Below are 46,177 nucleotides of genomic sequence, written 5' to 3'. Positions count from 1 at the left end.
GAAGGAGAAGAATACGAACCAACTGAGCATGAAAAGTTGTTGATTGTGAAAAATGCAAGTCGAATTATTCCAGATAATTTGACTATAAGTGTTGAAGATTTATGCAAGGCGGCAGCTAAAAATCATACGAATTTGATTCTATTTCTACTAGAGCAAATGGTACCTGGATATAAACCTAAATATCTAGAAAGTAATGTTTTAGTAGATACAGTTGCAAACAATAATTTACTTGTAGGAACAAATGGGAACATCATAGTTAGAGTTAAGCCAGGAAGTGTGTGAAATATTTTATCTAAGTCATGTTCATACTAAACAAGCGAAATTTTCTTCATGATCATGAAATTATAAATCTATGCAATATCAAATCAATCAAACTAAACTTCAGTCTTCTCAAGTATTACAATTCATGCTGCACAGTTCTATACGTAATAGTGAATTAGAATTACTTCAGGAAGATAACAAATTCATTAATACTCAATATTGGATTTTATTTCTGAACAAAAATAGTACACCAATATTGACTGATGAAATTACCAGTACATTTCCAATTGAGAACTTTCTAAAGGAGCAGGAGCGAAACTTATTTTTTGATTTATCTCCTAAAAATCAATTTTGGGAAGTTCTGGAAAACTTAGTTCCAAGTAGAAGCTTAAATATCAAGGCTAAAAGTAATTATGAATATTTTGAGAAACTATTGCATATGCGTTGCATACATTCTAAATTTTTAGTAATTGGTGCTAGTATTTTAGGTAAGAATCTAGAAAATATTAAGGCATTTGCTTTGTCTTATTATTATTTAGTTTTAAGTGTCACAACATCGATTTTTTTGAGAAGTCAATTGGATTTTTTGTCAAAACTACAGCACACCTATTCAAAGATATCGATTACTTTGTGATTAATAGTTCCAGCATTCTTAATGCTGTTTATAAGTTATTAACTTACGGATAATAAGAACTATAAATTTTGTCAGAAAAACAGTTCATTAAACTTTATCAAGGAGCTTGCTAAAGTTAGGAAGTTTTGCAGTGATGGAACAAATTAAACCACTAACGCTACGTCATAACTTCTCTTGGACTTTTATTGGTAATGTTGTCTATGCAGCTTGCCAGTGGGGAATGCTGGTAGTGTTAGTTAAACTCGGTAGTCCTGAAATAGTAGGGCAATTTACCTTAGGGCTAGCAGTAACGGCACCTATATTCATGTTTACTAATCTCCAGTTACGAAGTATTCAAGCGACGGATGCAACAAAACAGTATCTATTTAGCGATTACCTAGAACTGAGACTGATTGGTACGGGGTTAGGAATGCTGGCAGTCGCAGTCATTACTTTCTTAGCAGGATACTCTTGGGAAACATCGTTAGTAATTTTATTGGTAGGTTTGGCAAAGGCATTTGAATCTATCAGTGACGTCTATTATGGTTTGCTCCAGCAATATGAACGCATGGATCGTATCGCCATATCTTTAATGATTAAAGGGCCTTTATCACTGATACTGCTAGGAACGGGAGTATATCTATCGAGGGATGTCACATGGGGAGTAGTTGGATTGGTAGTTGCCTGGGCTATGGTTTTATTGGTTTACGATATTCCTAATGGTATTTTTATACTCAACTCAATATCAAAATTTCGTTGGCATCTTGTCACCCTTACAAAGTTGATATGGCTCTCTTTACCTTTGGGTTTGGTGATGATGCTCATTTCACTCAATACCAACATCCCTCGCTACTTTATTGAACAATATCTGGGTGAGCGGGAATTGGGGATTTTTGCAGCCATAGCTTACTTGATGGTCGTTGGAAGTATGGTTGTCAATGCTTTAGGTCAGTCTGCCAGTCCTAGATTAGCAAAGTATTATGCCCTCGGAGATGGTGTGGCTTTTTGCAAGCTTTTGTTTAAGCTTCTGAGAATTGCTGTTCTGCTAGGTGGAGGTGGGGTTTTACTGGCTGTGGTGGGTGGAAAACAAATCCTAACTTTTTTGTATCGACCTGAGTACGCTCAACATACAAGTTTATTTATTTGGCTAATGATTACTGCTGGGATTGGTTACCTGTCCTCCTTCATGGGATATGGAATGACAGCAGCGCGATACTTCCGCATCCAATTACCTTTATTTGCTGCCGCAACAATTAGTTCTACTGTCGCTTGTTTTTTATTGATACCAAGGTTGGGATTATTAGGAGCAGTGATCGCACTACTGATTGCAGTCATTGTTCAAGCAATTATCAGTTATGGAGTAATTCTTAATGCATTACACAAACTCAATAAATACAACCAAACCCAACAAAAATCCCATATCTAGTGAGCGTTATCCAATACGTATCCTTCATATTGTTGGCGGAATGAATCGAGGTGGGATTGAAACCTGGCTCATGCATACCTTGAGAAACATTGATCGCGATCGCTTCCACATGGATTTTCTTGTTCATACAACTCAACCGTGTGCTTATGATGATGAAATTCGCACTCTAGGTAGTCAAATTATCTCTTGTCCTGTGGATCGCTTTCAGCCTTGGAAGTATAGTGCTAACTTTCAGCAAATTTTACAAATGTATGGCCCTTATGACGTTGTTCACAGTCATGTTCATTACTTTAGTGGTTACATTCTCCGTTTAGCTCAACGCTCAGGAATACCTATCCGAATTGCTCATAGTCACAACAATACCTCTTGTGTTGAAGCGAAAGCTATATGGTATCGACGCTTATATCTCGATTTAATGAGAACTTGGATTGATCGCTATGCAACACTAGGTTTTGGATGCAGCCGCCAAGCATTAGTAGATTTATTTGGTTGTACTGATAATATCCATCCTCATCTACAAGTTCTCTACTATGGAATTGACCTAACTTCATTCTGCGATCCTGTTGATACAGTTGCTGTTCGCTCAGAATTGGGGATTCCTAAAGATGCCTTTGTCGTCGGACACGTTGGTAGATTCGAGCCACAAAAGAACCATGTATTTCTGTTAGACATTGCCGCAGAGATTGTTAAGCGAGAACCAAAAATGTATCTTTTACTAGTTGGTGTTGGCTCTCTACGCGCAGACATAGAACAAAGGGTTACTAAACTAGGCTTAGGCGATCGCGTTATCTTCGCAGGTAGTCGATCTGATGTACCGCGACTAATGCGGGGTGCTATGGATGTTTTCCTGCTGCCATCTCTCTATGAGGGATTAGGTTTAGTTTTAGTTGAAGCACAGGCAGCGGGGCTACCCTGTATATTTTCCGATGTTGTCCCAGAGGAAGCAGATGTAGTCAAACCTCTAGTAAATAGAATTTCTCTATCGCAACCAGCTTCTAGTTGGGCTGAAGCAGTGACTACTGCTAGTCAATCTGAAATAGTAAAAAACACCCGAAAACAAGCTTTTAACACTATAGAGAAAAGTTGGTTCAATGTTTGCAATCAGGTGAATGAATTGCAGTCTTGCTACACAAAACAATTATATCCAAACTTATAACTTTGTTCAGCTTCAACAACAAATCATATATGTGTGAATTGAGTAAACGAAATATCTTCATTATCATTCTTTTAGCTCTTCTATTTGGCAGTTCATCTCTTATTACATTAGGTAGTTTTGAGTACCCTCTAGATCCATCCATCCTTAGATTACGTTATTTATTATTTGGGACAGGTTTAATTATTTTTGTACTAATGTCTCGTTTAAGTATGTGGGATTTACCAACTCAACCTAAACCTTTAGTTTTTTCGTGGATTTTCTTCAGTTTTTTCATTTTTTTATCTGGCTATATTAATAATGACATTACCGTCATGAGAGATGGAATCTGGTTTATGATTTTTATTCCCATAATTTTTTTCAGTATTTTGCCTAAATTAATGAATAAATATGCAACTAGTTTAATTCCTATAGGACTATTTTTAGGAGTTACTCCCTATATAGTTGCCTCCTTTGTTATAAATCCAGTCTGGCAATCTCAGGAAGGACTGTACAGAGGCGTATTTGCTAATTCAAATCAGCTAGGATTCATGGCTGCCGTTATGTCAGCTAGTATATTTATTTTTTTGATTAGTGCTTTGTCTAACAATAAAGGTTTATTTACTATAGGAATACTTTATTTGCTTTTGCTTTTAAGTTTAGGTGTTATTCTTTTAGCAAATGCCCGCACATCATTATTGGTCTTTATTGTTCTGCATATAATGTTTCTTAAAAAAATGCTACAAAGACCTAATTATGTAATATTTAGTGTAATCACTGTTATATTTACAATTTTAATTGCAATATTTGTAATTCCTAATGACATTTTCTCTTTATTATTAGAACAAATTAGTAGAATACAAGACAAAGATTCTTTAAGTGGTAGAGAATATATTTGGTTGAAAACATTTATAGATATGCAATTACTGGGTAATGGTAGTGACTATTTTGAAAAGAATTTTGGATTAGGTGCTCATAATACCTTAATTGATATTTTAGGAATTAATGGTATTATCGCAATGCTTATTATTATGTTTTTCGCAATATCTAGCTTTTTTTACGCATTTTCATACTTTCAAAAATATGCAAAAGAAGAAAAGTATGCAAGCACACCTTTAATAATTACTACTTGTTTTTGGGTTTTATCGATGGGTGAGGGTTTATTTGGCTCTTTAGGCAGTGCAATTACTATTGCTTATCTGCTATCTATGGGAGTAATTATAACTAAGAAAACTACAGATAATATCAATCATAGATTTAATAATAAGGAGAGGGAGAAAATATATGATTTTCAAGTTTGATTTTGATTTAGAAAATAAAATGTATTACTCAGATATTAAAACGACTCAAAGAAAGTGGAAATGTAAATATAAAAATTGAATTATTGAAGATTTTTGTGTTGCATGATTATTTACTCAAGTAATTAAAATTAGGAAAATATAAATATCAAATTGTATTAGTTAGGATTTAATCTTTATGTTCTACCCTCGTATAATCTATCTGAATCAATACTTTACTGTTCCAACAGTAGCTGGTGGTTCAAGAGCATGGGAATTTTGTACTCGTCTTGTTCGAGATGGTTGTCACGTTAATGTAATATGTGGAAACTCCGAAATCAAAAATATATCTCAAACTAAAATTATTGACTTTTACAAATCATATAAGGGAAAACTAGAAGTTTACATTCTGTCTTTAAATTATAGTAATAATTTAAATTATTACCAGAGAATATTAGTCTTTATTAGTTTTGCCTTTAGATCTTCTCTAAAGATACTTGCAAAACCTAAAGCTGACATAACATTTGCTACCAGTACTCCTTTAACTATTGCTATTCCAGCACTGTTAAGAAAATTATTAAGAGGAACACCATATGTATTTGAAGTTAGAGATTTATGGCCTGAAATGCCAATAGCAGTTAAAGCTTTACGTTCACCTGTGGCTATTTTTTTAGCTCGTCAGTTAGAGCGCATAGCTTATCAAAATGCTGCTCACATTATTGCTCTTTCTCCTGGCATGAAAGAAGGTATCATAAAACAAGGAATTCCTGCTGAGAAAATTGAAGTTATACCAAATGCTTGCGATAATGAACGATTCAATATTCCAGATTCAGTCGGACTTCAATTTCTTAGTAAGCATCCAGAGCTATCTGGTGGCCCTTTAATTATCTATACAGGAACTTTAGGTTATATCAACGGAGTTACCTACTTAGCTTATCTTGCTAGTTACATGATGGAATTAATACCCGAAGCTAAGTTTTTGGTAGTTGGCTCTGGGGCTTATGAAAACGAAGTGAGAGAAGTTAGTCGCAAATTAGGAATTTTTGAGAAAAACTTCTGGATGTGGTCACCAATACCAAAAGATGAAATGCCAGCATTGCTTTCTGCTTGCACAGTTGCAACTTCTCTTTTCTTGCCAATTCCAGAAATGGAAAATAATTCTGCTAACAAGTTTTTTGATGCTTTAGCTGCAAGTCGTCCAGTTGTAATCAATTATGGAGGATGGCAGAAAGAAATTCTTGAACAATATAGCGCTGGTATTAGTATTCCTGGTAATGATGCAAAAACAGGAGCAAAACAACTCGCTAATTTCTTAAATAAACCTGAAGATATTTATAAAGCTCGTTTAGCTGCTAGGCAACTTGCTGATACCATTTTTGATCGCGAGTTATTGTACAAAAAACTAGCAAAAGTCTTTCATAAAGTATTAAATCAAACTCAAATTAACTTGGAAACGAGTGTAAAGGTTTAAGGATGTAGGGCATAGCGAAAAAATTTATATTTCTATGCCCAATACATAATGTGTTGAATGCTTAAGATGCTTTCATTATAGGTATACAAAAAGAATACTTAAGTAAAAATTATGATGAAAACAAAAAGAAAAAAAAATCATCGATATTTATTGAATGTTAGTTTGTTTATAACTATTATTTTGACATCAATACTATTTGTGATGTCAACATATAGCAAGCATACAGAATCTTTATCTTTTACAAAACCAAATAACAATACTATTGAGATACGTAGTATTGATGACCAAATCTTTTTCCCTCTTGGCTTCTACTATTCTTCGTTTTATGATGCTAAACATCGAATGAAGGCATTGCGCGAGATTGCTGCGGTAGGCTTCAATACTATGTTCGTTTTTTGGAAGAATCTTGACGATTATGAAACATTTCTTGATGAAGCTCAAAAATTAGGTATTCATATAATTACTGAGCTAAAACGTAATGATTTGACGATTGTAGATCAGTTCAAAAATAAATCAGCTATTTTTGCTTGGGGCATTGCTGATGATGCTGGAGATCATCAAAGTAGTAATGAGTTATTAGCTTGGCATAAGGCAGTTAAAGCAACCGATCCGAAGCATTATACATACATTAGTGTTAGTAATTGGTCGAAAAAATGGGCAGATTATGCTCACGTTGCTGATTTAATTGGGGGACAGTCTTATCCAATTGGCTATCCTTTCAATAATCGACCAAAAAACATACCTAACCATCTTAGTGAAGTCAATTATGTGTTCAATATTGCTAATAATGAAGCAAGTAAACATAATCGTCCCGTAATTGCTAATTTACAGACTTTTAAGTGGAAAGGACAGCGATGGCCAACTGCTAAAGAAGTTTACAACATGACTTATCAAGCATTATTAGCTGGAGTCAAAGGTATTATATTTTATACATATGATAATCCTGCAAGTCGGCTCAGAGAAAATCCCGACCTTTGGAATATGGTAAAATCTCTGGCACCAGAGATAAAAAAACTTAGCCCGGTTTTGTTAAAAGGTAATTTCACACCTTTAAAAACTAAATTTCAGGACGTATTAGCTGGACAATGGACATATGGTGACAGAAACTATGTAGTTGTACTTAATACTTCTGACAGTAAAACAAAATTACTTTCACTTTCAATTCCGACCAAAGGAAAATTTAGAGCTACACCTTTATTCTCAGATCGTCCTTCAGGGATGATTTATAAAAACGGTGAGCTCTATGGAGAAATTAAACCAGAAGATGTGCATATTTACCAATTATTAAAAATATAAATTTATGGTTAATAACATACAAAAACGAACAAATATTATCTTGAATGTTGCACCAATCACACACGACGTGATTTCAGGACTAACTTTTGCTATACCTCCATCTATTGGTGCTCTTCAAAATTTAGGCATTCAAACTGGTTTACTAAGTACTTCTGCACGAGGACAATACAAAAAAATTGAACCTTATCCAGTAAAACATATACAAGATTTATCATTTTATCCAGTTCTAGCCTCGATGCCCGAACCTTTAAACAAACCAGATTTAATTGTTTTTCATAGCACTTATATTTTGGAACATGTTCGACTTGCTTATGAAGCTGTTCAAAGGAAAATTCCTTACGTTATTAAGCCTCACGGTGGGATGACACGAGGCGCACAAAAACTTAAACAGCTAAAGAAAAAGGTAGGTAACTTATTATTTTTTAATTGGATGGTGAAAAATGCAGCAGCACTACACTGCCTAACAAAACACGAAGCAGAAGATGTGAGACAAATGTGGAATCGCCCAGTTTTTATAGTAGGAAATGGAGTAAATATTCCACCAATTGAAATATCAACACATCCAGGTATTCAAGCTCAATTAAAATTTGTCTTTTTAGGTCGATTGGATATAGAACATAAAGGACTAGACTTGTTGTTAGAAGCTTGTGCAATCATACAAGAAAAATTGAGAACATCTCAAGTGCAGGTACATTTATATGGATCTGATGTAGCGGGAAGTAGGGTAAAACTTAAAGCTTTAATTGATAAATATAAAATACATGATTTTGTTCATGTACAAGACTCCGTTTGGGGAGAGGCTAAACAAGCTGTTTTTCAAAATGCAGACTTGTTTTTACATACTTCTCGTTTTGAAGGACATCCAATGGCAGTTTTGGAGGCTCTTTCTTACGGAATACCTTGCTTGCTCACACCTGGTACAAACATGACAGAAGAGATAGCAATAGCTCAAGCTGGATGGGTTGTTGCACCAAATCCAATTTCTATTGCAGAGGGTATGTCTACTATTTTGGAAAAACTTTCAGAAATTCCTGCAAGAGGTCAATCGGCGCGAAATTTGATTGAAAAAAAATATTCGTGGGAACAAATAGGCAGATATTTAAAAACAGAGTATGAACAGATTATCGACGAAAGCAGAGTCAAGCTTGTTTCCTAAACTTAAATCTTTAGTATGTTTAGGATTTGTGTTTCAAAGATAATTTTTGCTGTTTATGTTTCTGACTGCAACAACAAATTATGTGTCTATGAGTACTAGAAATTTTAAGAGTTTTAATTTGATGAACTATAGCCACTTCATTAAGCCTGTATGCGATAGATTAGTAGCAGCGATCGCTCTGTTAATTCTTGCTCCACTGATGCTGTTGGTGGCGATCGCGATTTACAGCAATATGGGACGTCCAATTTTCTTCTGTCAGCTCCGTCCAGGTAAAGATGGTCGTATTTTTACATTTTATAAATTTCGTACCATGACCCATGAAACAGATACAGAGGGAAACTTACTACCTGATGAACGGCGCTTGACACCTATGGGTCAATTTCTCCGTAAAACCAGCTTGGATGAACTCCCTCAACTGTGGAATGTGCTTAAAGGTAACATGAGCTTTGTTGGGCCTCGTCCCTTATTAGTACAGTACCTAGAGCGCTACACACCAGAACAAGCCCGTCGTCATCAAGTTAAGCCAGGAATCACGGGTTGGGCGCAGGTTAACGGTCGTAATGCAATTCCTTGGGAGGAAAGATTTGCTTTAGATGTTTGGTACGTAGACAATCAATCTCTACAGTTAGATTTGTGGATTATGGTGCTTACAGTATGGAAAATCCTCAAGCGTGAAAATATTAACCATCCGCAAGCTGCAACCATGTTTGAATTCAAAGGAAATCCTTAGAGAAGGATCGGAAATATCATCTCAATAGACTTGTTGAAGTTACACCAGAAAATCAAGAAATATACGGTAAATACAATGGCGAGTACAGCAGTCAAAAATAGTACAGATACTAAAACTCTCAAAAAACCGTATCAATTTAGACGTTTTCTTGACTTGCAATGGTCTGATCTAAACTGCGATCTACATATGCACACTACTTGGACAGATGGCAAAGCCAGAGTTTCAGATATCCTACAGTTATCTGTTCAAAAAGGTTTGAGTTATGTAGCTTTTACAGAACATGTTCGCAAAAGTACAAATTGGTTTCCGAAATTTGTACAAGAAGTCAGGTCATATACAGAGACTTATCCTCAACTTCGCCTATTGGTTGGTTGTGAGGCGAAGGCTCTTGATGCCAATGGTGAATTTGATGTCTCAGAAGAAATTCTAGTGGAATGTGATTTGGTATTAGGTAGTGTTCACCGCTTTCCCAATGGGCAGGGAGGGTATATCAATGTGTCTGAGTTGACACCAAAGGAGTTTATTCAAATTGAATTTGAACTAGCTCTTGGCTTACTGAAATTTGCTCCTATAGATGTGTTAGCTCATCCAGGTGGTATGTATTCTAGACTGCATGATGAGTTTCCAGCAGAGTTAATGCGCGAGTTAATGAAGGTTAGCTTGGAGCGAGGAATAGCTATAGAAATCAATACATACTATCTGCGAAATTTACCCAATTTTCTAGAGTTATGCGCAGAAGTTAATCCCTATGTTTCTATTGGTTCAGATGTGCATCGTCTTGAGCAACTTGCCAATTGTCGAGATCAATTACACGAATTAGGAGTAGGAGTCGCAACGCCATGAAAGTCTTAGTAACTGGAGCGGGTGCTTTATTAGGTCAAGGTATTATCAAGTGTCTGAGGATGTCTGATATTCCTTACTATATCATTGCAGTAGATCCCGATCCTCGATCTGTCGGGTTGTATTGGGCAGATCAAGCATATTTAGTTCCCTTTGCGAACAATCCATCTTATCTAGATGCAGTCTGTTACATTCTTGAGCGTGAAAAACCTAATGCTGTTTTGATTGGCACAGATACAGAACTAATGGTATACGCTCAAAACAGGTCAGAACTGGAATCTAGGTATAAAACGCGAATCATTGTTAGTCCACCCAATGTCATCCAAATTGCTGATGATAAATGGTTGACATATAAGTTTCTCTTGGAAAATGGATTTCCTTATCCCAAATCAGTGTTGCCTGATATGATTTGCGATCTGTTACGGGAATGCGATTTTCCGTTAATTGTGAAACCCCGGATCGGCGCTCGCTCTATTGGTGTTCACCTTGTTAAGAATGAGGAAGAATTAAATCAAGCATTGCGCTGTGTGGAAAATCCTATCATTCAAGAATGTGTTGCTACTGCTAATCAGGAGTATACCAGTGGTGTAGTGGTAGACATGGAGGGAGTTGCCAAAGCAGTGGTTACCATGCGGCGTGATTTGCGTGATGGTAATACTTATCGCGCTTATGTCGAACCGAATGCTCCTTTCAATTCTTTACTAGCTAAGATTGCAGAACAACTCGGTGGAGTGGGGCCTTTAAATTTTCAATTCCGAGTTGCTCAAGGAATCCCTAAAATTTTTGAGATCAATGCCCGTTTCTCTGGCACATCTCCTTTGCGTGCTCATGCTGGATTCAACTCGGTGGACTATCTCATTAAACATTATGTTCTAGGTGAACAGATTCCGGTACCGCAACTACGAGCGATCGCTATATTTAAGTATTGGAATGAAATTGTAGTTGAACCAGAGCAACTGGAGCTATTCACGAATAAGTTAAGACTTGTCAATACTGTGGTTGCATAGTATATGTAAGCCTGTCAACACTCTGACAAAATCCATGAACTTGTTAGCTAGCTAGCTGTGTATTTTTAAAGTTGGAATAGGTTTTTTAGCCAAGCATATACCGAATAGAGTGCAAATGAATTCTATCGTTGCCCACTTCATTCGCTAGCGATATTCATATAAGTATTAAGTAGTTGGGCAAAATCAAATTCATATGTGGGGATTCTTAATTAGTAATGGGAAATAGGGTTGGGGAAAACAGTGCGTGTAATTAATTCTGTTTGAGTACTTATCACTGAACAGGATGGAATAAAAGGTAGAAAATTTTATTTCTCACCATGAACAATCAAGTCATTGATATCACCAATTCTTTGTGGTTATAAACTCTGACCACACTTCGGTATGACTTTTAAAATTTGCCTGAGTATGTGTATTTGGAATCGAAAATGGCCAAAGCGATTCCTGTTTATTCATAGACCATATCAGTTGAAATTTATTTTAATTTAAAGAGGACAGAACTCATGAATACTCAGCTCATTAGTATATCTAATCCATTATGGATGGAAATACTACATCAAATTCGTCATGATATTTATCAATTACCAGAGTATATCTCCTTAGAATCTAGCAGAACTCAAAGTATTCCTGAAGCAATTGTCATAACTGATGGTGACAAAATATTTTTTGCTCCTTATTTACTATCTCAATGTGACGATATTACAGATGAAGAATCAATAACAGAAGTTTTTGATATTAAGTCTCCTTATGGTTATCCAGGAATTTTATTGAATGATGCAGCAGCAAACACACCTGGGTTTCCTGATTTAGTGATGAATGAATTTAAGAGTTTACTAAGAGATAGGGGTGTATGTTCAGCGTTTTTTAGATTGCATCCAATTCTTAATGATAACTTTTATAATCTTTTTCTACCTAATACATTTACACTTAATGGCAACACAATTTCTATTGACTTAAGAATATCTGAATCTCAAATTTGGACAAATACCAGAAAAGGGCATAGAAGCACAATTAATAAATGTAAGCGATTAGGAATGGTCGCAAGAATGGTGAGTATTGAAGAATATCTTGATGAATTTACTGTAATTTATCAAGAAACGATGGATCGAGTAGGTGCAGCAGATAGATATTACACCTTTGATTTGGCATATTTTACCGATATGTACAATGCATTGAGAGAAAAACTGCATCTATGTATTGTTGAGTATGAGGGTGAAATTGCTTGTGCAGGTTTATATACAGAAAATTGCGGGATAGTACAAAGTACTTTGGGGGGGACTAAAAATAAGTTTGTTCATTTATCTCCTAGTTCATTAGAAACAGATTTTGCTCGTTACTGGGCTAAAGAACGTGGTAATGAATTTTTACATTTAGGAGGTGGAGTTGGTTGCTCTAAAGATAATGTCTATACGTTCAAAGCTGGTTTTTCTCAACTTGAACATAATTTCTTGACACTACGGTTAATTATTGATGAGGAGAAATATCGTTACTTAGTTGCATTACGAGCAAAACACATGAATATTCAACCTGAAGAATTGATGAAGTCAAACTTTTTCCCTGCGTATCGTTCTCCTAAGTAAAGATTCAGTTGAGGAATTTGATAGTGATTTAAATCTATGGTTTCTACATTATATAGTTCGCAAATTCAAGAAGTCTCCGAAGCATTTTTGGTTCCAATCACGGAAGCAGAATTTGCCAGAGAGTGTCGTGAAGAAGGTTTACGTGTTATCTGTCATCAAGGTCGATATTGGACAGAGACAAAGGTTCCTGGTGTCTATCAACCTATCCATCTGATGTCTCGCCTTAAGCTTGAAGAGGTAACACCTCCAACACCTCTGTGCTGGGCATTTCGTTCAGCATTACACGAGAATGATATTTCATATGCAAATGGATCGATACCAGTTCATTTATTATCAGATCCTGCTAGTTATGATTTGCACTGTTTATCATCGAATCGTAGAAGTCAGATTCGCAGGTGTTATAAACAAGTTAAGATTGTGCAGCTTGTTGGGCCAACTTTGCTGGAAGAACAAGGATATGAAGTTTTGTGCTCATCCTTAGAAAGGACCAATTACTATATCAAACTACCTTCAAAAGAGAGCTATCTCGCTAACATTACGACCTATACAACCGACAAACATCGAATAATGATTGCGGGCTTAATTGATGAAAAATTAGCGGGCTATTGTTATGGGATAGGGATAGATGGAACTGCCTACCTTGAGTATATTCATATGACGACTGAAGCATTAACAACCAATATTAGTAGTGGGTTAACCTTTGAGTTTGTTCGAGCTTGTAGTCGTTCCGGTAAGATTCGGGAACTTGTTCATAGCCCACATATACCTGAAAATCCAGGATTAATTGTCTATAAGGAGGGAATGGGTTTTCCTGTAAGGCACATCCCAGCCAAGGTTGAGATTAATCCGGTCATGGAAACATTCGTGCGTTGGAAATATCCGTACAAATACTATCGTTTTACCGGGCGCTATTAATCTATCTTTTCTTCAACTCAGGCTTATGATCACCAAATCAATACTGCTTTCAACACCTCACATAGGCGATCGCGAACTAGAATTTGTCAAAGAAGCCTTTGAAACAAACTGGATAGCACCAGTAGGGCCACACATAGATGCATTTGAAGAGGAATTTTGTCAACTTACAGGTGCTGGCTATGCTGCGGCATTGGCATCAGGCACAGCAGCTTTGCATTTAGCTCTGCAACTAGTTGGCGTAGAACGTGGGGATGAAGTTTTTTGCTCAACCTTGACTTTTGCTGCTAGTGCCAACCCAATTGTTTATCTCGGAGCAAAACCTGTATTTATTGACAGCGATCGCACTTCTTGGAACATGAATCCCGACTTGTTGTCTGAAGCACTAGACAAGCGCGCCCGGATTGGCAAGTTACCGAAAGCAGTTGTAGTTGTACATTTGTACGGTCAAAGTGCAGATATCGATCCAATCCTCAAAGCCTGCAATCAATATGACATTCCTTTAATTGAAGATGCGGCTGAAGCATTAGGTGCCACCTATAAAGGACGCTCTCCTGGCACTTTTGGACGCATTGGCATTTACTCTTTCAACGGCAATAAAATCATCACTACTTCCGGTGGAGGGATGCTAGTTTCCTCTGACGAGCAGTTAGTGGCAAAAGCCCGTTTTTTAGCAACTCAAGCACGCGATCCGGCTCCCCATTACCAACATTCGGAAGTTGGCTACAACTACCGCCTCAGTAACGTTTCAGCAGGTATTGGACGAGGACAATTGCGTGTTTTGAAACAACGAGTTGCATCTAGACAACGCAACTTTAGCATCTATGCTTCTAGCTTGGGTAATTTACCAGGAATAGAATTTATGCCAGAAGCTGATTATGGATGTGCAACTCGTTGGCTAACTTGCTTGGTGATAGATCCTGATGCTTTTGGTGTAGATAGAGAACAAGTACGACTCGCTCTTTGTGCAGGGCAAATTGAATCTCGTCCTGTTTGGAAGCCTTTGCATCTCCAGCCTGTGTTTGCTGAATGTGAATGCATTGGTGGTGCTGTTGCTGAAGATTTATTTACACACGGTCTTTGCTTACCTTCTGGTTCTAATCTCACAGATGCTGATTTACAGCGAGTCATTGATGGAATCATTGCTGTTCACTATGTTTCTAGGAAAACAGAACCATTATTAATTTTCTAAGTCTTAAAACATCATAATTCAATCCTAATTCGTCTATCGAAAGGAGAAAATTGATTATGGAAGCTCAAGAAAATTCTTTACCATTGGCAAAATATTATCAAATTTTAAAACAGCGTTGGGTGCCTGCTTTAAATATATTTTTACCCACTTTTCTGATTGTTGTAATTGCTTTAGCTGTTTTGAAAAAACCTACTTATTTAGCTGAAGGAAAGCTACGCTTTCAAAGAACAAACTCTATGTCTGTCTTGACAGGAGTAGGAACAGAAATAAGTACCTTAGAATCTGTAGGACGTGATACTCAAACTAATCCTCTCAGAACAGAAGCAGAAGTTATTACTTCTGTTCCAGTGATACAAAAAACAATTAGACAACTTAATTTGCGAGATGACAAAGGAGAAATCTTAAAAATTAAGGATTTTATGGAAAATCTGAGTGTAAAAGAAGTCAGAGGAGCTGATGTTATTCAGATTTCTTATAAGGATATTAATCCAGAATTGGCTGCCAACATTGTCAATAATTTGATGGATAACTATTTAGAGCAAAATGTCTCTTCTCTAAGAGCCGAAGCATCAGCAGCCCGCAAGTTTATTGAAAAACAACTACCAAATGCAGAATTTGTTGTTCGCAATGCCGAAGCAGAATTAGCGAAATTTAAAGAGAAGTACAAAGTAGTTTCTCTAGAAGAAGAAGCAATTAGAGCTGTGGAAGTTATTGCGGAATTACAACAAGAGATTAACACAGTTCAATCTGAATTCGCCAATGCTGAAGCACAATCTCAACAAGTGCGTAAACAATTAGAAATGGACTCTCAGCAGGCATTAGCGACGACTTCCCTGAGTCAAACACCAGGGGTACAAGATGTCCTTAGAGAAATTCAATTGTTAGAGACACAACTCGCAGCTAGGCGCACAGTTTTGCAAGACACCCATCCAATCATTATAGATTTAGAAGAAAAAATACAGTCTTTAAATGGATTAATGCAAAAACGAATTAAACAGGTGGGAGGAGGTGCTCAACCACAACCCAATACAAACTTGCAACTTGGAGAGTTACAACAAGGACTATCGGCAAGACTTGCAGAATTAGAAGCAAACCGCTTGGGTTTAGCAAATCAAGCAAATACTTTATCTAATTTACTAACTTCTTACAAGCAAAGGCTGAACAATTTGCCGAGATTGGAACAAATGCAGCGGCAGTTAGAACGTAAAGTGGAAGCCGCGCAAACTACTTACTCTCTTTTGCTACAAAAATTACAAGAAAGTAGGATTGCTGAAAATCAAAATGTGGGTAATGCCAGCATTATCACCAAAGCTGAAGTTCCGGAAGAACCAACATCTTCTCTCTTAATTTTGTTCTTAGGTGCAGGTGTATTGGCTAGTGTCGCTGCTGTGGCTACTGTGTATATTTTAGAAGCCAGAGATAAATCGATTCGGACTGTTCAACAAGCACAGGAATTGTTTGGATTTACTTTATTGGGGGTGATTCCTTCGTTTAACAAGTCGAAAAAACCTCTTCGCAATAAAAAAGAACCAGAAGTTTACAATCAAAGGCTTGTAGTTCGCAATGCACCTCGATCGCCTATTAGTGAAGCTTTCCGAATGCTGCGGGCCAATCTCAAGTTTATCAGTGCCGATAAAGAGTTAAAAGTTATTGTTGTGACTAGTTCTGTGCCTACAGAAGGTAAGTCAACGGTAGCTGCCAATTTAGCGATCGCAATGGCGCAGATGGAGCGTAAAGTCTTGCTGATAGATGGAGATTTACACCGCCCGGTTCAGCATCACATTTGGGAATTACCAAATCATGAAGGATTGAGCAATGTCATTGTTAAAGAGGCACAGTTGAGAACAACAGTCAAACCCGTGATGGAAAATTTGGATGTTCTTAGTGCGGGTGTGGTACCTCCTTCTCCAGCCTCCCTCCTTGATTCCAAAAAAATGGCTGCATTGATAGAAAATTTCACTAGCAACTATGATTTTGTTATTATTGATGCTCCTTCCTTAACAGTTGCTGCCGATGCTGCTACTTTAGGACATATGGCTGATGGTGTTTTGTTTGTAGCTCGTCCTGGGGTTGTTGATTATGCTAGCGGTTTATTTGCGAAGGAGTTTTTAAACAAATCGGGTCAAAATGTTTTAGGACTAGTAGTAAATGGAGTTCATGCTTACAATGAACCCTACAGTCGCTTATATCTTGCTAATGAATTCTACTCTCAAGCTCAAGATAGCGAGGTTCCTAAAGCAGTAAGAGTTGGCAATCTCAGTCTTTGGTGAGACATAGTTAGTTTATCTTGCCTCAAATTTGATAGTTTTCGTGTCAACAATTCCAAGACTTTTTTTCAAAAAAATGAACTACCATACCACTTTGAAAAAAGCCAAACGGTAAATGGTAGAAGAGATTGCATGAGTGATAAATAATGGCATGTGTTACCCAAGTTCAAATAAATGAGAGTGCAGAGACATTAGAGGTGCTGTTGCGCCAACAGAAAAATCTGCGACTCAAAGAACGCATTCAAGCACTTTACCTGATCAAAACAGAGGGTATGAGTGTGAAGGCAATAGCAAAGATACTCGGCAGAGACAGCTCCACAATCCAAAGGTGGTTGGCAGACTACCAAGAGGGAGGAATCACCTTAGTAATAAAGTCTCAAAACAGTCTATTGAAAGTACAAAAAATACTGAATTGTACAGTCGAAAACTCTGATAAACAAATTAAACAGTCAGAGGGACAAATTCAAAGGTATAACCAATTACAACAATGGTTTGATAGTATTTTTGGAGTGCAAGCGCAAGATGTAACCGTTTACAAATTACAAGCAAAACTGAAAATGATATATCTTCATAACCGCAAACAAAAAAAGCGAAAACTGAAAGGTTTCAAAAAAACTTTTTGTGATCGCGATCGCCTGATTCTTCCAGTTGATAATAACTCATGTAATCAAAACAAGCGGTTACAAAACTCTTTGGACGTTAATTTGATGGAGAGACTTTGGGGATATCTCAAATAGGGAATAGGGAACAGGTATTTTCATGCTTGGTGGTGAACTTGAGCCATCATTTTAAATAAATCAACAAGTTCAATCCTGGAATTGTGCGGGAAAGAGTCCATAAAGCTAGGGTAATGTAAAGTATACCCAAACTCCACTGAAACCAAGCCAGTGTAGTGATGATGCCAGGAAGATGCTGATCTCGCAGGCGAACGTCATTAAATCCGGTTTTGAGTAAGTTGTTAAGGCTAAAGTCATAGTAGTTTAGCCAATTCCAACGACGATTCCACAACAGTGGCAGATAGCGATCGCGAAAAATTTCAAACCTGGGTATGACTGGCAACCGTCCAATTAGCAATCTTAATTGCCGCATACTACCGTCTTCTGTGAAATAGGAAACATCCATTAAGTCATGGTAGCGCCCTTGTTGATATAGTCGGAGCAATAAAACTATTGGTACGGGAACGATAATTGCTGTCACACAACCCAGTGTTAGCCAAGGTTGTTCGGCAGTGCGAAAAATGGCAAAGATACCAAACACTGTTAACAGGCTAAAACTAGTTAGCATTGATATAGTTTCGGAGACTGTAGGTAGAACTGGTACAGGATGTAGGCGACGACAACGATCAACTAGCCAAAATAGGATGCCAAAATAGGCGATCGCAATCAAACCAACACCAAATACCAAGTAAAAATCTGTTCCGTAGCCAGAAAGCAGCAGTAATAAACTCAATGTCAGCCAATGCCAAGCTTGCAACAACCACCTACCAAACGAGAGGGGTTCACTAACAACGATCCGGGAACTTAGTTGCGTGTATGTTTCTAGATCAATATCTGTAAGAGTAAGTAACTCGCTTTGTTTGCGAAACGGTTTTATCACTCGGCGGCGGGCGATCGCTTCTGCTTGAATTGGTGAAAAACCAAGATTAATCAGACGTTTTTTGGAAGCACTATTAATATTTGCACCAACTAAAAGGTAGTTTAACTGTGCCAAGCGCAATCGCTGTTTTGTGTACTCAAGTTGATTAGCATCAGCAATTTGCTGTAACTGGCGAAAATTTTGTCCTAAATTCCGCAAGACATTTTGATTGCCTTGTAAAGATGATACTACTAGCTTTTCACCTATTTGACCGGGATTGCCTAATATTTTGGCTTGATTGGAATTAAAAGCGATCCCAGAGACATTTAAAAAAGCCTCTTGAGCAAACTCAGCATCGCTAAAATCTGCTTGATTGAGAATGCTAGCACCCCGCAGATTTACAGATTGATTAAACTGGGCTTCTCGGAAAGTTACAGCTTGCTCAAAAGCAGCTTCTGTTAAAAATAAGAACTGATTAAAATTAGCTTTGGTAAACTGAGCCGAATTGATAAAACGCACACCAGAAAAATCTGCATTTCCTTGCCACTGGGCGCGATTAAACTTTGCTAACTGTTTAAAATTTGCTTGATTAAAATTGGCAGTATCTGCAAAGATGCTGTTTTGAAAATAAACATTTTCCTGAAACTGGCTTTGTTTAAAATTACTTTTATCAAAAAATATACTACTCTGCCACTGACTCTCACGTCTAAAATTCGCATTTGCAAAGCTCACTGCACGACTAAATCGGGTTTCTGTCCAATTAGCCTCTTGGTTAAAAATAGTACCTGTTGCATTTACGGGTTGTAGAAAAAATGTATTGGCAAACTGCACTACCCCGGTAAAATGCGTTTGTTCTAACACTACAGAACCACGGAAAACACTGATTTCGCTAGACGCAGCTGGAGGAGTTGCCAAAAGCGATCGGCAATCTTTAGAGGTGGGAAACGCCAAGGTAAATGACTGCAAGCAAACCACACGCAGACGTTCTAGTTGTTCTTGTTCTGCTGTGGTAAAAATGGGTGCGATCGCCTGGGCATAAAGCGGAGTTCTTAAACCCAAATCGCTACCAATAAAATCTCCTTGAATTAAAGAAAAACTCAAGTCTAAACCTAATGGCTTAGAACCAGTCTTTTGTAGTTCTTTACGCAGCGTTTGGTAAAAAACATCACGGAAGGCACTATTTTCAGAACGTAAATCTATCACCATCTGTCGCAAATCCACAGTCAAATTGCCTTCGCGGATTGTGGGTGCGCGCAATCGTTCTTGCAATACTTCTAAAGTTAAGGGCGTGCGTTCTGGTTGTGGAGGTACGCCCCAAGCAGGTAGGGGAAGAAAGATAAGAGAAAGGGCAACGCAGAGGAAGACAAAGGAAAGCGCACCAGGTAGCAAAGCCAAAACTCTGCGTAACTTTGCGTTTAACCTCTGCGTGCCTTTGCGTTTGAAAAAAAATCTATTCAATCACTCCTCACCGATCAGCAAAACAATTTTACCCGTCATTGATCCACTTTCAAGTAATTTGTGAGCTTTGGCTACCTCTTCCAACGGTAACCTATGGCTAACTTGAATTTTTAACTTGCCTGCATCAATATATTTCGCACACTCTGCTAAAATCTCAGCTTGATGCTGCTGCGCTTCCACCATTTCTTGCAACATCGGTGTCAGCATTAATTCCAAGCCAATGCGGAGATTGCGTAATCTGGCAGCTTTCCAAACTGTATTGGCGTCTGGTTCTAAAATTGTCACAATATCGCCATACACGCGCACTGCTAGGAAGGTTTTGTGAAAGGTTTCTCCGCCAACAGTATCAAAAGCTAAATCTACACCTTCACCATCACTCCAATTTAAAGCAGCTTGGACAAAATCTGTTTGTTTGTACAAAATCGGATAGTCAGCACCGAGTTGTTTGACAAAATTTGCTTTGTCTTGAGAACTCACTGTGGTGCAGACATGAGCACCCTTAAGTTTAGCAAGTTGAATTGCTACATGACCGACACCACCAGCACCAGCATGAATTAAGACTCGCTCGCCTGGTTCAAGTCTTCCCCGTTCGTATAAAGCTTCCCAGGCAGTAATTAATACTAGAGGTGCTGCCGCTGCTTCTGCAAAAGATATAGATGCAGGTTTGCGGGCAACAAATCGCTCATCAATGGTGGTAAATTCAGCATAGTTACCTTGGTGTGCGCCCAAGCCGCCATTACAAAAATATACTTCATCACCGACGCGAAACTTTTGCACGCCAGCACCTACTGCCTCAACTATACCCGCACCGTCACATCCTAAAATTGTAGGCAGGCGATCGGGGTAGAAAGTACCGCGTTTGCGAAGTTTTGTATCAATGGGATTAACGCCTGCTGCTTTTAAACGTACCAAAAGTTCAGTTTCGCCAACAGGCACACCGGGATTTGTCACTTCCTGTACTTGCAGAACTTCAGGATTTCCCGCTGCTGTCATTAACACTGCTTTCATGACTTGTTCCTCTGCGTGCTTGCATTTGTCAATTTACCGCAAAGGGCAGAGAGCGATCGCTTTTTTGAATTTGAATCGCAAAGATACGAAAGATGATCCAACTATAGTAAATGTACACTTAATTGTATGGCAAAGTACTTAACTATTACAGAAGCTAGGCAACATCTGCTAAATTTGCCGGTTGAGTTAAAGAATGAGCCAGTAATCATTACCAAGCATGGTAAACCGGTGATGGCAGCACTGAGCTTTGAGCAATATGAATCTCTATTGGAAACTTTGTCTGTACTTGGCGATCGCTCCTTTGCCGAGACTTTACAGCAAAGCATAGCTCAGGCGGAACGTGGAGAAACTATCAGTTGGAAGGAAGCAAAAGCTAAACTTGGACTTCGATCAACCTCAACCCAGTAGCGTAGAATATGCAATTGAGCTAATATCGTTAGCTTTGGAGATGCTAGCTGGTATCAAAGATTGGCGGCAACAGCAAGCTTTAAGCGATCAAATAGACAAGCTCAAGACAGAACCAGAAAAACAGGGAAAACTTTTAGTTGATAAGCTTAAGGACTATCGCAGTGTCAGGGCTGTAAGCCAACGTTGCAGAATCATTTATAAAGTAGAGCTTGAGAAGGTAGTAGTTTTAGTAGTCGGCGTGGGGCTGGGGAAAGAGGGTGATAAAAGTGATATTTACTCACTTATGCAGAAATTATTGGAAGAATAACCCTTTATTCTCGTTTTTCTAGTTACCAGGTTGAACCTGGTAACGAAGGTTTCGAGGCTCTGCCTCCAGGTTGTTGGGACTAGTGCAAGATGCGAAATATCTATCATGCTTTATCAAATGTTCTTGCCTTTTTTACATACATAATAAAAATTAATTTTGTGTTTTTAAATTTTGTTAGTTCATCTTTAATTATGGGAACGATAACACTAGTAGGTTCCAGTATTTAATTTAAAAAAATTCAAACAATAAATGTTTTCAATTAATGAGTCTATAGACTATGCATTTTTACTACTAATACATATGGCTTGTGCAGATCGGCAGATTCATTCTAAAGAGTTGAAGTATCTGCACAAAATAGAGCAGCAAAAAGGAGTAGAACAAAATACTAAGGAAGAAAAGGAAAAAATACTATCTCAAGATGAACATCTTATTCCTGTAGATGTTGTAGCTCAAAAGGTTCTGTCGGAGCAGCGTAATTGGTCAATGGGGCAAATTCTGGTGATGGCCCATATTGACGGCTTTATTGGAAATAGAAGAGGCTGTAAAAGCAGCAGTTGAGTCACTTCAAAATGAGATTAAGGAGGTACTGGAAAGTGATTTAGCTAAAGCTTTTGTAGCGCGTTTGGAAATGAAAGAGAAAGTTTCTGCTGAAAATGTTGATTCTGAGGAAGATTCTACAAATACCGAGTCTTGGGAATATTATACCCGAAATATTTACTCTGGAATAGATTTAGAGCGTTTAAGGCAACAAATTAATAGTTTCAAAACATTAGGTGAGCAATTAAGTCAATTTTGGGTGAAATACGCCGTGAATCCTAATGCAAATCAAGCTCAAGGTGCTTTTCTCCGTGCTGGAAATGTAGCAGGTGGCAAACTCCACCAAAATATTTATGATCTTGGAAAATTATTAGGATTTAAATTTAAGCCTTATGGTGCTGTTAATATTGCCAAAGGTATTGGTAATGTAGCCAAATGTCTAGGGCCAATTGTGGCAGTAGCAGCACTTGTAGGAGATAATTATGCAGACGAGCAAGAAAAAAAGCAAGACAAAGAAATTGCTGATGCTAAACGTGAAATTACCAGCAATTTTATCGCGATAGCAAAAGACCTAGAAAGTCAAATAGAAGCACAACTACAGGAAGTTGAAGCACAGATTTATGGAGAAACTGAAAAGAGAATTGTAGAGGAGCGTCAAAAAGAAGAAGATGCGATCGCCTCGTCAAATCAATGGTTAGGAGAATTTGCAGCACTCCGTAAAGAATTTGAGGGAATTCTCAGCGACATAAATGGACGTTTCTGAAAATAATCAATAAAACTCTGTGACTGTCTATAGAGTATGTTTGCAGTACAGGAAAATTAATTGGCACAACGAAACTTTTGAGAGATATTATCTGTCTGATTCCCCAAAATCTCCGAAATTTCCCCTATGTCTGAACCAGCCCAAGGTATTCCCGGAATCCCTGATCTTACGCATCCTACTGAACTCCTTCAATTTGGAACTCATACACTTAAAGCTTCGCTGTTATTAGTATTTTTAGTTATCGCTTTGGGGGTGGCGATCGCTCTTATCAACTTTTCTCTGCGTCGCAATCAACCAGAAGAAGCGATTTTCATAGACGAATGGGCAATTCGTTATTCCCAAATACTACGAGGATTACAGCATTTATTTCTGTTATTAGTTTTGCTAGTAGCTGGATTTTTTCTTTGTTCGACTTTAAGTAATCGATATCATCACTGGGAACAAGCGAAGGTAGCGCAGGTAGCAGAAAGTGTCGCTGGTGACAGGCTAGAACAAGTTGCGCCGCAAGTACGCTATGTAGTCAAAGTACCATACACCTACACAACTCAAGTTAATAACAAGCTAGTCAAGGTAAATGAGACGCGAGAAGAAAACCGCTACTTAACGCTGGCTGGTTCGCAAATTCAGGTAAAAATCGATCAAACTCCAGATGTTCAAAATCGCCGCGCCGTATATCGCGTAGATTATGCTGCTGACTATAAAGTAGTTAATCAGCTTCGAGATATTAATAGTTTTTTCTTGGAAGCACCACCACCCAACGGTTACTCACTGCTGGCTGGCTATAAAGTTGAGCAGTCTGGTACAAGGTTGCAACAAATTAATCCAGGTGACTACGGCTTTCCCTTCCGCTTGCAACCAGGCGAAGAAACGAACTTTCGACTCACTTATCAAGCTCAAGGGGGATCGCGTTGGGTATATAGTGCTGAAGGGCAGCTGCTCAAAAACTTTCGTCTAGTGGCAACAGCTAACTTTTCAGGAGCAGATTTTGCCAGTGGCATTGTACCAAATGAAATTTCAGGCGAGGGACAAAGCACCAGATTTACTTGGACATTTGATGATAATGTTGCAGTTAAAAATCCTTTTGGCATATTTACAAATACTAACCCCATCCGTCACACAGGTATTCTTCCCCGGCTATTACTATTAGTACCAGCGTTATTTCTTTGGTGGATGTTGTTATTGTACTTGTCACTACCGATGAGTTTGAAAAATATAGCTGTTGCTGGTGGCATATTCTTTGCTTGTTTGCTGGCTTTTACTTATATGAGCCGCGTCATGAATCCCCAGTTAGCTTGGACTTTGATCTCACTCATCTTGCTAATATTGACTTGGGGTTTAGGATCAACCCGTCGTGCTTCCCTCGCAGCTGTTATTTGTACTATTGCTGGAGCAGTGCTGCCTGTATTTGGACTATTAGTACCCTATAGTGGGCTTACACTGAGTTTAGCAGGATTACTTTCAGCTATTTGGCTAGCAGTTCGTCACTGGTATGGTTGGCATCGGCTACAGCCACAAGATAGGTAATTGCATCTATAAATTGGATGAATAAAACTAAAGCTGATGCAGTTATATGGCGATCGCACGTTAATAACTGCACTATTTCACCTTTGCTTGCTAAAACTAGTGCAGTCGCACTAATCTGCCATCATGCATTTCATTAATACTGGACAAGCTCATAGTTATTTCAATAATATCTTGATCAAGTGGATAAATTAACACTTTGCACCTAATCGTGAATTTCCTTCAAGAAACCAGATTAGTGCATGAGTCTCGATGATATACTTCTTATCAATTCTGCAACTATCCATTAGCAGTTAATGTCTTAAACCGCTCATCTTTGAGAATTTTTTCAAAATCAGAGTCGGTTTTTACCATCTCTAAGCATTCAGGATTAAGGTTAATAGCTTCTTGCAAATTCTTAAGCGTTAAGTCTACATTTTCTTGCAAAGCATAGCAACAAGCTTTATTGTAATGAGCGCCAAAGGAATCAGGAGAAAGCTCTATAGCTTTGTTGAAGCTGACAAGTGCCTCCTCATATTGCCCTAAGAAGTACAGTGCATTGCCTCTGTTATTCCAAGCTTGCTCATGATCGGGCTTGATTGCCAAGACTTTGTTATATGACATGACTGCTTGTTGATAACGCCCCAAGAAATACAAGGCATTACCACGGTTGTACCAGCCTTGCTCATCTAAGTCGAGCTTAATTTCTAAAACTTTATCGTAGGATGTAACTGCTTCCTCGTAGGAACCTAAAAAATACAGAGCATTACCACGGCAGTACCAGGCTTGTTCTAAATTAGGCTTGCTGGAGAGTGCTTTGTCACAGGAGGCGATTGCTTCTTTGTAAAATCCCAAGCAAAACAGTGCATTGCCCCGATTATTCCAAGCTTGCTCATCGTCGGGCTTGATAATTAATGCTTTATCGTAGGAGGCAACTGCTTCCTCATAGCGTCCCAAAAAATATAACGCATTACCCCGATTATAGTAGGCTTGATCATAATCGGGCTTGATTAAGAGTGCTTGATTGCAACAAGCAACTGCTTCTTCGTAACGCCCTAAGTCTACTAATGCAACACTCCGGCTATACCAGACTTGGTAATCTTCAGGCTTGATCCCTAAGACTTTGTGATAGGAGATAGCTGCTTCGTCGTAGCGCCCTAAGAAGTACATTGCATTGCCTCGGTTGTTCCAAGCTCGATCCAAGTCGGGCTGGATGGAAAGTGTTTTTTCATAGGAAGCGATCGCCTGCTCATAATCCTTCAATTCCTCGAAGGCTACACCGCGGCTGTACCAAGCTTGATAAAATTCAGGTTTGATTAAGAGTGCTCTGTCGTAGGAGGCAACTGCTTCCTCGCAACGCTCTAAATTCCTGAGTGCTAAACCCCGCCCGTACCAAGTTTGATACAATTCAGGTTTAAGTGAGAGTGCTTTGTCGTAGGAGGCAACTGCTTCCTCATAACGTCCTAAAAAGTACAGTGCATTCCCTCGATTATGCCAAGCTTGGTAATCATTCGGCTTGATTGCCAAAACTTTATCGCAACAGGCAAATGCTTCTTCGTAGTACCCCAAATTATGCAAAGCTACACCCGCGTAAAACCAAAGATCAGAGATTTCGGGGATGAAGGCAATCAGCTTGTTGAAGCAGATCAAGGCTTCTTTGGGATAATTTAAAATTAACAGACGCCAACCAAAATTGAAGAGCGAACTCAACATTTTTTGGGGATATTTATCTGTCAGTTGCCAAAGTAACCGAGATAACGAACGTATGTATGCCTTTGCTTCTACCTTGGTACCTTTGGCTTCAATTTGTCCTTGGCGGGGGCTAAGGATGTGTTGAGTTTCAATCAGATAATTGAGAGCCTGATGAATTTGTCGGCGCTGCCATGACTGCTGCAAGAAGTTTCCCCGCACCATCAATATAGAAGTTCGTTCTACAATGCATCGCTCTAGTGAAATATCAAATTGACGTAATAAGTCTATGGCGTCGTAAATATATCGGCTAGCGGGGTATGTTTTGACTGCATCTGTATAGCGCTTTTCCCAGATACCTTGACAAGATTCAATGTAATGATCAGAAGTTAGAGGTAAGCCCTGATTTCTGAATAGACGCAGATTCTCGACTACATTTGTGAAAGTACCGTCATTTTTCTGGGCGATCGCCAAATAATCTTCTTCCTTAACTTTGATCTGAGCTTGAGGAGCAGTATCACTCAACAACTGAACAATTGCTGCATTTTCCGGTTCTGGTAATTTATAAACTTCAAACCGTTGCCACCACTGCTCTACAAATTGATCCCACTTGCCTAACTCACTTGGAATTTCGGATTCTTTCTCATTGTCGGCAGTGGCAATCACTCGGATATTGGCTTGCCCGCAGAACTGTTCGTAAACCTCCAAAACTCGTGATAGTCGTTCCTGTATTGGCACGATCCCAGGAGCTAACTTAAATTCTTCTGCTTGAGTTTGGCTATCCATTCTTTGATCGAGATTATCGACAAAAAACAGCAACTTGCGATTAGCCCCTATTTTTTCCAGATGTTCTTGGGTTGGCTCATCTATCCATCTGGCTGACGTGAGCCATAAAACCGTCCAACCTTCTCGATTGTAAAGCTGGGCTAGTTCAGCTGCTTCTCGTGTTTTTCCTAATCCTGTTCGCCCGACAATCAAAAGCCAGCGAAATTCTTCTAATTTCTTTTCTAATTCTCGCCGAATATTGCGATCAGCTAGTCGCATTTGGTAAGGGATGCGAAAATCTGCGACGGGATCGTTGTAGTCTGTATTAAAAATTACAGATAAAACATTTCCATTTGGTTTAACGACCTCAAAGGGAAAATTAGAAGGAGGAGTTTGTCTAATCCGCCTCTGTTGCATGTATCACCACACAAGTCTGACTACGGCAGTAATTTAAGGTATAAGTAAGAAAAAGAGAATATTAACTAATCTCTCATAGATTTGATTCAATTCTCAATCAGCTACCCGATGGCTTGAAGATTTAAGCCAAACAAAGTTCAATTGAGTTTTACATTCTTTTTTAACTTTTGAGGAGTTACTAGAATAGTATCCCACAATTAAAAGCACAAAGAGTTAACGTTATGTAAATCTAGCTGCTTTTCAAATGTCCCTTGCTTTGTGCTTGAGTCTTGGGGGAAGTCAAAAGGCTTTTTTAGTTGTTTGTTGTAAACTTTTCGGGAGCGATCGCTGCTCGTCTGCAACTACAGCTAGATAGGTGCGTTCATTATGCGAATTGCTCCCGAACACAAAAGGAATTATTCAACGATCGCTTTGATTGCCCTATTTTTAAGTTTATCTTCTTAACAACTAAGCGCCCTCATGTCATCTACTGACACTTGGTCAACTCACTAGAGGATCACTAAAGGGGTTTTGTCGGAGATTTTAGCCCGATTAACTCAATTATATAGGATAGGCTGATTGCATTTTTACAAAAGTTTGTCATCCGTCAAACCAACGATATATTTTTGAAGCTTTTGCTCCTTAAACGTTAGTACTACGTTGAAACTAAGGATGTGGGAATTTTTTTTTTAAGTTTAAATGTTAAATATTGGCAAAAGATGGTTGAAAAACCATAAGACTCGCTATTTATTGAGGTAATATCCTTTGAGGAGTGAACGTGAATACTATTGTTTTTCATAAAACAGCTTTTGGTGTGCTGAGTTTAGCCGCAGTGGCAGTTTTAGGTGGTGGAATGCCTGCGGTTGCTGAGAATCTAGATACCATTAGCACTCAGCAGTTAACCCAAATTTCCAAAACTGAAGAACAGGCAAACACTCAAGCGGTATCCAATTCTGCACACGAAACCGTCAGTTCCATAGTCATACCTACTCCTGGCACTGTGGAAACTTCATCGGCTGCCCTTGCTCCCCAGACTTCAGAATCAACTTCCCAAACAGCTGCTCCCAATGTGGCTCAAGCAGATATTGGTATAGGTACAACAACTCGCGGAGGTTCTAGCTATATTGGCGTAGCAGCAAATATTGGTTTGAGTGGTGGTGATTCAGCTTTAGGCGATGGTAATTTTATGATTATCAGTAAAATTGGATTTACCAGAGCCTTTTCTGTACGACCATCAGCAGTACTTGGAGACGATACAGTCTTCTTAATACCTGTCAGCTATGACTTTTCTTTTCAGCAGCTAGGAGATCCACTGAGTGAAGCATTACCAATTGCTCCCTACGTTGGTGCTGGCGCTGCAATTAAAACTGGCGGTGACTCTCAAGTTTCTCTACTTTTATCTGGTGGTGTAGATGTACCACTCAATTCCCAATTTACGGCAAATGCCGCTGTAAACGCCGCATTTTTTGATGAAACTGATATCGGTCTATCGATAGGCGTTGGTTATAATTTCGGAGGCTTTGGCATTTAATAGGGACTAGGAGAGAACACCGGGACAAGGAGACAAGGGGACAAGGAGAATGTAAATAAAAGTTTCTCCGCGTCTCCCTTTCTCCGTGTCGCCGCGTCTCTCACTCTTCCCTACCCTTGTCTTCTTCCTAGTTACTACTTAGGACTTACCTGATCAATTGTCTTAATTTTGCCATCATCACCTATTGTCCAAACATCATAAACACCTACTACATCCCCGTTTTCGTCAATATCTACATTACCACTAGCTCCTTGGTAGTTAATATCTTTACCTTCTCTCAGCAATTTCAAACCTTCGCACACATCGCTAACTTCTGTACCTGGAGCATTAGCAACATCACGGAGTTTGCTGGCAATTCCTACACCAGTGTTTTCTTTTGCTGCTTGAGCTGATAGCACCAATAAGGCTGCGGCATCCCAACCGTGGGGAGTATAGGGTGCTGGTGGCGCTCCTCTTTTAGATTGCCAAAGTTTATTAAAAGCTTCTAATCCTTTACCGTTAGAACCGGGTACCGTACCTATTGATCCAGCAGTGATGTATTTACCATCAGATGCTTTACCAACTCTAGTTGGGAATGTGTCTGACTTCACGCCATCAGTGAGCATCATTTGCACTCCTTGAGTCACGCCTTGCTGGTAGGCTGATTTAAGAAATAAACTACCTGTTTCTTCGTAAAACACGCCTAGTACTGCATCTGGCTTGCCTGCAAATGCGGCTTGGGCTTCAGTGTCAAAAGTAGTAGCTTTGGGATCGTAGCGAACTGGTCTATTTTTATTTACTACAGTTCCTCCTAATTTTTCAAATGCCTGCACAAATGCTTTTTCAAAGCCCACACCATAGTCGTTATTAATCACAACTGTAGCAACTTGTTTAAAACCTCTTTTACTAGCAAGTTGAGCTAAAGCTTGTGCTTGATAGGTATCTGGAGGAGCAGTACGCGCCCAGTAGCTGACGTTGTCTTTTTTAAAGCCTCCTTTTGTAGCTTTTTCAGTAAATACAGGGCTAGTACTACCAGGAGAAATCAGCATGACTTTATTTGGTACGGCGATGGAGACAGCAGCAGTGGAGACGCTGCTGGCAAAGGAACCAACTACACCTGCAACTTTATCCAATGTTGCCAATTTTTGCATACCCGCAGCACCAGCTCTGGGATCGGTTTGATCATCTACTTGTACCAGAGTTACTGGTTGCCCGTTCACACCCCCGCAAGCGTTGACAGTCTCTACAACTAAGGGAACAGACTGCACCATCTGCTGTCCGATCGCTGCTAAGTCACCTGTTGTTGGTAACAGCGAACCTATTTTCAATCCTTGAGCGCTACCGGTGGTTGTAGTAGTTGAACCTGCTGGAGTTGCACTGCCACCATTGTTAGATGTGGTGTTGGAAGTAGTAGTTTCACAAGCTGATACTAAAAAACCTGTGAGTAATGTAGTTAAAGCTAGGGCAAAGGCACCAGTATTCTTTTTCATATTCATATATCCTGAATTTATACCTATCCTTTTGATGAACCTTAAAGTCAGATTCAAACTTAATGCCTTGAAAGCATATAAATGATAACATCCTCCTTACGGAGTAAAAAAAGGTGAGATATTTGCTAGCAGAGTCGAAATACAACAGAATTTAGAACTCAGCAGTAAAACAGGTTTAAATCTCAGACTTTGAGACTTTCATCTGTAAACATTCATAAATTGAGAAAAAACCAGAATATAAATTAACCCCACTAGCAAAGAATGGGGCATTATCAAAGTAATATTTATTTACGTTTCTCATTACTAAAGAACTGTGAAAAGTTTTACAGTGTTAAACTTTCAACCGCTCTATATAAAGTTTTCTCAAAAAACTAAAGACGCGATATGTATCGCGTCTTTTTTACACGGAGAGAGAGGGATTCGAACCCTCGGTACGGCCTTACGAACCGTACAACAGATTAGCAATCTGCCGCTTTCGACCACTCAGCCATCTCTCCAGGGTCACGAATAAAAATGTTAGCAAATTATCAGATGCTAGTCAACAGTTATTTGGCTTTATGAGTCATTTGTCATTGGTCACTGGTCATTTCTTATTTATTGGTCTTTGAGTGCTAATTTACTAATGACTTAATGACTAATGACTAATGACTACACTCTATAGCACTTGTGCTCGCAACCAAGCTATTGGCAAGCTACGTAATTTTTGCCACTGCGGCACGCAGGCGCGTCGGTCGAAAACATTGTAGTCGTTGCGTTCTATTTTCTCCAAAATTTTACTATAGTGCATTAAAGCTGCCCATACAGGCAATCGGGCATCAGGAGATAGGTGACTAATACCCTTCTCTGCCTTGCTGTAAAATTGACGCGTGCGGTCAATTTGGAAGCGCATTAAAGAACGCCAGCGCTCATCAACCACACCTTTTAACAAGTCTTGTTCAGTATAGTTGAATTGTGCTAAATCCGCTTGGGGAATATAAATTCGCCCTCGCCGAGCGTCCTCACCTACATCTCGGAGAATGTTAGTAAGTTGGCTGGCAATTCCTAAAGCGATCGCTTCCTCGGTAGGTATATAAGCTGGTTGATAGTAATTCCAAGGGGCAGTATTTTGCTGGGTATCTACTCCCATCACAGCTGTTGACATTAATCCTACCGTACCAGCGACGCGATAACAGTAAAGGTATAGCTCCTCAAAATTTTCGTAGCGACTGCGGTATAAGTCCATACGCTGTCCTGTGATCATATCCCGAAAAGGCTGAATGTCCATCGGAAAGCGCTGGAGGGTATCCACTAGGGCTACATCAAAACTATCTATGGGGTATCCCGCAAAAATGGATTCCAGTTGCTGCTCCCATTTGTCTAAAGTTTCTGGTGTAGTAACAGCAGCTGCTGGGCCATCTACTAGCTCGTCTGTACGACGACACCAAGCATAAATGGCCCAAATGGCAGGACGCTTTGCTTTGGTCATCAACAAAGTGCCAAGATAAAATGTTTTGGCATACTTTGCTGTGATTTTACGGCAAAGTTGATAGGACTCTTCCACAGAGACCGGCAGTTTCATGCGCGGAGGGGAATCAGGCAGTTGCAGCATTCGTTGCAGGCTGAGGGGTTTGCGTTTGCTCTTTTGAATTTGCCGCCGAGTCTGCTTCAGCGTAGACGCCCGCAGGGCTTCTCGCAGAGATCGCTTGTGCTGTCAGCTTACCGGAAAGTACGGCACCTTCCATACTACCGAGATAAGGTTGCATTGTGTAACTACCACTCAGATAGAAGTTGCTAATCGGAGTTTGCTGAGAAGGACGGTACTGTTGGCGACCAGGGGTTGCTTTGTAAACTGAACGCGGCGTTTTGACGATGTGATATTTCAATAATTTGGCTCGATTGTCTCCACTAAAATGGACAGGGAAGAGTTTCTGCAACTCGGCAAGGGTTGCCTGCAAAATCTCCTCATTGGATTTTGAAATCCAATCTTCTGCCGGAGCCAGCACCAATTCCAACATCGAGCGATCTGGATCGGCGTATCCACGACAGGTATTACTCATATCAGCATAAACGCTGAGTAGAGGTGAGCGTGAGAATAGCAACTGGTCTATATCTGTAAGCTTGCGGTCAAACCACAACTGCAAGTTTATCACGGGTACGCCTTCTAACCCTTCTAGCTTTTGGAAGAACTGATTTTGCTGCCAAGGAACTGGTAACATGACCTTCATCACGTCTACAGGCATAGCCGAGACATATACCTCGGCAGTTAATACTTCATCTGCTGCGCCATTTATCCCCCGGATCAAGAATCCTTTTACTGTTCCGTCTTCATTGACCAAAATTTCTTTTAAAGGCGCGTTTAACCGTACTTCTCCTCCACGTTCTGTAATATAATCTACCAGTGGCTGGCATAATCGCTCTGTTGGAGAACCATCCAAAAAAGCCATTTTCGAGCCATCTTTTTCTTGGAGGAAGTGACTTAGAGCTGTCAATAGTACTACAGCCGAGATCTCATCGGGGTTGATAAAGTTAAGTGACTTTGAGGCAGCAATAAAAATATCTTGCTGTACCTCATCGTTTACACCTTGTAGCTTTAACCATTTTGAAAAAGTGTATTGGTCTGTTGACTCAACATACTTTTGTCCCCGGAGCATAGCTGGAACTAATCCTTTTGCCAGCTGGATTTTTTCACCCCAAGTGAGCATATCATTGTTTCGCAAAATCGCCACAATGCCATTTAAAGGCGCTGGCAAATTCGGAAAATCAAATCTACTATAGGTGCCTGGTTTTTCGGGTTGGTTGAAGATCATTGTGTGTTCTTTCCACTGCAAATGGTCTTCAATACCCAGTTCTTTGAGTAGCTGCAACATATTGGGATAAGCCCCAAAAAAGACGTGCAGCCCAGTTTCATACCAGTCGCCGTCTTTATCCTGCCAAGCTGCTACTAAACCCCCCAGTACGTCTCGGCTTTCCAAGACAATGGGTGTATAACCTGCTTCTGTGAGATATTTAGCACAGGAAAGTCCTGCTAGTCCTGCTCCGGCGATCGCTACTCGCATTTAACCTTACTGCTCTTCAATATTTCTTAATGGTTTTGCCGTACTCATTATACTTTGCAAACCGTTACATTTGCAGTCGGTATTGATTTAGTAGTTAGTCATTGGTCATTAGTTATTAGTTAGTGGTTAGTAGGGGAGCCAGTGCGATGGGGAGGCAGCGCGGTGAAGCAGTCCCCGTCTTGGAGGCCACGTGCTACCCGGAGGGTAGACACGTAGACGGACGTAGTCCGGCTTCTCGTAGAGTAGTGGCTGTGCTTTCCGGCGTAGACGCGGTAGATGCGCAGCGGGTAGAAGTAGGTATGGCTTCCCGTCAGGGTAGGGGAACTCCCGTTCGCCGTAAGGCGTTCCCACAGGGTATCCAAAGGGCTTCTCGCAGAGTACCCGGAGGGTTAGTAGTTCTCCTCTGCTCCTGGTGCTCCTTGTCCCCACCTCCCCGTGTCCCCTTGTCTTTGCGTCCCCTGCTCCTCTGTTTTCACACAAACTCACCCCTAGCAACCATTATTGCCTTTCCTCCCACATACACTTCTATAGCTGTATCTTTTTTTTCTGCTTCAAGTAGTAGTAAAGATGGTCTTTTAATTTCGTATCCTTGTTCAACTCGTATACTAATTTTCTGTTTACCGAAGTAGGAATATTCAACTAAATATCCAGCTAAACATCCATTTGCACTACCAGTTGCAGGATCTTCTGGTATGCCTAAATAATCACAAAAAACTCGCACATTGAGCTGATTATTAGAATGATAAGTTTCTGGGCAAAAAACGAGGATACATTTAGCATCTGTGGTGCTAATTATCTCAAAATATTTATCTTGATTGACTTTGATTCTTTTCAATGATTCCAGAGTTTTCAGAGGAACAATAATAAATGGCACTCCAGTCGAAACTTCTTGAATTGGAAAACGTCCATCTATCTCATCTGGTGGAATTTTCAATACTTCAGCAATAGTTTCTACATCTAATATCTGATGAAAAGTTGGTTCTTTTTGCTTCATCCACATACATTCAACAGAAGCATCAATATAATTAACAGTGACAGGTATTTGTCCAACTTTTAAATTTAATAAAATTTTTGTAACTGGGTGTTTGATAATCTCCCTTTGAATAATATAGGCTGTACCCAATGTTGGGTGTCCAGCAAAAGGAAGTTCCTGCTCAGGCGTAAATATACGAACATTATATCCACCAGATGTTTGCTGAGGTGAGGTTAAAAACGTTGTCTCTGAATAGTTGATTTCTTTAGCAATGAGTTGCATCTGCTCTGAGGTCAGGTTTGCTGCATTAGTAAATACAGCTAACTGATTGCCAGTATATTTTGTCTCAGCAAATACATCGACTATGTAAAAATTAATACTATTCATTCAAAAATTATTTTAGCCTTTGTTAATCAACAGATTCTTGCATCTAGTCTGCATATAATTTGTGTCTTTTATAAAAAATTTAGGTTTAAAAGTTATTATTAACTACTCAATCAATCTGACTTTTTGATAAGCATTCTGTTTTTTAGATTGAAAGTCTAAGGTTGATTTTCATACATCTAAACTTAAGGTATACTATAGAAATCCGGTTTGATTACTGCAAAAAATTAAGTATTTGTAGGGGAGGAAGTTTGCGGTGTAGATCTTCTTCCCGCAAAACTGCCGTTGTGTTATGACTTTAGTCTAACGTACCCAACCCTTGAAAACGGTGCGCTAATCTTCGCGCTCGCACACTACGTGTTTTTTCAAAAATCAAATATGAGTTCTATATTAGACATAACATAAAATTAAATTTATAAATTTTTATAAAGTAGATAATATCATGAATCGATTTTTACCTGATTAAGTGTGTAGATTAATTCAATAAATTTCTAAAATTTAGCTCTTATGAATTAGCTAAAGTTACAAAAGTTATGATATTAAATAATTTGTTACACGAAACTAATACATTTAAAGAATTTGAAAAGTATAAGCTTATGATTGCTGATAGTAAATTTTGAGTTTGCAAGGCGAAGGATTTATGAGTATTTAAATTAATTTTCGCTTGCTTTATTTATCTTTAATATAAAAATCGCATAATTTTAGATATTTAATGAGAAAAACCTTATTTTTATTAGCATTAGCTATAAGGAGTGCATAATGGCAGGATCAGAAGCTATTCAAAGCTTTGGACATCACCTGATTGTCGGTATTTCTGGTACTACTTTAAACGATGATGATAAACGTATATTAAACGAATTAAAGCCTGTAGGAGTTATTTTGTATGCTAAAAACTTTCGTTATGGTAGCCATTATGAAGATTGGCTGCTAATTTATCAAAATATGATCGATCAAATTCGGCAGTATGCCGAGCGTGACTCAATGTTTATAACTATTGATCACGAAGGAGGTAATGTTCATCGCCCCTATTTACCAATCACTCGATTTCCCCATGCTTTTCTGTTGGGAGGGCGATCGCGTGAAGTCGCAACAGCAGCAGCAGTTGAACTAAAGTCATTGGGAATAAACGTATCTTGGGCACCGGTGGCAGATATTTTTTCTAATCCCAACAATCCAATTATCGGGCCTCGCGCTTTTGGCACTACTCCTGAAACTGCGGCGACTGGAGCGCGTGATTACTACCTGGGATTACACGAGTCAGGAGTTATCGGCTGTGCCAAACATTTTCCCGGACATGGAGACACCAGCACAGACTCTCACTTGGAACTGCCGACACTGAATTTAACGATCAAAGAATTGCGAGAACGAGAACTGATCCCGTTCAAAGTTCTCATTGACGAGCAAGTGCCGATGATCATGACTGCCCACATTTTATTTCCCAATATAGATCCTGACGTGCCAGCAACACTCTCGCAACGGATTCTCAACGGCATACTCAGAGAGGAACTTGGGTTTGGGGGTGTAATCGTATCTGACGATTTGGATATGAAGGCTGTCTCAGATATGTATGCCAAAAGTGGAACTGTGGCACGGACATTGAATGCTGGCTGCGATTTGTTCATTGTCTCCCGCAATCTGCCTTCATCTTCCTTAGAACGCACCTTTGCGATCGCTCAAGATTTTGTGAATTCTTTGAGTAACGGTAGTCTTGAAGAACGTATTGTCGAAGCAGCCAGAATGCGAATTGATAGCCTCTTAGCAATAACTCCGCAATATTTAGTGTCTTCCCTTGACAAAGACACGCTTGTGCGTCATTCAGAATTAGCGATCGCTTGTTCTTTCCACAAGGCTGTGGTGACAGAAAATGTTGTTGGGCAGAGTTCGTAGGCATCCCAAAGACGCGAAAACTTAACTTGGCAAAGTGAAACGACGGATGAAGAAGCGATCGGGGATCTGTTTTTCCCGCCCCGGAACAAGACGGTGGCGAATGCGTGCTTCCGTAACCCAGATCTGGCGATCGCTCACGGTTAAGTTAACGGGTGACTCCATGCCACGAGTCAAGGTTTCTATAGATTTGGGCTGAGTGCCAGGGGAAAGTACATCGATGCGTAGAAGGCTACCTTTACCGCTGTTGATCGCACCTTCCGTGACAAGCAAACGCCCATCAGACGCGAATTGCATTCCATCCGGATTTTCAAGCTTGCGCGCAAGGGGTATAGGCTCAACTTTCACACCACCCTGGGGCTGAGGTATCACCTTCAAGAGTTCTCCAGCAGAGAACAAACCGACGATGGTTGTACCATCAGATTTACGCGCAATACCAGCAAGCCCTATTTCTTTGGAGCTAAAGCGTCTGTCTTCTGCCCAAATCTGGAGTTGAGTTGCTCCAGGTGCGAGATAGTGGATGCGCGGGCGCGAACTGTCTGTGACATAAACGCCGCCATCTTCATCGAGTGCAATATCGTTACCAAAACCACTATCGGGCATTAAGATAACACGCAAAATTTTACCCGTGCGCGTATCAATGGCAAAAATCCGATGTGGGCGACGGATAGTTTCACCATTCGGAGTGCGAATTCCCAGAAAGTCAGAAGAAGCTCCCCAAAGGATTCCTCGCCGTTCATCTAGCCGCAGAGCATTGGCAGCAAACACTTCGTCACTTCCGGCAAAGAAGCTTTCGATTTTGCCTTGAGGATTGATACGCAGTATTTGTCCGCTTGTTACTGAACCAACATATAAAGTACCGTTGCTAGCACGTGCAATTCCATTTGGATATTGAAAATTAGAAGGTAGTTCGATAGGAGCAAGTACGCGCACGGGCGTAGCTAAGGACTGAATTGAGCTAAAGGTAAACACTACAATTGCAGTCGTATAAAGGAATTTCTTCAGCATGAATTAATCAATTACTATCAACTAAATTGTTTCTTCTCGTCAATATTTTTTAAAGTTTGGCAAAATTTTATTTAACTTGAGGATGGCAACCCGGTTATCCAAAGTTAGTGGTAACCACAGAAGATTTGTAGTAGCTTGGTAATAAAAATCGGCTGGGCCGTGAACTTTTATTGGTAGTTTGAGTTTATCTAGTTTTTTTGTGTTGATATTGTAGATGTAAATAGCACCCTGTGTAGGCTTTTGAATTCCAACCCAATTTGAGTAAATTAGGTATTTCTCATCCAAATAAGCAATGCCGTCAAAGAAACCAGTAGGGACATCAATTCGCTCAAATTTACTTTGAGAAATTGATAACTCAAGTTCGTAAATACCTCCCTTGCCATTAAAGTTTTTTCCTAAACCAACAGCATAAATAGTGTTAGTTTTGGTATCATAAGTAATACCATTGGCACCGGGAACGCAGCCATGTAAAACCGAAACCTGATTATCTGCTAGGGACACTTGATAAATTTTTCCTGTATCGGAAGCTGAAGCAAGAAGTGTTTGTTCGTTCAAAGCTAACAAATCGTTGATAAAAGAAATACGACTTGATAAGTCCAGTTCAGATACTTGTTTGCCGCTTTCAAGGTCAAATCCAACTATACGGTCAATATCTGCAACATAGAGAATATTATCTGCTACAGCTAGCCCTTTGGGTGCGTTTAAAGCTCCCTTGGGCGTAAAAGATTTGTGTACTAATTTTCCATTCGCTGTTATTTCACTTATGAAACCATCTCCATCTTTGGAGCTAGGTTCCATATTCGCACCGATATTGGATACAAATATTCTTTGTCCAGTTGAGTCAATAGTAATACTTTCGGGATGAGAAAAATCTTCTATAAAATTGATGGCATGGGCAGGAAAAGTTACCCACATAAAATAAGCCAACAAAATCCCCAAAATAAACAGAAATTTTTTGCCTAAGAAAAATTTCACTTGGGCTACTCTCCTGAAGCTTGTAACCAATTTCTTATACCTGGAATAGTCCACCCACCATCAACTAAAATACTTTGACCGTTCATAAATGAAGCAGCGTCTGAACATAGCCAAAGAACTGTTTCGGCAACTTCTTGTGGGGTTCCCAAACGTTGCATGGGAGTATGGGCAATAAAAGGCTTGAGAAACGCCTCGTCATTACCAAACCGATGCAGCATTGGTGTATCTATAATGCCTGGATTAATGTTGTTTATACGGATACCAAATTGAGCAAATTCAAGAGCTGCCGATCGCATTAACCCATCGATTCCAGCTTTGCTAGCGGAATAAATAGTCGAACCAACCAATGCGCCAACTGCTAGCCAGGAAGAAGTGTTCACAATTACCCCACCCGAACCCTGTTTCAGAAATGCCTCAATTTCATGCTTCATGCACAGCCAGACTGCTTTCAGGTTGACAGCGATCGTTCTATCCCAATCTTCTTCCCTAAGTTCCAGCATGGGAGCAAAAACACCTTCCGTGCCAGCGTTGTTGAAAGCACAATCCAATCTTCCGTAAATTTCAATAGTTTTAGAGATGAGTCTCTTGATTTCTTCACTTCTAGAAACATCCGTTTGAATAAATGTAGCTTCACCACCAGTTTCCTGAATCAGCCGAATGATTTCTTGTCCTTCTTGCTCGCGTCTAGCTGCAATTACAACTTTTGCGCCTTCCCTGGCAAAAGCGATCGCACTGGCACAACCAATGCCAGAATTGCCCCCAGTCACGAGGACAACCTTATTTTGGAATCGCATGGATGTCTCCTTACTATTTATTTAATGAGGCTTGGGACTCTAACACTTGTTTAAGATAGTTATTCCAGAAGATACAGTTGCGATCGCTTTCTCCCTTTGCTTCTAGTTCTTGATAGTGTTCAATTTTCAACTCAATCACCTGTAGGTGATGAGCCAACTCTTCAAGATTTTGCCTGACTTTATCGCGGTGTGCTTCCAAAAGCAGACGTCTTTGTTGAACATCATGAGGATTTTCACGAACTAGATTTGCAAAGGCAAGAACTTGTTGAATCGACATACCTGTTGTTCGCAGTCGCACTAGGAATTCCAACCAAGCAACATCTTCAACAGAATATCGTCTATGGCCGTTGGCTGCGCGTTGAATTGGAGCCAAAAGTCCAACTTTTTCGTAGTACCGTAAAGCGTGGACGCTTAAACCTGTTGCCTGTGCAACTTGTTGGATAGTTAATTCACTAGTCATGAAAGAACTCTACAAGTTAGAGTACGCTCTAAGTCAATACCCTAGTTATGACTAAATAGTCGCACTAGTCGAACTATACGGAACAGGAGATGTTAAATCCAAATATTCCAACTCTGGAAGACGCTTATAGACAGCCTTCAGTCCCTTGTAATGCTCCCTTGCCGCTTGCTTATCTCCCCTAGCCTTAGCTTCTGCCAGCTTTTATAGTCTAAAACAGCGTACTATTTGCAAAAAAATATTGTGAACTTCCTTATAAAACTTTCACTGTAGGTATTGTTTAGCCCACTCTTGAGCTTTCTGTTTATATGATTCACTAACTTCATCTATATACTTTGCAGCTATTCTACGCATATTAATTTTGTTTGGGTCTGACTTAATAAAATCTGCAAAGTTACCATTACATTGAAGAAAAATTTCTATAGCTGCTGTTAACTTATTATCATCAGTAGTACACAATTCATAGTGTAAGTGGCCTACTGTAGGTATAGGGAAATTAAAAACTTCGACCTTGCTCACTTCAATTCCTACATTTCTAAAGCAGGATTCATTTAAACCAACTAAGTTTACAGTATCGAGATGCCCTTTTCTCAGAAGGATTCCTAATGAAATTTTCTCTAAATCTTCAGGAGAAGAAGGTAGCCATAATGAGGGAAAACCTTTTCCCTCCTTAATATCTCTCAGGTATCGTTCAGCGTGTTCTGAAGATAGAATCGCCTTCTGTTGTTTACCTGCTTTCCAGATCGCAAGGCTTTTAACACTCCTGTAGTAAGGGAATTCACTCACACCTTATAGAGACTCCAAGTATTCACGTACAAATGTACTTTCTTCATTTTTCAGCAAATTCTTGGCTTCTGCAAGTATTTTTTCAGCAATAGAAACTTCTCCTAAAGCAAAACTTATTGCCTCTAAAGCAGCATATCTCACTTCGTCGGCAGGATGCTGTAGAAGAACACTTATTATGGAAGCTGCATCCTGAGAATGGTCTGCACTTTCTAAAAGAGGCCCCAGAAGTCGTGTCACAGCTATAAGTTGAAAAACATCCAATTTTTTAATATCTTTCTTCAGGTAGTTTATGTCTTCTTTAGAAAGTCTAAAATGACCTTCCATCAGTTCATCTCGAATTTCTTCTACTCTATTCTCAAAGTCAGAAATATCTAGATTGGAGAACAAGTAAAAGGACGTATTGTATTTCCATGCTATTGCTTCTAGATTATGTTTTTGAGCTTGTTGTGCCTTTCTAAATATTTTATAGTGTTCTTGACTACTACCACTGCTAGTAGTATGATTCAAAATCTGACCTTTATCTGGAGCAAGTAATTTACTCATTTGAAAAGCTCCTTTGTTTTATCATTAATGCTCTTAAAAAATATTTCGTCTCTAAAACTTCGCAAATTTAATTCAAAAATTTTTTTAATTTCTTCATCATCATGGTGAAGATTGACTTGTTGAAAAACATCTATATCAAATATCAAAGGGACTACTCTCTCACCCTTTTCATTTTCGGTAACTTGACCTATTGTTTGATTAATAATTGCTCTTGATGGTCGATAGTCTGGATGGACTACAAGTATTTGCATGAAATAGTCTTCCATTATTACCGATAAATCATTCGATATTTCTGGTACTGTTCTTATATAATCTTTTAACTCTATAGTTCCTGTAGCTGGTATCAAAATTTGGTTGATATATCGTAGAGCAAGACGAGTTACTTTAACAGGAGATACTAATTGAGCATATTTCTCCCAAAGCTGATATGCTTCTCGGTAGAAACTTTCCCAGCTTTCGTAGGGTTTTAACCTACTAAAGGTAAATCCGTTTAATCTAGCTTGGATAATTCTTTTTTGATCTTGAGAAATAAAAATATATCCCTCTGGTTTATTAGATATAGGAAGTAATTGAGGATTTATCTCATCAATATCATCTACTTTTAATTCAAGACCTCCTTGAAATGCCATTCTTTTTTGAATATTAGGAAAAGCCTCTTTGACTTCCTCGTGAAAATTTAGTAAAATTTCATGATTAAAACTATCACGAAGATTAACTGTTATATCGAAGATTGCTTCAGTAATAGGTGGATTAGGAAATCTCATTTTTCATTTCTTCAAAACCATTGGAGATTTGTAAATATAAGTCTTAATCTATATTCATAGTCTACAAGACTTCGTAATAATTGTCCGTATCAAATCTCGATACCGTATTAGACTTTCTAGACCTGTAGTTTAAATCCCATGACTTTTACCAATTACCCAATGACGCCGGAAAAACCGCGCTAAGGCTGATTCCTCCAAAGACAAATAAATTGGGCGTCCGTGGGGACAAGTGCGGGGATTGCGAGTACGCTGCCAGTCATTTAGTAGCGTCTGCATTTCTGGCAAACTCAGGGGTATACCGTTGCGAATGGCACTGCGACAAGCAACAGCTACTTGTGCTGTTTGTAAGTCACCCCCCCAACTTAGTTCTAAAATTGCGTCTGCACAGTCGTCTCGTTGTTGCAACAGTGCAGGTAGACTGCGAACTGCCCAAAGCTGTTCGCCGAAGGGTTCTATATCTAAACCGATGCGTTGCAGTTGGGATACCTGGGCTGGCGATAATTGATAGAGAATTATCGGTGGCTCGACGGGAACGATTTGCCAGTTATCACATAATTGCTCGTACAAAACTCGTTCGTGAGCAATGTGTTGTTCTACTAACCACAAACCACCCGGATGTTCGGCAACAATGTAGGTGTTATTAACCTGACCGACTGCTGTTAAATAGTGGGAGGTTTGATTTGGTTCAGCTGGCTGGGAAGGGTTGATATTGTAATTACTTTTTTCTTCGGCTGCTTTGATTAATTTCCCGACTCGACTAGTGTGAACTGCTTCTTTAACAGTGGCAGAATTAATGCGGAGTGCTTGCTCAATCGCCTGACTAATTTGCTGTTGCCAGTAATTCACATCGTTGAGGTAAATTTCTGTTTTCGCTGGGTTACGGTTCCAGTTAATATGTCCTGGATGTATCAATAGATGCAGGCAACAAATGGGATAGCGATCGCGTGGTAATGTTCTGTGAAATGCCCCTAAAATAGTTTGCTCTAGTTCCGATGTTTTTACCATCCGTCCGTTTACAGCTACCCGCAGCCAATCTGGGCGATGGCGTGAAGCGCGATCGGGTAATCCGATTACCAAATTCAGCTTTGAATCATTAGCTTGTGACTCTTTTTCAGGTATTTCTACCTGCAACTCTTGCAAATCGCTCGCTCGCACTTGATGAAGAATTTGCGGTATCAGTTGCCCCATCGTTGAGGCTGGGGAGATGGTAAACCATTCACGGTCATTTTGCCAAACTTGCCAAGCAATGTAGGGGTGGCATAAGGCGATTTGTTGGATTGTGGTTTGCACTGCTTTCATTTGCTGTGCAGTTGAGGGTAAACCTTGACGTCTGCCCAAGCAATTACCAAAAAGGTTGGAGACTGTGACAACCGTACCAGGAGCGATCGCTGCTGCCTCCACATGCACTGCTTCTCCCGCATAGCCATAGACTACTCGCCATCCGCAATCCCCACCTTCCACAGAAGGGGCTGGACGACTCAAAATTTCTAAATCAGCCAAAGTTGTTAAACTGTGCAACGCTTCACCGCGAAATCCCAAACTAGTAATTTTCCATAAATCTGCACAGATACGGATTTTACTTGTGCTGTGGGCTGATGCAGCTCGCTGTAAATCCTCTAGGTTCATTCCACAACCATTATCTGTTACCCGCACGCGCCACTGTTCCGGCCAAATCGAAACCACAATTCGCGTTGCACCTGCATCTATGGAATTTTCTACCAATTCCCGCACTACAGAAGCTAAAGAGTCTATTACCTCTCCAGCAGCGATTAAATGTACAACTTCTGTTGGTAAAGTTTGTATCGTAGATACCATACAGTCCAGTGTAGGCGAGAAAGCAATCACTGTATTATTTAAACAAATTTCATGAACTTAATATACATAAATTTATATCTTGCAAAATAACTAAACAAAGCGATTTAAACTTTGAAAAATTTTTAGTTCTCGTTACCAGGTTTAACCTGGTAACGAAGGTAAAGGCAATTTAAACTTTGAAAAAATATTTATTATTTTTAAAAAAAGCCCGATGAAAATCAGATTTTTGGTAGATTGCTGTTGAGGCGAAAAGCGGCAAATAACCGAGTAAAAAGGATCAAGAGGTGGCTATATGATTGATTATGTTGCCCATGACTTAAAATCGCGCCTAGAATGGGGTCAACCAGGTTTTACAATCCTGGATGTACGCGATCGCCATAGCTTCAACAAAGCTCATATTACCGGAGCGGTATCATTACCGATAAAAGATTTAGCTGAACGCGCTAAATCTAGTTTTCACACTAAACGTGAAATTTTTGTTTATGGTGAAAATGACGCAGAAACTACCCAAGCGGTAAATACCTTACAACAGGCAGGTTTTACCCACGTAAGTGAACTCAAAGGTGGTCTTGATGCTTGGAAGTCTGTTGGAGGTGCAACAGAAGAAATCTAATCATTAAATTACTGGCTTCGTTATTGATGTACTGCACGTTGTGCAGTACTGTTCTTGTTAATGTCTATAGCTGTAATTTTGCGGTTCAAAGCTCATTTGATTGAAAGGAAATACATACTGTGCTAGCAGTCAATCGGCTGTTTGCAAATCACTATGCATTTCCATCAAATACCTAAATAAAAAATAATAAAAATTCACTTACTGCAACATTTTTGTACTCTGTAAGTGTCTCGTTTTTTGGCGATAATTAATTAGTTTTCATCGCTAGAATTTGTGCTGATTGAGGCTTGAGTAAACCATTTAACATAGATGCTGGACGTTGACTGTAAGGCCAAGCAAAAGCATGGCGAAAAGCTGCATCCTGACAAGCCTGGAGCTGTTCAAAATTAATAATGTCGTATGTCAAGAGATTTTCGTACTCAAATGGCAGACGAACATTGTGCAATCCGGCATTGTCAGTACAAATGGCAATATCGACTCCAGCATCGAAACAGCGATCAAAAACCAGTTTCAGTTGACGAATGTCCTGTAACGTACCAGTTTTTAGGTAGGTTGTGGGACAAACTTCCAAACATTGGTTTCGTTTGGCTAAATCTGGGAGTAATTCTGGATACAACAAAGGTATTTGGATACCGTGACCAATCCGCATTAAATATGGTAAAAGTTCTGGGTAAAAGCCAGCAGTAGTTTCGTAAAGATGTCCTGTAGTATTAATTCCCAAAGACAAGGCATATTCATATAGCTCGCTCCATTCTTTGAGGCGATCGCGATAATAGCTATCTCCCCCAGCTATATCTACTGCACAAACATACTGCCTGCTTTGTGCTGCCAAATCAACAATCGCCTTATTTACCTCAAAAGGTAGGCGGGAGTGCATACACAAAATTTGACTGGTAACAATTGGATATTCTGAAATTTTGCTTGCCCTTCCTACCACATCAACAATTTCCGCCATCTTGTCAATTCTCTGAGATTGACTAAAATGTTCGGGTGTTCGCAAATAAGGAGTGTAACGCAGTTCTAGATACGCTAAATTTTCAAAAATGTAAGCACCCCGAAGTAAGCGATAAATAAAGTAAGGCAAAGTTTCCACTGTTTGCACGCTTTCCACAAGGGTGTGCAACTCTAGATACTCATCTAATGTGTTGCGAGGACGCGTGTAAAACTCTTCAAATTCTGGATAGTCAGCAAACCGAGAAATTAATTCCGAAGAATGGCGCTCAAAGTATCGCCATAGAACTCGCGGTACAACCGAACCACCCAGGTGCCTGTGTAATTCTGCGTATAAAGCCATAAAAATCTTTCTAGGAATAAATGTTAATTATTATTAACAGTAACAAATTAAAAAACAACCGACACTTGGATGAATTTTCTGTGAGCTTTTATTGAAAATAAGGCAGAGGGCAGGAGGCAGAAGGTATAAAAATTTTCATCCTTTGTTGTGTGATTAAATTGTATGGGGATCTAACTTGAAAATAGAAGCTAGACGCACACGGGCAAATAGTCCACAACGCTCTTGATGAAAATTTAACTCTTCGTATACCCCTATACCCCTACACCCCTACACCCATTTTCAAGACAGC

General features: G+C 39.4%; 40 protein-coding genes, 1 tRNA gene and 1 pseudogene. 25 read left to right on the top strand and 17 right to left on the bottom strand.

What is annotated here, in order from left to right; all coding sequences use genetic code 11:
- The 16 genes and pseudogenes from U2718_RS09740 to U2718_RS09665 form a co-directional block, all read left to right on the top strand.
- A pseudogene (locus U2718_RS09740) lies at positions 1-282 on the top strand (polysaccharide biosynthesis protein); the annotation flags it as partial.
- 70 nt (positions 283-352) lie between these two features.
- Positions 353-895, top strand: a complete 543-nt coding sequence (locus U2718_RS09735; RefSeq protein ID WP_341994043.1) for a hypothetical protein — start codon at positions 353-355, stop codon at positions 893-895.
- Between the two features lie 133 nt (positions 896-1,028).
- Entirely contained in the window at positions 1,029-2,300 is a 1,272-nt protein-coding gene (locus U2718_RS09730; RefSeq protein WP_341994084.1) for an oligosaccharide flippase family protein, read from the top strand.
- The gene (locus tag U2718_RS09725) at positions 2,245-3,456 is read left to right on the top strand and encodes a glycosyltransferase family 1 protein (protein WP_341994044.1); all 1,212 of its coding nucleotides are present in this window, start codon (positions 2,245-2,247) and stop codon (positions 3,454-3,456) included. The genes U2718_RS09730 and U2718_RS09725 overlap by 56 nt, the downstream gene beginning before the upstream one ends.
- A 194-nt stretch (positions 3,457-3,650) precedes the next feature.
- On the top strand, positions 3,651-4,733 hold the full coding sequence (locus U2718_RS09720) for a hypothetical protein (protein WP_341994045.1): 1,083 nt from the start codon (positions 3,651-3,653) through the stop codon (positions 4,731-4,733).
- A gap of 175 nt (positions 4,734-4,908) precedes the next feature.
- Positions 4,909-6,180: a glycosyltransferase family 4 protein gene (locus U2718_RS09715; RefSeq protein ID WP_341994046.1), complete on the top strand. Its 1,272-nt coding sequence runs from the start codon at positions 4,909-4,911 to the stop codon at positions 6,178-6,180.
- Between the two features lie 111 nt (positions 6,181-6,291).
- Positions 6,292-7,476: a hypothetical protein gene (locus U2718_RS09710; RefSeq protein ID WP_341994047.1), complete on the top strand. Its 1,185-nt coding sequence runs from the start codon at positions 6,292-6,294 to the stop codon at positions 7,474-7,476.
- A gap of 40 nt (positions 7,477-7,516) precedes the next feature.
- The gene (locus U2718_RS09705) at positions 7,517-8,632 is read left to right on the top strand and encodes a glycosyltransferase (protein ID WP_341994048.1); all 1,116 of its coding nucleotides are present in this window, start codon (positions 7,517-7,519) and stop codon (positions 8,630-8,632) included.
- A 121-nt stretch (positions 8,633-8,753) separates the two neighbouring features.
- The gene (locus tag U2718_RS09700) at positions 8,754-9,362 is read left to right on the top strand and encodes a sugar transferase (protein WP_341994049.1); all 609 of its coding nucleotides are present in this window, start codon (positions 8,754-8,756) and stop codon (positions 9,360-9,362) included.
- Positions 9,363-9,437: 75 nt separating this feature from the next.
- Positions 9,438-10,205 carry a PHP domain-containing protein gene (locus U2718_RS09695; protein WP_341994050.1) on the top strand — a complete coding sequence of 256 codons (768 nt, stop codon included), beginning with the start codon at positions 9,438-9,440 and terminating at the stop codon, positions 10,203-10,205.
- Complete coding sequence (locus U2718_RS09690) at positions 10,202-11,209, top strand: ATP-grasp domain-containing protein (protein WP_341994051.1); 1,008 nt, start codon at positions 10,202-10,204, stop codon at positions 11,207-11,209. The genes U2718_RS09695 and U2718_RS09690 overlap by 4 nt, the downstream gene beginning before the upstream one ends.
- Before the next feature lie 500 nt (positions 11,210-11,709).
- Positions 11,710-12,786: a peptidoglycan bridge formation glycyltransferase FemA/FemB family protein gene (locus tag U2718_RS09685; RefSeq protein WP_341994052.1), complete on the top strand. Its 1,077-nt coding sequence runs from the start codon at positions 11,710-11,712 to the stop codon at positions 12,784-12,786.
- 36 nt (positions 12,787-12,822) lie between these two features.
- Positions 12,823-13,701 carry a hypothetical protein gene (locus U2718_RS09680; RefSeq protein WP_341994053.1) on the top strand — a complete coding sequence of 293 codons (879 nt, stop codon included), beginning with the start codon at positions 12,823-12,825 and terminating at the stop codon, positions 13,699-13,701.
- A gap of 28 nt (positions 13,702-13,729) precedes the next feature.
- Positions 13,730-14,890, top strand: a complete 1,161-nt coding sequence (locus U2718_RS09675) for an aminotransferase class I/II-fold pyridoxal phosphate-dependent enzyme (protein ID WP_341994085.1) — start codon at positions 13,730-13,732, stop codon at positions 14,888-14,890.
- Positions 14,891-14,946: 56 nt separating this feature from the next.
- Positions 14,947-17,160, top strand: a complete 2,214-nt coding sequence (locus tag U2718_RS09670; protein WP_341994054.1) for a polysaccharide biosynthesis tyrosine autokinase — start codon at positions 14,947-14,949, stop codon at positions 17,158-17,160.
- Positions 17,161-17,303: 143 nt separating this feature from the next.
- Positions 17,304-17,894 carry a helix-turn-helix domain-containing protein gene (locus U2718_RS09665; protein WP_341994055.1) on the top strand — a complete coding sequence of 197 codons (591 nt, stop codon included), beginning with the start codon at positions 17,304-17,306 and terminating at the stop codon, positions 17,892-17,894.
- A 46-nt stretch (positions 17,895-17,940) separates the two neighbouring features.
- On the opposite strand, the gene U2718_RS09660 is transcribed toward U2718_RS09665, so the two are convergent.
- Complete coding sequence (locus U2718_RS09660; RefSeq protein WP_411813256.1) at positions 17,941-20,121, bottom strand: pentapeptide repeat-containing protein; 2,181 nt, start codon at positions 20,119-20,121, stop codon at positions 17,941-17,943.
- 69 nt (positions 20,122-20,190) lie between these two features.
- Entirely contained in the window at positions 20,191-21,198 is a 1,008-nt protein-coding gene (locus tag U2718_RS09655; RefSeq protein WP_341994057.1) for a zinc-dependent alcohol dehydrogenase family protein, read from the bottom strand.
- 126 nt (positions 21,199-21,324) lie between these two features.
- Between U2718_RS09655 and U2718_RS09650 the strand changes: the two genes are divergently transcribed.
- From U2718_RS09650 to U2718_RS09630, 5 genes are all read left to right on the top strand, one after another.
- Complete coding sequence (locus U2718_RS09650; protein ID WP_341994058.1) at positions 21,325-21,606, top strand: type II toxin-antitoxin system Phd/YefM family antitoxin; 282 nt, start codon at positions 21,325-21,327, stop codon at positions 21,604-21,606.
- Positions 21,578-21,913: a type II toxin-antitoxin system RelE/ParE family toxin gene (locus U2718_RS09645; protein ID WP_341994059.1), complete on the top strand. Its 336-nt coding sequence runs from the start codon at positions 21,578-21,580 to the stop codon at positions 21,911-21,913. The genes U2718_RS09650 and U2718_RS09645 overlap by 29 nt, the downstream gene beginning before the upstream one ends.
- 300 nt (positions 21,914-22,213) lie before the next feature.
- Positions 22,214-22,471 (top strand): hypothetical protein, encoded by a 258-nt coding sequence (locus U2718_RS09640; RefSeq protein ID WP_341994060.1) that lies wholly within the window; start codon positions 22,214-22,216, stop codon positions 22,469-22,471.
- Positions 22,425-23,213, top strand: coding sequence for a LeoA/HP0731 family dynamin-like GTPase (locus U2718_RS09635; protein ID WP_341994061.1), 789 nt, complete (start codon positions 22,425-22,427; stop codon positions 23,211-23,213). The genes U2718_RS09640 and U2718_RS09635 overlap by 47 nt, the downstream gene beginning before the upstream one ends.
- Positions 23,214-23,339: 126 nt before the next feature.
- Positions 23,340-24,737, top strand: coding sequence for a hypothetical protein (locus tag U2718_RS09630; RefSeq protein WP_341994062.1), 1,398 nt, complete (start codon positions 23,340-23,342; stop codon positions 24,735-24,737).
- Positions 24,738-25,013: 276 nt separating this feature from the next.
- Here U2718_RS09630 and U2718_RS09625 read toward each other — a convergent pair whose 3' ends face one another.
- Positions 25,014-27,584: a tetratricopeptide repeat protein gene (locus U2718_RS09625; protein ID WP_341994063.1), complete on the bottom strand. Its 2,571-nt coding sequence runs from the start codon at positions 27,582-27,584 to the stop codon at positions 25,014-25,016.
- A gap of 296 nt (positions 27,585-27,880) precedes the next feature.
- Between U2718_RS09625 and U2718_RS09620 the strand changes: the two genes are divergently transcribed.
- Positions 27,881-28,057, top strand: a complete 177-nt coding sequence (locus tag U2718_RS09620; RefSeq protein WP_341994064.1) for a hypothetical protein — start codon at positions 27,881-27,883, stop codon at positions 28,055-28,057.
- Between the two features lie 284 nt (positions 28,058-28,341).
- Positions 28,342-29,094 carry a hypothetical protein gene (locus U2718_RS09615; protein WP_341994065.1) on the top strand — a complete coding sequence of 251 codons (753 nt, stop codon included), beginning with the start codon at positions 28,342-28,344 and terminating at the stop codon, positions 29,092-29,094.
- A gap of 134 nt (positions 29,095-29,228) precedes the next feature.
- Here U2718_RS09615 and U2718_RS09610 read toward each other — a convergent pair whose 3' ends face one another.
- The 5 genes from U2718_RS09610 to U2718_RS09590 form a co-directional block, all read right to left on the bottom strand.
- Complete coding sequence (locus U2718_RS09610; protein WP_341994066.1) at positions 29,229-30,563, bottom strand: ABC transporter substrate-binding protein; 1,335 nt, start codon at positions 30,561-30,563, stop codon at positions 29,229-29,231.
- 405 nt (positions 30,564-30,968) lie between these two features.
- Positions 30,969-31,060, bottom strand: a tRNA-Ser gene (locus U2718_RS09605).
- 158 nt (positions 31,061-31,218) lie between these two features.
- A complete protein-coding gene (gene crtB, locus U2718_RS09600; RefSeq protein ID WP_341994067.1) occupies positions 31,219-32,151 on the bottom strand; it encodes a 15-cis-phytoene synthase CrtB in 933 nt (310 codons plus the stop codon).
- Positions 32,135-33,598 carry a 15-cis-phytoene desaturase gene (pds, locus tag U2718_RS09595; RefSeq protein WP_341994068.1) on the bottom strand — a complete coding sequence of 488 codons (1,464 nt, stop codon included), beginning with the start codon at positions 33,596-33,598 and terminating at the stop codon, positions 32,135-32,137. Before pds ends, crtB begins: the two co-directional genes overlap by 17 nt.
- 472 nt (positions 33,599-34,070) lie before the next feature.
- Entirely contained in the window at positions 34,071-34,958 is an 888-nt protein-coding gene (locus tag U2718_RS09590; RefSeq protein WP_341994069.1) for a PhzF family phenazine biosynthesis protein, read from the bottom strand.
- 756 nt (positions 34,959-35,714) lie between these two features.
- On the opposite strand from U2718_RS09590, the gene U2718_RS09585 reads away from it, so the two are divergent.
- The gene (locus U2718_RS09585; RefSeq protein ID WP_341994070.1) at positions 35,715-36,842 is read left to right on the top strand and encodes a glycoside hydrolase family 3 protein; all 1,128 of its coding nucleotides are present in this window, start codon (positions 35,715-35,717) and stop codon (positions 36,840-36,842) included.
- A 21-nt stretch (positions 36,843-36,863) separates the two neighbouring features.
- Here the strand turns inward: U2718_RS09585 and U2718_RS09580 are convergent, their stop codons facing one another.
- From U2718_RS09580 to mutL, 8 genes are all read right to left on the bottom strand, one after another.
- A complete protein-coding gene (locus U2718_RS09580) occupies positions 36,864-37,847 on the bottom strand; it encodes a gluconolaconase (RefSeq protein WP_341994071.1) in 984 nt (327 codons plus the stop codon).
- Between the two features lie 39 nt (positions 37,848-37,886).
- Positions 37,887-38,822, bottom strand: a complete 936-nt coding sequence (locus tag U2718_RS09575) for a hypothetical protein (protein WP_341994072.1) — start codon at positions 38,820-38,822, stop codon at positions 37,887-37,889.
- Positions 38,823-38,827: 5 nt separating this feature from the next.
- Positions 38,828-39,616: a glucose 1-dehydrogenase gene (locus tag U2718_RS09570; RefSeq protein ID WP_341994073.1), complete on the bottom strand. Its 789-nt coding sequence runs from the start codon at positions 39,614-39,616 to the stop codon at positions 38,828-38,830.
- 13 nt (positions 39,617-39,629) lie between these two features.
- On the bottom strand, positions 39,630-40,076 hold the full coding sequence (locus tag U2718_RS09565) for a MerR family transcriptional regulator (RefSeq protein ID WP_341994074.1): 447 nt from the start codon (positions 40,074-40,076) through the stop codon (positions 39,630-39,632).
- A gap of 261 nt (positions 40,077-40,337) precedes the next feature.
- A complete protein-coding gene (locus tag U2718_RS09560; RefSeq protein ID WP_341994075.1) occupies positions 40,338-40,859 on the bottom strand; it encodes a hypothetical protein in 522 nt (173 codons plus the stop codon).
- 3 nt (positions 40,860-40,862) lie between these two features.
- Positions 40,863-41,402 (bottom strand): hypothetical protein, encoded by a 540-nt coding sequence (locus tag U2718_RS09555; protein WP_341994076.1) that lies wholly within the window; start codon positions 41,400-41,402, stop codon positions 40,863-40,865.
- Positions 41,399-42,166, bottom strand: coding sequence for a TIGR04255 family protein (locus U2718_RS09550; protein ID WP_341994077.1), 768 nt, complete (start codon positions 42,164-42,166; stop codon positions 41,399-41,401). The genes U2718_RS09555 and U2718_RS09550 overlap by 4 nt, the downstream gene beginning before the upstream one ends.
- Before the next feature lie 129 nt (positions 42,167-42,295).
- Entirely contained in the window at positions 42,296-43,981 is a 1,686-nt protein-coding gene (gene mutL, locus U2718_RS09545; RefSeq protein WP_341994078.1) for a DNA mismatch repair endonuclease MutL, read from the bottom strand.
- A gap of 292 nt (positions 43,982-44,273) precedes the next feature.
- Here mutL and U2718_RS09540 point away from each other — a divergent pair, with 292 nt between their 5' ends.
- Entirely contained in the window at positions 44,274-44,594 is a 321-nt protein-coding gene (locus U2718_RS09540; RefSeq protein ID WP_341994079.1) for a rhodanese-like domain-containing protein, read from the top strand.
- A gap of 247 nt (positions 44,595-44,841) precedes the next feature.
- Here the strand turns inward: U2718_RS09540 and U2718_RS09535 are convergent, their stop codons facing one another.
- Positions 44,842-45,888 (bottom strand): adenosine deaminase, encoded by a 1,047-nt coding sequence (locus tag U2718_RS09535; RefSeq protein ID WP_341994080.1) that lies wholly within the window; start codon positions 45,886-45,888, stop codon positions 44,842-44,844.
- Positions 45,889-46,177: the final 289 nt, after the last annotated feature.

Source organism: Chlorogloeopsis sp. ULAP02 (assembly GCF_038404745.2).
Lineage (GTDB): Bacteria > Cyanobacteriota > Cyanobacteriia > Cyanobacteriales > Nostocaceae > Chlorogloeopsis.
This window is presented reverse-complemented; position numbering and strand designations above follow the sequence as displayed.

What these genes read in the sequence shown, in the direction of transcription:
- U2718_RS09735 (WP_341994043.1), top strand. Translation starts at nt 353, where the DNA reads ATGCAATATCAAATCAATCAAACTAAACTTCAGTCTTCTCAAGTATTA.
- U2718_RS09730 (WP_341994084.1), top strand. Translation starts at nt 1,029, where the DNA reads ATGGAACAAATTAAACCACTAACGCTACGTCATAACTTCTCTTGGACT.
- U2718_RS09725 (WP_341994044.1), top strand. Translation starts at nt 2,245, where the DNA reads ATGCATTACACAAACTCAATAAATACAACCAAACCCAACAAAAATCCC.
- U2718_RS09720 (WP_341994045.1), top strand. Translation starts at nt 3,651, where the DNA reads ATGTCTCGTTTAAGTATGTGGGATTTACCAACTCAACCTAAACCTTTA.
- U2718_RS09715 (WP_341994046.1), top strand. Translation starts at nt 4,909, where the DNA reads ATGTTCTACCCTCGTATAATCTATCTGAATCAATACTTTACTGTTCCA.
- U2718_RS09710 (WP_341994047.1), top strand. Translation starts at nt 6,292, where the DNA reads ATGATGAAAACAAAAAGAAAAAAAAATCATCGATATTTATTGAATGTT.
- U2718_RS09700 (WP_341994049.1), top strand. Translation starts at nt 8,754, where the DNA reads ATGAACTATAGCCACTTCATTAAGCCTGTATGCGATAGATTAGTAGCA.
- U2718_RS09695 (WP_341994050.1), top strand. Translation starts at nt 9,438, where the DNA reads ATGGCGAGTACAGCAGTCAAAAATAGTACAGATACTAAAACTCTCAAA.
- U2718_RS09690 (WP_341994051.1), top strand. Translation starts at nt 10,202, where the DNA reads ATGAAAGTCTTAGTAACTGGAGCGGGTGCTTTATTAGGTCAAGGTATT.
- U2718_RS09685 (WP_341994052.1), top strand. Translation starts at nt 11,710, where the DNA reads ATGAATACTCAGCTCATTAGTATATCTAATCCATTATGGATGGAAATA.
- U2718_RS09680 (WP_341994053.1), top strand. Translation starts at nt 12,823, where the DNA reads ATGGTTTCTACATTATATAGTTCGCAAATTCAAGAAGTCTCCGAAGCA.
- U2718_RS09670 (WP_341994054.1), top strand. Translation starts at nt 14,947, where the DNA reads ATGGAAGCTCAAGAAAATTCTTTACCATTGGCAAAATATTATCAAATT.
- U2718_RS09665 (WP_341994055.1), top strand. Translation starts at nt 17,304, where the DNA reads ATGGCATGTGTTACCCAAGTTCAAATAAATGAGAGTGCAGAGACATTA.
- U2718_RS09655 (WP_341994057.1), bottom strand. Translation starts at nt 21,198, where the DNA reads ATGAAAGCAGTGTTAATGACAGCAGCGGGAAATCCTGAAGTTCTGCAA.
- U2718_RS09650 (WP_341994058.1), top strand. Translation starts at nt 21,325, where the DNA reads ATGGCAAAGTACTTAACTATTACAGAAGCTAGGCAACATCTGCTAAAT.
- U2718_RS09640 (WP_341994060.1), top strand. Translation starts at nt 22,214, where the DNA reads ATGGCTTGTGCAGATCGGCAGATTCATTCTAAAGAGTTGAAGTATCTG.
- U2718_RS09630 (WP_341994062.1), top strand. Translation starts at nt 23,340, where the DNA reads ATGTCTGAACCAGCCCAAGGTATTCCCGGAATCCCTGATCTTACGCAT.
- U2718_RS09625 (WP_341994063.1), bottom strand. Translation starts at nt 27,584, where the DNA reads ATGCAACAGAGGCGGATTAGACAAACTCCTCCTTCTAATTTTCCCTTT.
- U2718_RS09610 (WP_341994066.1), bottom strand. Translation starts at nt 30,563, where the DNA reads ATGAAAAAGAATACTGGTGCCTTTGCCCTAGCTTTAACTACATTACTC.
- crtB (WP_341994067.1), bottom strand. Translation starts at nt 32,151, where the DNA reads ATGCTGCAACTGCCTGATTCCCCTCCGCGCATGAAACTGCCGGTCTCT.
- pds (WP_341994068.1), bottom strand. Translation starts at nt 33,598, where the DNA reads ATGCGAGTAGCGATCGCCGGAGCAGGACTAGCAGGACTTTCCTGTGCT.
- U2718_RS09590 (WP_341994069.1), bottom strand. Translation starts at nt 34,958, where the DNA reads ATGAATAGTATTAATTTTTACATAGTCGATGTATTTGCTGAGACAAAA.
- U2718_RS09585 (WP_341994070.1), top strand. Translation starts at nt 35,715, where the DNA reads ATGGCAGGATCAGAAGCTATTCAAAGCTTTGGACATCACCTGATTGTC.
- U2718_RS09580 (WP_341994071.1), bottom strand. Translation starts at nt 37,847, where the DNA reads ATGCTGAAGAAATTCCTTTATACGACTGCAATTGTAGTGTTTACCTTT.
- U2718_RS09570 (WP_341994073.1), bottom strand. Translation starts at nt 39,616, where the DNA reads ATGCGATTCCAAAATAAGGTTGTCCTCGTGACTGGGGGCAATTCTGGC.
- U2718_RS09565 (WP_341994074.1), bottom strand. Translation starts at nt 40,076, where the DNA reads ATGACTAGTGAATTAACTATCCAACAAGTTGCACAGGCAACAGGTTTA.
- U2718_RS09555 (WP_341994076.1), bottom strand. Translation starts at nt 41,402, where the DNA reads ATGAGTAAATTACTTGCTCCAGATAAAGGTCAGATTTTGAATCATACT.
- U2718_RS09550 (WP_341994077.1), bottom strand. Translation starts at nt 42,166, where the DNA reads ATGAGATTTCCTAATCCACCTATTACTGAAGCAATCTTCGATATAACA.
- mutL (WP_341994078.1), bottom strand. Translation starts at nt 43,981, where the DNA reads ATGGTATCTACGATACAAACTTTACCAACAGAAGTTGTACATTTAATC.
- U2718_RS09540 (WP_341994079.1), top strand. Translation starts at nt 44,274, where the DNA reads ATGATTGATTATGTTGCCCATGACTTAAAATCGCGCCTAGAATGGGGT.
- U2718_RS09535 (WP_341994080.1), bottom strand. Translation starts at nt 45,888, where the DNA reads ATGGCTTTATACGCAGAATTACACAGGCACCTGGGTGGTTCGGTTGTA.